A 57,671-nucleotide genomic window follows, 5' to 3' on the forward strand; every position below is an offset into this window, starting at 1 on the left:
CTGCCAAGGGCTACGGGGATTTGATAGCATTTCTTTACTAACTCTCAATTTACTCTGCCAGTTCTTCCCACTGTTCATATAATTTTTCCAATTGTTCCTGGCAGGCTGCCTGCTCTTTGGACAGCTCCTGAAGCTTTGCCACCTGGGTGCCGATGGCGGGATCGGACATTTCAGTGTCGATCTCGGAGATGCGGGCTTCCAGCTCGGCAATCTTTTCTTCGCATTTTTTCAGGTCGTTTTCTTTCTTGCGGAGTCTCGCCTGTTCTTCCTTCTGGGCTTTCCAGTCCAATTTGACTTCGGATTCTGCAACCTTAGCGGCAACTGTGTTATCTGCGTCAGCACTCTGTGGAACACTGGCTTCTATTGCAGCCATCACGGTGTCGTGCTTTTCGAGATAATAGTCATAATTTCCAACATAATTTACGAATTGTCCCTCTGTCAGATCCAGGATCCTGTGGGCGGTACGGTTGATAAAGTAACGGTCATGGGAGACATACAATATCGTTCCTTCGTAACCGTTCAGGGCATCCTCCAGAATCTCCTTGGACATGATATCTAAGTGGTTCGTCGGCTCATCCAGGATGAGGAAGTTTGCGTTGGAGAGTACCAGCTTGGCGAGAGAGACACGTCCGCGCTCACCGCCGCTCAGATCACTGATGCGCTTGAACACATCCTCCCCGGTGAAGAGGAAAGCCGCCAGTACATTGCGGATCTGGGTATTGTTCAGGTAGGGATAATCGTCCGAGATCTCTTCGAACAATGTCTTCTCGCTGTGGAGCACATGATGCTCCTGATCGTAATAGCCGATCTCCACATTGGAACCTAATCGGAAGGTACCCTGATCTGCAGGAACGAGACCGTTTAAGATCTTAAGCAGAGTGGTCTTGCCGCTGCCATTATCACCGATGATCGCCACGTGTTCGCCGCGCTTGATCTCGAAATTAACATCAGTAAAAAGCTTATGGGAGTCAAAGCTTTTGGACAGATGCTCCACAGTCAGCACATCATTGCCGCTTAAGATCCGGGGCGTCAGAGTCAGCTTCATATCCGTGCGGACCTCGGAGGGTTTTTCGATGACCTCGATCTTGTCCAGCATTTTCTCCCGGCTTTCCGCCCGTTTGATGGACTTTTCCCGGTTGAAGGACTTTAATTTTTCGATAACTTCTTCCTGATGCTTGATCTCACGCTGTTGGTTCATATAAGCATTCCAGGCAGCAACGCGCAGCTGTTCCTTTTTTACGGCATAATCGGAGTAATTGCCCATAAAGGTTGTAGCCTTGGACTGGTCGATCTCGATGACTTTCCCGGCAATCCGGTCCAGAAAATACCGGTCGTGGGAAACGATGAGAACGGCTCCCTTGTAATTCAACAGATAAGTCTCTAACCAGGCGATGGAATTCATATCTAAGTGGTTCGTCGGCTCGTCCAGGATAATGAGATCAGGGTTCTGTAACAGAAGCCGTCCTAACGCCACACGGGTCTTCTGACCGCCGGAGAGCGTGGCAACCGGCTTGGAGAATTCATCTTCGGTAAAACCCAGTCCCTTTAACACACCGACCAGCTCGCTACGGTAGAGATAGCCGCCGCCGGTCTCGAAAGCATGGGTGAGAGAGGTGTACTGCTTCATCAGGTCTTCCAGCGCATCTCCTTCGGCATGCTTCATATTGTTTTCGCATTCCCGGATCTTTTCCTCCAGGCGCAGCAGATCCGCCTTGACAGATAACAGTTCCTCGTAAATGGTGTGAGAGGTGTCCACAGTGCTGTTCTGTGCAAGGTATCCCAGGGTCTTGTCCCTCGCCAGAACCACCTGCCCGTCATCGGGAGTCATTTCCCCTACGATGATGCGGAGCAGTGTCGTTTTCCCGGCACCGTTGATGCCCACGATGGCAGCTTTTTCATGATCCTCTATATGAAAAGAGACATTTTTCAATACCTGATTTTCTACAAATGCTTTTGAAATATTCTGACAAGATAATATCATGGTAGTAAGTATCCTTTATTTCCAACCCACGGAGACCGGGCTTTTTAAATTTCATTGTAACGAAAAGAAGAAAACCTGTCAATTCATTGACAAGTTTTTAACATATGGTGTATACTAAAAAAACGGAGGTGAAAGTATTGGAAGTAAAAGAAATTTCACAGGCTGTGATTGGCAGACTGCCCAGATACTTTCGATATTTGGGGGAATTGAAGGATGAAGGTGTGGAACGCATCTCTTCGCAGGAACTTTCCGGACTGATGAAGGTGACCGCATCCCAGATACGTCAGGATTTTAATAATTTTGGCGGTTTCGGCCAGCAGGGCTATGGATATAATGTAGAATCTCTGTATCGTGAGATCGGTAAGATCTTAGGACTGGATAAGCAGCATAATTTCGTCATCATTGGAGCCGGCAATCTGGGAAGAGCGCTGGGCAATTATATGAACTTCGAACGTCGTGGATTTATCTTCAAGGGAATGTTCGATGCGAACCCGGAACTGGTGGGTAAGGATGTCCGCGGTGTGAAGGTCATGCCCATGGATCAGCTGGAATCCTTTATCCGGGAGAATGACATCGATATCGCTGTGCTGACGATTCCAAAGACCAGTGCTGTGGAAGTGGCAGATAAGCTGGTGGCTAACGGGATCCGTGCTATCTGGAATTTCGCTCATGTGGATCTGAATGTTCCCGAGGGAATTCAGGTGGAGAACGTGCATCTGTCCGACAGCTTAATGAAGCTATCCTATAATATTAACCGTTACAGTTCAGACATGAAATAAGCAAGCGTATGATTGCTTATTTCATAGGCGGAGTGTCTGAAAATGAATAAAAGGAAAAGTCGCAAGGCGATGACGGATGCGAAGCAGCCGCTTTTATGATTTCAGCGCACCGAGAAATAATACAACATGAAGTAAGGCATCAAAGGAGTGATATTATGGGCAACGGTAACGCAGAAGAAAATGCACAGGACCGACAGGCTGCTTTCAAAAGTGCATTGACGGGAAAGCATCTGCCCGTACTCACACTGGATAATAAATGGTATCGGTTGTTGAATAAGACCGGTTCCGTTCCGCTAAAAGAAACGGAAGATGCCCTGAATCAGCTGTTGAAACGACAAGGTAAGCTCAATACCGAGTCGAAGGATATCCGGAATCTGAAAAAGAAGCTGATGAAAGAGATCGTCCCTATGGTGGATGAGGCGGAACAGCAGGGCGAAAACAGTAAGCTGAACAAACAGATCGAGGATCATAAGCGCCTGATCGGGGAATGCAATGAGAAGCTGGAAGCATACGAAGATGAGTTAAAAGATATCCCCAGAGAGATCGAAAGAATAAATCTTCAGCTTATGATGTTTACTATGGACTGCTGCTATGATATTATGAAGGATAATGACAAACAGATCAAAGAGACTGCGGAGTGGGTGGGTGCGATCCGTATCGAACTGAAAAAACGTCTGATCGAAAAACAGCAGATGGAACAGCAGAATCAGGAGATCTACAACTACATGCATGATATTTTTGGTGCAGAAGTGGTCAATCTGTTTGACATGAAATATAATCCGGAGCAAAAATAGTATGAGATATCTGGTAACTGCACAGGAAATGAAGCAATACGATAAAAATACCATAGAGTACCTCGGCATCCCGGGGCCGGTTCTGATGGAAAGAGCGGCTCTGGCTGCGGAGGATTTTCTGAAAGAGCGCTTTGATGCCGTGAAGGAACGGACAAAAGTGCTCATTTTTGCTGGTATGGGAAATAACGGAGGAGACGGTCTGGCTTTGGCGAGACTTCTTGCGGCGGACGGTTATACGGTAGCGGTACGACTTGTGGGAGATCCGGAGAAAGCCACAGAGCAATGGAAGAGCCAGTGGCAGACCCTGCAACATTTTCCGGTGAAGACAGACAGTAATACGCAGGCAGATGAATATAATGTGATTGTAGATGCCTTGTTCGGTGTAGGATTGAGCCGCCCGGTGGAAGGCATCTATGCGGAAGCCGTAGAAGAGATGAATGTGGCGGAAGGATTTAAGCTGGCACTGGATGTTCCCAGTGGGATCTGCTCGGACACCGGACGGGTGCTTGGTTGTGCTTTCCTGGCAGATGCAACGATTACTTTTGGTTTCTGTAAGAGAGGCCTTGTAATGTATCCGGGAACCGATTATGCCGGGCAGGTACACATTGCAAATGTGGGGATCGGACCGGAGAGCTTTCTGGGACAGAGCCCGGAGATGTATACTTATGACAGCTGTGAACAGCATCTGCCGGACAGAACATCCTCCGGGAATAAGGGAACCTTCGGCAAAGCTTTGCTGGTGGCCGGGAGCAACGGCATGGCCGGAGCAGCAATCCTGGCGGCAAGAGCGGCGTATCGTACCGGAGCCGGTATGGTAAAAGTAATCACCGCAGAGGAGAACCGGCAGATCTTACAGCAGGGAATTCCGGAGGCTTTGTACGGATCCTGCAGACAGCTGTCCGAGAGCATGGAATGGGCGGATGTTATTGCTGTCGGTCCCGGCATCGGCAGAGAGGAACAGGCACTGGAATGCCTGAAAAAAGTAGTGGAAAAGAGCAGAAAACCATTAGTGATGGATGCGGATGCACTGAATCTTCTGGCGGAAGAAAACGGTAAGGAATTGGCAGAGAAGCTGCGTACCCAGGGGGCAGAAGGCAGAATTATCATTCTGACTCCACATGTGGGAGAATTGTCCAGACTGCTTGCGAAGACCATCCCGGAATGCAAGAAGGAGCTTCCGGAGTGTGGCAGAGAACTGGCAGAACGGTTTCACGGTGTGGCGGTTGCCAAGGATGCAAGAACGATTGTATGTAAAGAACAGGGAGAATTTTATCTGAATACTACAGGCAACAGCGGTATGGCCACTGCGGGCAGCGGAGATGTCCTGACGGGTGTGATCCTGGGACTTTTAGCTCAGGGTATGAATGCAATTGATGCAGCTGTTAACGGTGTGTATCTCCATGGCAGAGCCGGTGAGCTGGCGGCAAAGCTCCATACGGAGTATGGGGTAATGGCGGGAGATATTGCGGATTGCCTGATGAAAGACTATGATGAGAAAGAAAGTGTGAAGAAATGATAAGCAAACTACAGGAAAAGATGAATTCCTACCAACGAGTATGGGCGGAAATAGATCTGGATGCCATTTGGGAGAATATGATCCATATGAAGGAAAATATTGCCCCGGAGACGAAGATACTGGCGGTCATAAAGACGGACGGTTACGGACACGGCGGTGTTCCCATTGCCAGAATGCTGGAGGATGTGGATTTTATGTTCGGCTATGCGGCAGCTACCTACGAGGAGGCACATGTCCTCAGGGAAGCCGGTGTGAAGAAACCGATCCTGATCCTGGGATATACTTTTCCTTATTGTTATGAGGAAATGATCCGGGAAGAGATCCGCCCGGCAGTGTATCGCAGGGATACCGTGGAAGAACTGGCAGAGGCCGCAGCAAAGGCCGGTAAGAAAGCCAAAGTGCATATCAAAGTGGATACCGGCATGGGAAGGATCGGTATCACTCCGGATGACGAAGGGCTGGATTTTGTAAAATTTGTCATGGAACATCCCGGACTGGAAGTGGAAGGTATCTTTACCCACTTTGCAAAATCGGATGAAGCGGATAAGACTTCTGCCAACCATCAGCTGGAACTGTTTCAGAATTTTATTGATAGAATACAGTCGGAACTGGGACTGGAGATTCCGGTAAAGCATTGTTCCAACAGTGCGGCAATTCTGGAAATGCCCCAGGCCAACATGGATATGGTACGGGCGGGAATCACGACCTACGGTTTATATCCTTCCGAAGAAGTAAGTAAGGATATTGTACCTCTGCGGGCTGCAATGTCTCTCTACAGTCATATCATTTACTGCAAGACGATCCATGCGGGGCAGAGTGTCAGCTACGGTGGATTGTTTACCGCAACAAAAGATACCAGAGTAGCCACCATCCCTGTAGGATATGGAGACGGGTATCCCAGAAGCCTGTCGGGAAAAGGCTACGTGCTGATCCACGGGAAAAAGGCCCCCATCCTCGGAAGGGTCTGCATGGACCAGTTCATGGTGGATATTTCCGGAATTCCCGGAGCCATGGAGGGCGATAAGGTGACGCTCCTTGGCGCGGATGGTCAGGAGCGGATCACGGCGGAAGAACTGGGAGAACTTTCCGGCAGATTCAATTATGAGTTTGTCTGCACACTGGGAAAACGAATTCCCAGAGTCTACCGTCGAAATGGTGAGATCACAGAAGTAAAAGATTATTTTGAAAATTTCTGACGGATCTAAAGTGTTCGTATAACTCCGGAAGAATCGGCAATACTTATGTTAAATCGCTGATGAAGGAGTAGAAATGAGAAGAGGAGATATCTATTACGCAGATTTGAGACCGGTCATCGGCTCGGAGCAGGGCGGCATCCGGCCGGTGCTGATCATCCAGAACGATGTGGGGAACAAACACAGTCCCACCGTGATCTGCGCTGCAATCACCTCAAAGATGAACAAGGCGAAGCTGCCTACGCATATTGAACTGAATGCCCGCCGCTACGATATGGATAAAGATTCCGTAGTGCTGCTGGAACAGTTGCGCACCATCGATAAAAAGAGGCTGAAAGATAAGGTATGCCATCTGGACGGAGACATTATGCGGAGAGTGAACCGGGCACTGAAAGTCAGCCTGGAGCTGGATACATAGCCCGATGCATAGTGTATCCGAAAATAGGATAAAATACGAAAGGATGAAATAAAATATGGACATGAGTGGGCCTGTGGCCATTTTTCTCTTTTTCCTGCTGTTGCTGGTGGATATGTTTTTCTATGGATTTGATGCCGCCATCGACAATCTGAATGAAAAGGAGATCCTACATAAAGCAGAGGAAGAAAAGGATCGCCGGTCCATGCGGCTGAGTGAAATGATCAGCCGTCCGGGGATCTATATCAATACGGTACAGCTGGTTATTACGCTGATCAATATTTTAATGGGAGCTTTTTATCTGAATATCTGGCTGCAGACCATTGACAAGGGACTTCATGTGATCAATGTGGGAGGCATGTCTCTGGAGAATGTGCCTACGGGAGTGCTTTCAGGGATTGCCACGGTATTGTCTTTTATTGCCATGATCTATATCCTGTTGACTTTCGGTGTGCTGATTCCCCGGAAAATGGCATCCAGACAGCCGGAGAAGTGGGCGTATGCCTGTATTGACCCGATTTATATTATCACCAGACTGCTGGCACCCCTGACGGGGCTGGTGAATCTGACAGCCAAGGGAATCCTGTTCCTCTTCGGTGTCCGCAACAATACGGATGAAAATGATGTGACCGAGGAAGAGATCATCAATATGGTGCAGGAAGGTCATGAGCAGGGTGTCATTCAGGCCAGTGAGGCGGAGATGATCTCCAACATTTTCGAATACGGAGATAAGGAAGCCCAGGATATCATGACACATCGTGGAAGTATCGTGGCCATTGATGGTGAGACGAAACTGAAAGATGCCATTGCTTCCATGCTGGGAGGCAAGAACAGCCGTTATCCTGTGTATGAGGAGAATATTGATCATATCATCGGTATCCTGCATCTGAAGGATGCCATGCGGTTCCATATCAGTGATGACAAGCTGGACCTGCCTATCGCAAAACTGGACGGACTGCTCAGAGAGCCTTATTTTGTGCCGCAGACGAAAAATATCGATGAACTGTTCAAGGAAATGCAGTCCCAGAAGCTGCAGATGGCCATTGTGGTAGACGAATACGGACAGACCGACGGACTGATCGCCATGGAGGATATTCTGGAGGAGATCGTCGGCAATATCATGGATGAGTATGATGAGGATCAGGAATACATCAAGAACCGTGGCAAGGGCGAATATGTCATGGAAGGCAAGACTCCGTTAAAGGAAGTGGAAGAGCTTCTGGGTATTACCTTCGACGAGGAAGAATTCGAGACTTTGAACGGTTTCCTGATCTCCAGACTGGACCGGATCCCGGAACCGGACGAGCAGTTCGATGTGGACTATAAGGGATACAACTTTAAAATCCTTTCCGTGGTCAAAAAAATGATAGGAAGTGTGTTGGTCCGGAAGCTTCCGGAGGAAAAAACACCGCAGAATGCAGAAGACGGACAATCAGTGCTTGAAGAAAAAAGAAAATAATGCTATGATAGAAAGAGCGTTATTGCGTAAAGACTACGCATACAAAGAGAAAGAAACTTTAAGTTCAAAGGAGTAACAAAAATGTCAGGACATTCCAAATTTGCTAATATTAAGCATAAAAAAGAAAAGAACGATGCTGCAAAGGGTAAGATTTTTACCATTATCGGCCGTGAGATCGCAGTCGCTGTAAAAGAGGGCGGTCCCGATCCCGCCAACAATTTCAAACTGGCAACCGTTATTGCCAAGGCAAAAGCCAACAACATGCCCAACGACACCATCGAGCGCGGTATCAAGAAGGCAGCCGGAGATGTGGGCAATGTAAACTATAAGTATGTGACTTACGAAGGTTACGGCCCCAACGGTATCGCCATCATCGTAGATGCACTTACCGACAACACCAACCGTACCGCTGCCAACGTAAGAAGCGCATTCACCAAGGGACAGGGTAATGTAGGTACTCCCGGATGTGTATCCTTTATGTTCGATAAGAAGGGACAGATCATCGTGGACAAGGAAGAATGTGATATGGAAGCGGACGATCTGATGATGACCGCTTTGGATGCCGGAGCGGAAGATTTCTCCGAAGAGGATGACAGCTTCGAGATCCTGACTGATCCCGATAACTTCGAAGAGGTACGCAAGGCTCTGGAAGATGCCGGAATTCCCATGATCAGTGCAGAAGTTACCATGATTCCCCAGAATTATGTAACACTGACCGATGAGACTGCAGTGAAGAACTTACAGAGAACCCTGGAACTGCTGGAAGATGATGATGACGTTCAGGCAGTATATCATAACTGGGACGAATAAATTGAAAGGTTAGGGGTAACAGCATGGAGAAACTTGCAATTGTAGTTCCTTGTTATAATGAAGAAGAGGTGTTAAAGATTGCTTCCGAGGCACTGAGGGGTGTGCTGGATGATCTGATCCATAAGGGAAAGATCGCGGAAGACAGTTTTATTCTGTTTGTAAATGATGGCAGTAAGGATCGTACCTGGGAGCTGATCGAAGAAGAGCATCAGGCACATCCGGTGCAGGTATGCGGTGTAAAGCTGGCCGGCAATGTGGGACATCAGTTCGCACTGACTGCCGGACTAATCACTGCCATGGATCTGTCTGATGTGACGGTTTCCATTGATGCAGATCTGCAGGATGATGTAGCTGTGATCGAGGAAATGATCGATAAGTTCCACAACGGCTGTGATATCGTATACGGTGTCCGTAAGGAGCGTAAGACCGATACTTTCTTCAAACGTACCACGGCGCAGGGATTTTATAAAGTCATGGAAATGATGGGGGTCAAGACTGTTTACAATCATGCGGATTTCCGACTGATGTCCAAGCGCGCGGTAGAACAGTTCTCCAAGTATCAGGAGACCAATCTGTTCTTAAGAGGTATGATGCCTTTGATCGGTTATCAGACGGACTGTGTATACTATGACCGTAAGGAAAGAGTGGCCGGTGAGTCCAAGTATCCTCTGAAGAAGATGCTTGCATTGGCATTCAACGGTATTTCTTCCTTCAGTGTGAAGCCTATCAGTATGATCCTGGGTGCCGGTATGATCATTGTGGCCTTAAGCCTTCTGGCAGCTATTTATGCGCTGATCTCTTATTGTACCGGACATGTGGTACCGGGCTGGACTTCCCTGATCCTGTCCATCTGGTTCCTGGGTGGTATTCAGTTAATGGCCATCGGACTGGTGGGCCAGTATATCGGCAAGATTTACATTGAGGTAAAACATCGTCCCAGATATAACATCGAAAAGGTACTGAAATAATGAATTATAAAAAAGGCATTTTAAGTGTTATATTGTGGTTCATTTATGCATTGACAGCGGGAACCGTACTGGTGGGCACGACAATGGTCATGCTCCTGCCGGAAGGTGGTCCCCGCCCAATTGGCCTTGTTATCGCAGGTGTATGGCTTGCGATGACAGGGCTGGTTGTTTTTCTGTTACATAGATTTCTGCGGGTAAAATGGGCACAAAACGGTGAAGACTCAGGGCAGGTGAAACTGATTATCGAGGGACTGGCTGTAGTAGCTCTGATTGCTGTGGGAATCACACTTCGTGTAAGAGAGAGTATGCAGTACGATATCTCCGGGACGGCCGGTAACATCTGGTTCGATGCGGTGAAAGTCACCGAGACCACGCGGATTCCTCAGGTGGTACACGGTGCGGTATACTTTTATCTGCAGGTGCTGCACGGACTGTTGGTATTTTTTGGTAATAAAATGACAGCGGCGCTGGTATTGCAGATTGTGCTGCAGATCCTGACCGGAATCTTTTTATATTTTGCGGTACGGAAACTGACCGGTATGGTGGCTGCAGTGGTGTCTCTTGCGTACTGGATGTTATGCCCTGTTCTGTCTGGAGCAGTGATTCTGGGACCGGAACCGTTATATCAGTTATTGTGGATGATTGGTCTGTGTGTGTGCGTGGAAACACTGGATAGTTTCAGGGGGCGGGGAGACACCCCCGGTATCCGTTCCGTGGGTGGATTTTTCTTAAGCGGTATTGTTATAGGAATTTTGGGCTACCTGGATGTCGCAGGACTGCTCTTGCTACTCGTAGTGTTTTCTGTACTTTTTCTGGAGACAAAGCAACAGGTAAAATGGATGCGCAGAATCTGTGCCGGAGCATTGGGATTATTTGGTACAGTGGTGGCATTTTTTGTCTGCATCGCTCTGGATGCCGTGGGCAGCGGAAAGCAGATGGAAAATGTACTTCTGGCATGGTGGAAAGTCTTTTCCCCGGGAAGATTCACATGGATTGCCCTCTATGAACAGCCGGCAGTTCACACATATGTGCCTGATAAGGTGGCCACGGTCATTATAGCTGCCGTTATGGTTACGATCCTTGCATGCGGCGCATTCAGTTACTGGTGCAGGAAAGAACACGAGAGACAGTCCGTGTGGATTGCTCTGGCGCTGGCACTTGGAATCTTAAGCGTCTGCGGAATGCTGAGTGAAGATATGCCGGGACTTACGTTATTGTATCTGTTATTGGCAGTGGCTGCCGGCGCAGGTGTACAGGCGGTTCTACCGTACGAAATGGAACTGCTGCGGGAAGTCAAAGGGGTGCTGCCTGAGACCGTTGAGGCAGTTCCTGTGGGAACTGCTTCCACAAAACGCCGACTGAAAGTACAAGATCTGGAGACCGAGGAATTCCCGGAGGAAGAGCCAGCGGATTTCCAGGAAGAACCTGTAGAAACGGAAAAAATACAGCTGATCGAAAATCCACTGCCCCTGCCGAAAAAGCATGTGCCTAAGGTACTGGATTATAAGCTGAACGGTGATGATGACAGTGATTTTGATTATCCGGTAGCGGATGACGATGATTTTGATCATTAAACATAAACAATAAAAAAGCGGATATACTAAAAGACGATACGAAAGGCAAAAGCCCGGATATCGTCTTTTTGTTTTTATAATCATCGGAACAGGGAGGAAACAGGCCATGCAGAATCAGAAAGATAACAATCAGAACAAGAAGGAAGCGCCGAAGACCGAGGCGGAAGAACACAGAGACGAAAGAATTGAAAAAACGGGACAACTGACGCTGTCGGATGCGGCATCCGGGGAAAAGATCCATCTGCTGACCATTATCGGTGAAATCGAAGGGCATGATAATCTCTCCGGTAATTCGAAGACCACGAAATATGAGCATATCCTGCCACAACTGGCAGCCATCGAAGACAGTGAAGAAATTGGCGGTGTGCTGGTGCTTTTAAATACCATGGGCGGAGATGTGGAGGCGGGACTGGCTATTGCAGAGATGCTGGCATCTTTAAGCAAACCCACCGTATCCCTGGTGCTGGGTGGCAGTCATTCCATCGGGGTGCCTATTGCGGTGAGTTGTGACTATTCCTTCATCGTACCCACTGGAACCATGGTGATACATCCGGTAAGAATGAATGGCATGGTGATCGGTGTGCCCCAGACCTTTGAATATTTTAAACTGATCCAGGACCGGATCACGGGCTTTGTATGCAAACACTGTAAAATCAGCCGGACAAAACTGGAAGAACTCATGATGGAGACCGGATTCTTAACGAAGGATGTGGGAAGCATTCTGGTGGGAGAAGAAGCGGTGAACCACGGTATTATTGACGAAGTAGGAGGTATCGACCGGGCCATCTGCAGGCTTCGGAAGATGATCGAAGGGAATAGAAAAAGGGATGACAAGGCCATGGAAAAATGATATACTTCTAATTATGACTATAATGAAGTTAGGGGTATGATGACATGGCATCTTCATCAGGCAAAAGAACATCATCTTCCAATAGGACGAGAAAAAGTACCACAAACAGCCGCAGCAGGCAGGCGCAGAGAACAGCACAGGACAGTGAACTGTTCCATGAGATCGGTCTGATCGTTTTGTTTGTGGTAATGGTGATATTATTTTGTTGTAATTTCGGTATTATCGGTCCGGTCGGCAATGCGATCAGCGGGGTTTTATTCGGTATCTTTGGATTTACTGCATATATAGCACCTATTGTGATATTTCTGGCAGTGGCTTTCTGGTTCGCCAATGAGGGGAATCCTACCGCTGTACGCAAAATGATTGCAGGTGTTGTATTGTTTCTGATGCTCGGTGTGATCTGTGATCTGATCGCCAGGACTGCCGGCTCTATGGAACAGTATGATATCAAACTGTTATATACAAACTGCAGTACCGGTAAAAAGGGCGGAGGTATTCTGGCAGGAAGTATCTGTTATCTGTTGCTGCATTATCTGGAGACGATAGGAACGGTTCTGGTGGTCTTATTGTGTTCTGTGATCAGTCTGATCCTGGTAACGGAGCGTTCTTTCTTAAACAGCATGCGAAACGGCGGTGACCGGATCCGGGAACTGTCCAGAGAGGATGCAGTGCGCAGACGGGAAAATGCGCAGATCCGCAGACAGGAACAGGAAGAACGTAATTCCCAGAGAGAGGAAGCCCGTCGTATCCGGGAAGAGGAACGACGGATCCGTGAGGAAGAGCGCAGACTTCGTGCGGAAGAGAAAGAGAATGAGCAGATCTTAAACGCCATTCCCCGCAGAGAGAAAAAAGTCAGCGGTGTAATGATGGACACTTCCCTGAAAAAGCAGGAGGCACAGCCTGTGGGAAGACGGGAAGATATTCATGAGATCGTTTATGAGGAGGATGCACAGGAGATTCCTGTTGTGGAAGAGACCAGAGTGACCTCCAGCGATTTTGATAAGATCAAGGTAACGGGAATGCATCAGGTGACCATGCAGGAGGCTGCAGCGGAAGAACCTTACGAGGAGATCCCCGTGGAGGAATTGACCAGTGCTGCTACCTTCAAAAAACCTTTTGAACGCAGAGAATCCTGGCAGGAGGAGGCAGCACTCCTGACACCTCAGGCGGAATCTATCCGGATTCATAAGGAAGATATCCCGGAGCCTGTAGAGGAACCGGTTACGGAATGGCAGTCATCCTCCGATATGCGGCAGCTGCAACCGGAGCCTGAGCCTGTCGTGCGGGAACCTGCAGAGACAGCAACGGCGGAAAGCCGCATACGACCGAAAATCACGGCACCGGAGCCGCCAAAGGGTAATTCTCTGGCAGAGGATCAGATACATAAGGATATTGCGAAAGCGGCCAAACAGCCTCCAGCAGAATACCGGATTCCGCCTCTGAGCCTGTTACAGAAGGGAAAAGCAGCTACCGGAGATTCCTCCAGAGAATTGAAAGAGACCGCCATGCGCTTGCAGCAGACGTTAAATACTTTCGGTGTAAAGGTAACGATTACCGATATCAGCCAGGGTCCCAGTGTTACCCGCTATGAACTACAGCCGGAACAGGGCGTAAAGGTATCCAAGATCGTAGGCCTGGCAGATGATATCAAGCTGAATCTGGCGGCAACGGATATTCGTATCGAGGCACCGATCCCCGGAAAGGCAGCTATCGGTATCGAAGTCCCGAACAAAGAGAACATGACAGTAGCACTCCGGGATCTGTTAGAGAGCAAAGAGTTTCAGGAGTTTAATTCCAATATTGCATTTGCCGTAGGTAAGGATATCGCGGGCAAGACTGTGGTGGCGGATATTGCCAAGATGCCTCATATGCTGATCGCCGGAGCTACCGGTTCCGGTAAGTCCGTATGCATTAATACGCTGATCATGAGTATTTTGTACAAGGCGCATCCGGATGATGTGAAACTGATCATGGTGGATCCGAAGGTCGTGGAACTGAGTGTCTATAACGGCATTCCTCATCTGCTGATCCCGGTAGTGACAGATCCCAAGAAAGCATCTGCTGCATTGCACTGGGGCGTCAGTGAGATGGAAGACCGTTATCGGAAGTTTGCCGATTATAATGTCCGTGATCTGAAGGGGTATAACAAGAAAATAGAGACTATGCCTGTTCCGGAAGGAGAGGAAGCACCGAAGAAGATGCCGCAGATCGTCATTATCGTGGACGAGCTGGCGGATCTGATGATGGTATGCCCCGGCGAAGTGGAGGAATCTATCTGTCGTCTGGCACAGTTGGCCAGAGCCGCGGGTATCCATCTGATCATCGCTACCCAGCGACCCAGTGTGGATGTCATCACCGGACTGATCAAAGCCAATATGCCCAGCCGTGTGGCATTCTCCGTATCCAGCGGTGTGGATTCACGAACGATCCTGGATATGAACGGTGCGGAGAAATTGCTTGGTAAAGGCGATATGTTATTCTACCCGCAGGGTTATTCCAAACCGGCCAGAGTACAGGGCGCTTTTGTGTCCGACAAGGAAGTATCCGATGTGGTGGATTATCTCAAGAACCAGGCACTGGGCAATACCTATAGCAACTATGCAGAAGATATTGAAGAGAAGATCAAAAATATCGGCTCGTCAGGTGGTTCCTCCGGAAGCGGCTCTGGTGGCGGTAACGACAGAGACGAATATTTTGAGGAGGCCGCAAGGTTTATTATTGATAAAGATAAGGCCAGCATCGGCATGCTGCAGCGTGTGTTGAAAATCGGTTTCAACCGTGCTGCCAGAATCATGGATCAGCTTTGCGAATACGGCGTGGTAGGTGAAGAAGAAGGCACTAAACCCAGAAAAGTACTTATGAGCATGGAACAGTTCGAACAGCTGTTGGAGGAAATCTGACATTCGTTCGAGACTGTCTGAATAAACGGAGGGAAAAAGGACATGAAAACAGATATTGAAATCGCACAGGAAGCGGTAATGGAGCCCATCACCAAAGTGGCTGAAAGTATTGGCATTGAAGCAGATGACCTGGAACTTTACGGAAAATACAAGGCAAAGCTTTCCGAAGAATTTTTACGTAAGATCCAGGATCGTCCCAATGGAAAACTGATTCTGGTAACAGCTATCAACCCAACTCCTGCAGGAGAGGGTAAGACCACGACCACTGTTGGGCTGGGAGAAGCTTTCGGCAGAATGGGCAAAAAGGCTGTAATTGCGCTCAGAGAGCCGTCCTTAGGCCCCTGCTTTGGTATCAAAGGTGGAGCTGCCGGCGGCGGCTATGCACAGGTAGTGCCTATGGATGAACTGAATCTGCATTTTACCGGTGATTTTCATGCCATCACCTCTGCCAACAACCTGTTGGCTGCGCTGCTGGACAATCATATCCAGCAGGGCAATGATCTGGGCATCGATACCCGGCAGATTGTGTGGAAGCGCTGTGAGGACATGAATGACAGAGTCCTTCGTAATATTGTGGTAGGACTTGGCAACAAGACAGACGGCTTTGTCAGAGAGGATCATTTTGTCATTACCGTAGCCAGTGAGATCATGGCGATCCTGTGTCTGGCAGACGATATGAAGGATCTGAAGGAGCGCCTGTCCAGAATCGTTGTGGCTTACAACTATCAGGGTGAGCCGGTGACCGCCGGCCAGCTGAAAGCAGTCGGTGCCATGGCAGCACTGTTAAAGGATGCCATCAAGCCCAATCTGATCCAGACCTTAGAGCATACTCCCGCATTGGTACACGGAGGTCCGTTTGCCAACATCGCTCACGGATGTAACTCCGTCAGAGCTACTAAGGCAGCCATGAAGATGGCAGACTATTGCATCACGGAAGCCGGCTTCGGTGCGGATCTGGGAGCAGAGAAATTTTTCGATATCAAATGTCGTAAGGCAGGACTTACTCCTGATGCAGTGGTACTGGTAGCAACCATCCGTGCACTGAAATACAACGGTGGCGTTGCAAAGGCGGATCTGGGAGCAGAGAATCTGGAAGCGTTGAAAAAAGGTATTGTGAATCTGGAGAAACATATTGAGAATCTTCAGAAATATGGTGTGCCTGTAGTGGTTACCCTGAACTCTTTTATCACCGACAGTGCGGCGGAGACCGCTTATGTCAGAGAATTCTGTGAGACAAGAGGCTGTGAGTTTGCACTCTCCGAAGTGTGGGAGAAAGGCGGAGAGGGTGGAATCGCTCTGGCTGAGAAAGTATTAAAAGCAATCGACGAAAAAGAGAATCATTTCCATGTTTTATATGAAAATGAACTGTCTCTTCAGGATAAGATCAAAAAGATCGCGCAGGAGATCTACGGAGCGTCTGATGTAGTGTTTGCTCCGGCGGCAGCAAAACAGTTAAAGAGACTGACGGAACTTGGCTTTGGTGATCTGCCGGTATGTATGGCAAAGAACCAGTATTCTCTGTCAGATGATCCTACGTTACTGGGAAGACCTTCCGGTTTTGAATTGAATGTAAGAGAGGTCTATGTGTCTGCAGGTGCCGGTTTTGTTGTAGTGCTCACCGGTGCGGTCATGACCATGCCCGGCCTGCCCAAGGCTCCAGCTGCTTACAATATCGATGTGGATGACAGCGGTAGGATCGTAGGCTTGTTCTAGTAAGGAGGAAAGTGTCTCATGGCACAGTTAATAGATGGAAAAGTTATTTCCGCACAGATTAAAGATGAAGTCAAAGAAAAAGTCGCAGGGTTAAAAGAGCAGGGCTGCGAAGTAACGCTGGCGGTGATCCAGGTAGGTGCGGATCCCGCATCTTCCGTATATGTCCGCAACAAGAAAAAGGCCTGCGAATATGTAGGTATCCGGTCTCTGGCATATGAACTTCCAGAGGAGACAACAGAGGAAAAATTACTGGAGCTGATCCGGGAATTAAATGACAGAACCGATGTCAACGGCATTCTGGTGCAGCTGCCGTTACCGAAACATATTGACGAAGAAAAGGTACTGGATTCCATTTCTCCTTTAAAGGATGTAGACGGATTTCATCCCCAGAATGTCGGTGCACTCTGCATCGGCAAGCCGGGCTTTGTGTCCTGTACTCCTGCAGGAGTCATACAGCTGCTGAAGCGTTCCGGTATTGAGATCGCCGGAAAAGAGTGTGTGGTGGTAGGCAGAAGTAATATCGTCGGCAAACCCATGGCATTGTTGCTGCTTCGGGAGAACGGTACGGTGACGGTGGCTCACAGCCGTACCAAAGATCTGAAAGAAGTAACCAAAAGAGCGGATATTCTGGTGGTGGCTGTCGGCAAGCCGAAGATGATCACGGCAGAATATGTAAAAGAGGGTGCGGTTGTCATTGACGTGGGAATTCACCGCAACGAAGAAAACAAGTTGTGCGGTGATGTGGACTTTGACAGTGTGGAGCCTGTATGCAGCGCCATTACTCCGGTTCCCGGCGGCGTAGGTCCTATGACCATAGCTATGCTGATGAATAACTGCCTGGAATCGGTATCCTTGCAGGCAGTAAGAGGATAATTATATGAAGTGTCCGAATTGCGGGGCGGAAATGAAAGAAGGTACGCTTTACTGCGAGCACTGTGGGGAGGATATCCATATTGTTCCCGATTTTGAACCGGAAATTGAATACAATATGGAGCAGACTCTGCATGATATTGCCAGGGAAATGACACCGGAAGAAGATGCCACGGACGATCAGGATGTACAGCAGAGCATGACGGAATTGCAGGACTGGGATGAAGAACCGCTGGAAAATACGGCAAAACATCCCTTTCGCTGGAAATTCATTGTGCTGATCCTGGTGCTTGCGGTAGTAGCGGTGGTATGTACCGGTTTCGGAATCTCTTATTCCCACTATCATTCCGCTGAATATCAGATAAAGAGTGCGAGAGAGTATGTAGCTTCCGGGGAATACGATCAGGCGATCACCTGTTATGAACGTGCGCTGGAAATCGATCCGGGGAACATCACCTTAAAATTTGAACTGGCGGATATTTATTTTCAGAAGAACAACAAAATGGAATATGAATATCTGCTTCGGGAGATTGTTGCGGATGCCGCAGCTACTTCCGAACAACTGGAAAGTGCTTATGGAAAGCTGATCGCCATCTATGCGGCCAGGGAAGATTATAAGACCATTAATGATCTGTTGTTGAACTGTGGTAATGTAAATATTATGAGTAAATACCAGAGCTATATGGCAATGGAACCGGAATTCAGTCTGCAGGAGGGATATTATACCAGCATCCAGCCTTTGAAACTGACAACTTTCGGAAGTGGTAAGATCTACTATACTACCGACGAAACCGAACCGGGAGAACACAGTCTGCTGTATACGGCACCCATCCTTTTAGAGAGCGGTGATTACTGTATCAAAGCCGTCTACATCAATGAGAATGGGATCAGTAGTCCAGTGGTTACCAAAAATTACCATATTGAGATCGAGGAACTGAGTGCTCCGGAGGTAACGGCGGTCAGTGGGGATTATGAATTCCCAATCAATATCGAGGTGACCGACGGATATGATGTTTATTACACAACGGATGGTTCCGATCCTACGCAGAATTCCACGGTGTATAATGGACCGATCCCCATGCCTCTTGGCAAATCAGTCTTCCGGTTTATCCGCATTGCGGAAGGAAGAAAGAGCGAGATCGTGGAGAAAAGCTACAATCTGGTCATGAACACGGAGTTTATGCCGGAGGATGCCGTGACAAAAGTAGTGAATTATGCCATAGAAAGTGGTAAAATAACGGAAGCATCCGGAAGCTTTGATGAATCCGCTGCCGCATATCTCTATCAGTATCAGTATGTGACGAACATCAACAAGATAGATGATTTCTATGTTGTTGCCGAGATCTACCGGGGAGAAGATGGGACAGTCACAAAGACGGGGAATCTGTTCGCCGTAAATGCCTATACCAGGGAACTGTACAAATTGCAGACCGACGAAAGCGGCCGCCATTATACGCTTGGTGATCGTTTAGATATATAATCCTAACAGAAGGGACGGAAAAAGAGAAATGTATAAGATCGTAAAAAAACAGGAGCTGACAACCAACATCTATCTTATGGAGGTAGAAGCAAACAGAGTGGCAAAGACCTGTGAACCCGGTCAGTTTGTCATCGTAAGAATGGATAGCGAGAGTGAGCGTATCCCTCTGACTATCTGTGATTACAACAGAGAAAAAGGAACAGTAACCATTGTGTTCCAGACCGTTGGTGCCGGTACAAAACTGATGGCACAGCTTTCCGAGGGAGAATACTTCCATGATTTCGTAGGTCCTCTGGGATGTCCTTCCGAACTGGTAGAACAGCCTCTGGATGAGGTAAAGGCAAAGAAGATCCTCTTCGTGGCTGGTGGTGTCGGTGCGGCACCGGTATATCCCCAGGTAAAATGGCTGCATGAGCATGGCGTTGCTGCAGATGTTATCGTGGGAAGCAAGACCAAAGATCTTCTGATCCTGGAGAAGGAGATGGAAGCTGTCGCAGGAAATCTGTATGTAACCACCGATGACGGCTCCTATGGAAGAAGCGGTATGGTAACCCAGACCATCAAGGATCTGGTGGCAGAAGGTAAAAAGTACGATCTGTGTATTGCCATCGGTCCTATGATCATGATGAAATTCGTGTGTCTCTTAACCAAAGAACTGGAGATTCCCACAGTTGTCAGTCTGAATCCTATTATGGTAGACGGTACGGGAATGTGCGGTGCATGCCGTGTAACTGTCGGCGGCAAGGTAAAGTTCGCCTGTGTAGACGGACCGGAGTTCGATGGACATGAAGTAAACTTTGATGAGGCAATGAGACGTCAGCAGATCTACAAGACTGCAGAAGGACGTGCAATGCTGGCCCTGGAAGAGGGAGATACCCATCACGGTGGCTGCGGCAACTGCCAGTAGTCATACAAAAGTTTGAACACGATAAATCAGAAAGGCATGGTTAAAATAAAATGGATGTATTAAAGAGAATTCCTGTCAGAGAGCAGGATGCGAAGGAACGTGCTACCAATTTCAAAGAGGTTTGTCTCGGATATAACAAAGAAGAAGCAATGGAAGAGGCTTCCCGCTGCATTAACTGTAAAAATGCACAGTGTGTAAAGGGCTGCCCCGTAGCAATCCAGATTCCACAGTTCATTGAACAGGTGAAGAACGGCAACATTGAAGAGGCTTATCGTATTATCAGTGAATCCAGCGCCCTTCCCGCTGTCTGCGGCCGTGTATGCCCTCAGGAAAGCCAGTGTGAAGGAAAATGTATCCGTGGCTTCAAGGGAGATCCGATCTCCATCGGTAAGCTGGAGCGTTTTGTGGCTGACTGGGCAAGAGAGAATGGCATCAAGCCCACTCCCGCAGCACAGAAGAACGGTAAGAAGGTAGCTGTGATCGGTTCCGGCCCTGCTGGTCTTACCTGTGCCGGAGATCTGGCAAAGCTGGGATATGATGTGACCATTTTCGAAGCACTGCATGAGGCAGGCGGTGTACTGGTATACGGTATTCCCGAGTTCCGTCTTCCCAAGACCGGTGTTGTGGCAAAAGAAATCGAGAATGTAAAATCTCTCGGTGTTCATATTGAGACTAATGTGGTGGTAGGTAAATCCGTGACCATCGACCAGCTGATGGATGAGGAAGGTTTTCAGGCTGTATTCATCGGTTCCGGTGCCGGACTGCCGAAGTTCATGGGTATCCCCGGTGAGAATGCCAACGGTGTCTTCTCTGCCAACGAGTACCTGACCAGAAGCAACCTGATGAAGGCTTTTGATCCCGACTCCAGAACTCCTATCATGCATGGTAAGAAGGTAGCCGTTGTCGGCGGCGGTAACGTGGCGATGGATGCAGCAAGAACCGCACTTCGTCTGGGTGCGGAGGTACACATTGTATACCGTAGAAGCGAAGAGGAGCTGCCTGCCAGAGTGGAAGAAGTACATCATGCAAAAGAGGAAGGCATCATCTTTGATCTGCTGACCAATCCTACTGAGATTCTTTCCGATGATAAGGGATGGGTGACCGGTATGAAGTGCATCCGCATGGAACTGGGTGAGCCCGATGAGAGCGGCAGACGCCGTCCGGTAGAGGTTCCGGGATCTGAATTCGTGATGGAACTGGATACCGTGATCATGTCTCTGGGTACTTCCCCGAATCCTTTGATCTCTTCTACAACCAAGGGACTGGATACCAACAAGTGGAAGTGCATCATTGCGGACGAGAACAATGGTAAGACCACAAAGGAAGGTGTCTATGCCGGCGGAGATGCGGTAACCGGAGCAGCGACCGTTATTCTGGCCATGGGCGCAGGAAAAGCTGCTGCCAAAGGCATTGACGAATATCTGAGTACAAAATAAACACCCCGGATCCTGTCCACAGACAGGATGGAATGGAGGATTACATGGTAAGACATATTGTTCTGTGGAGTCTGGAAGGCAATCTGACAAAACAGGAAAAGAAAGAGACCGCCGGGAAGATCAAGGAGTTACTGGAGCCCATCAAAGAGAAGGTTCCCGGTGCCGTAAAGGTGGAAGTGATCATCAATGAACTGGACAGCAGCAACCGGGATGTGGCTCTGATCTCTGAGTTTACAGATACTGAGGCGCTGGCTGCCTATCAGGTGCATCCGGATCATCTGGCAGCAAAGGAATATATTGGATCCGTGGCAGGCAACAGAGCCTGCCTGGATTACGAGTATTAAGGATGGTGTTGGTATATGGCATGGTGTCCGAAATGTAAAAACGAATATCGGGAAGGAATCACCGTATGTCCCGATTGCGGAGAAACGCTGGTAAGCGAGGAAGAATTGACGGACTGGACTTCCGTGCTGTTCGGTGAACAGGACGAAATGGAGAAACTGAAAGACTTCCTTACATACAATGGGATCCGCAAGAGCAAACTTTCCTTCGATGAGGCGGAGCAGGTCTATGAACTGTTTGTAGATGCAAAAGAGGAAAAACAGGCGAAGACGATTGCCCGGGTATTTCTGGAACAGCAGGAAAAAGAGCGGACGGAAAATGCTGCTGAGGAAGAGGCTGCGGTAGATGAATTCCTGATGCCGGAGACAGAAGAAGCATCGGAGGAAGTCAATCCCGGAGAACTGCTGAAAACAGCTTCCGCCCAGGGTGGACTTACTTATATGAACAGTGGAGCCAAAGCAGAGGAGAATCGTTCCTCTGCCTGGGTACTGCTGGTGGTGGGAATCCTCGGAATGCTTGTCATGATCCTGGGAATTACCGGCGTACTTCCTTTGAACATCGGCAACCCCTATATGTTCTACGGAGTGATGAGTGCTGTTTTCATTCTGTTCATTGTCATGGGCGTGGTATCCATGCGGAATGCAAAGCTTTTTGAGAAAAAGGCAGAGTCCGAGAACTCTCTGGTGGATACTCTTCTGAAGTGGAGTGAAGAAAATCTGACGGCGGAAAAAATTGACGCTCAGATTGAAAATGCTGCAGATACACCGGAAGAGGCTCTTTATTACAAGAGATTCGAAGTAATCCGCAGCCAGATGAATCATCAGTTTATGAATCTGGATCAGCAGATGCTGGAGAACCTTATTGACACAAAGATCTATGAACAGATCTTCCCGGATACAAACGGAGCAGAAGAATGATCAAAATATCCATCGTATGTGTAGGGAAGATCAAGGAGAAATTTTTCCGGGACGCCATAGAAGAATATAGCAAACGTCTGGGGCGTTATACGAAGTTAAATATCATCGAAGTGACGGATGAAATGACACCGGATGGAGCCAGTGCGGCTCTGGAAGATCAGATCCGTGAAAAAGAAGGGGCGAGGATCCTGGCGAAACTGCCACAGGATGCCCTGATCGTTACGCTGGAGATTGCCGGTAAAAACTTTTCTTCCGAAGAATTTGCGGCATGGATTGAAGATTGCACTGTCAGAGGAAAAAGCCATATCTGCTTTGTCATTGGCGGATCGCTTGGTTTGCATCCAAGTGTCTGTAAAAGAGCGGATCTGGCCTTAAGCTTTTCCAAAATGACATTTCCTCATCAGTTGATGCGAGTGATCCTGTGCGAACAGATCTATCGTGCATTCCGGATCATTCAGCACGAACCTTACCATAAATAAAGAGTAAAAGTAGAAGTATATGACAAAAAAACAACGTGCATTAGAAATTATAGAACGTCTGAAAAAGGAATACCCGGATGCCGGATGCACTCTGGATTACGATCAGGCATGGAAACTGCTTGTCAGTGTCCGCCTGGCAGCTCAGTGTACCGATGCCCGGGTAAATATCGTAGTGGAAAAGCTGTATGAGAAGTTCCCGGATGTGGATGCCCTGGCAGAGGCTCCGGTGGAAGAGATCGAGGCCATTGTAAAGCCCTGTGGCCTGGGTCACAGCAAAGCCAGAGATATCAGTGCCTGCATGAAGATTCTGCGGGATAAATATGACGGAAAGGTTCCAGACGATTTTGACGAATTATTGTCTCTGCCTGGAGTGGGCAGAAAAAGTGCGAATCTGGTCATGGGGGATGTCTTTGGCAGACCTGCCATTGTGACAGACACCCACTGTATCCGCCTGGTGAACCGTATGGGACTTGTGGACGGGATCAGGGAACCGGCAAAGGTGGAGAAGGAGCTGTGGAAGATCATTCCGCCCGAAGAAGGCAGCGATTTCTGCCACAGACTGGTATATCACGGCAGAGAAGTGTGCACCGCCAGAACCCATCCTTACTGCGAAAAATGCTGTATCAGTGACATCTGTAAAAAAGTCGGCATATAAAAGGCGGACAGGGAAATCTACTGCCGCAGACAGGAGCAAAGCCTATGAGGATGTATGACATTATCATGAAAAAAAGAAACGGCGGAGAGCTTTCGAAAGAAGAGATCCACTTTTTTATCGAGGGCTATACCCGTGGAGAGATTCCTGATTATCAGGTATCCGCGCTGATGATGGCGATCTACTTTCAGAAGATGACCGAGAAGGAGACTTATGAACTGACCATGGCCATGGCACACAGTGGTGAGATGCTGGATCTGTCCGGAATCCATGGCTGCAAGGTGGACAAACACAGTACCGGAGGTGTGGGGGATAAGACTTCTCTGGCATTGACACCCATGGTGGCTGCCTGTGGGATCCCGGTGGCCAAGATGAGCGGCAGAGGCCTGGGCCATACCGGAGGGACCATTGACAAGCTGGAAAGCTTTCCCGGATTTTCCACATCACTGACCACGGAGCAGTTTATTGAAAATGTGAATCGGATCGGCATTGCCATTATGGGACAGACCGCAGATCTGGCACCGGCGGATAAAAAGCTGTACGCCCTGCGGGATGTGACAGCTACCGTAGATAATATGGCCCTGATTGCCAGTTCCATCATGAGCAAGAAACTGGCAGCCGGTGCAGATGCCATTGTACTGGATGTCAAGACCGGAAGCGGTGCCTTTATGAAGAGCAGGGAGGATGCTTTTGCTCTGGCGGAGGAAATGGTGAAGATCGGTAAGAATGCCGGACGTAAGACTATTGCCGTAATCTCGGATATGGATCAGCCGCTGGGCCGGGCCGTGGGAAATGCCCTGGAAGTGAAGGAAGCCATTGCAACCCTGCGGGGAGAAGGCCCGGAAGATTTCAAAGAACTTTGTATGGTACTGGGAAGTCGGATGTTACTTGCCGGTAGTAAGGCGGAGAGTGTCGAAGAGGCCAGAAATATGCTTACAAATGTCATCAGAGATGGCAGTGCTTTACGGAAGCTGGAGCAGTTTGTGGAGGCCCAGGGCGGTGACCCTGCGGCGGTAACGGATCCGGAGCTTCTGCCGAAGGCATCCATGGTGGTTCCTGTCTGTGCGGACAGAGACGGCTTTGTAGAAAAAATTGCCTGTGAGGATATCGGAATTTGTTCTCTGCTCTTAGGCGGCGGAAGAGAGACCAAGGAAAGTGAGATCGATCTGTCTGTTGGCATCCTCTTAGAGAAGAAAAAAGGGGATGCGGTGAAAAAGGGAGAGGTACTGGGATACCTTCATGCCAATGATGAGAAACGCCTGGAAGCGGCGAAGGAAAAGTTCCGGAGTGCCTATTTCATCACCGACTATCAGCCGGAGGCAGAACCTCTGATCAAAGGGATTTTACAGTAACATATTCCGGCATCCGCTTTCATATAGTTTTATATGAAAATGAAGAGAATGCCATCGAAAAAAGAAAAATGGATCGATTCCCTGCAGTTACCCAAGGATGTCTGTATGGGAGCACTGCGGGTGACGCTGACGGGAAACTCCGAAGCCTGGATTGAAAATTACAGAGGAATCCTGGAATATACCGGAGAGCGGATCCTTTTGCAGGCCAAGACCTGTCAGGTGTGCCTGGAGGGAACCAGACTTTCCATCGACTATTATACCAATGAAGATATGAAGATCAGCGGAAATATCAGTGCACTGCGATATTTGCGTGAATAATCATTTGGATGAGAGGTTAACAGGATGACGGAGTGGGTCAAACGTCTGCAGGGTTATGTGAAGATCCGGGTATGGGGCTTTGCACCGCAGCGATTTATCAATCTGTGCAGTAATAAGGGAATATTGCTGTGGAATATAGAAAAACAGGAAGATGTTTATACCATGTGCATCGGCCTGCGGTCTTTTTACGAACTGCGGCCCATCGCCAGAAAGACAAAAGTAAGGGTAGTCATATCGGAAAGATATGGACTACCCTTTTTTGTGCCGGGAATGCTGCGCAGAAAAGCGTTTCTGGCAGGTTTATTTCTGGCGGTGGCTTTCTGGCTGATTTCGTCTTTATTTGTGTGGGATATTCAGGTGACTGGCAATTATCAGGTGACGGATGACGTGTTCTATTCCTTCCTGGAGCAGGAGGGCATTCACACCGGAATGCGAAGGAGTGAACTGAATATAGGTGAGCTGGAAAAACAGATAAGACGGAAGTTTTCGCAGGTTACCTGGACCTCCGGCCGTCTGGACGGGACCAGACTGGTGATCGAAGTAAAGGAAAACGATATGTCGGTTCCAGAAGTCGTGCAGGATGCGGCAGGGGCAGGAAAAGATCTGGTGGCAGAATGCAACGGGGTGATCACGGATATGATCGTGCGTTGTGGTGTCCCGAAAGTATCCATAGGCAGTGAAGTGGCAAAAGGAGATATTCTGGTGGAAGGCAGGATCCCCATTTATGCCGAGGATGGAACCGTCAGGGAATATCGGCCGGTGACCCCGGATGCGGATATAGTGCTGGAGCATACCGGAACCTTTCAGGCATATCTTCCGGCAGATTATATCCGGAAAAAATACACCGGAAGACAAAAGACATTTTATTTTATCCATTTCGGTGACCGGGAGTGGAAACCGGAGAAAAAAATGGATTTTTTGCAATATGACAGCGTGCTGGAAACATGTCCCGTAAAAGCGTTGGAGTATCTGCAGATCCCCTGCATGGTAGGCAGAATCACGTACAGAGAGTATCAGAAAACAGAATATTATTATACAGTGTCGGAAGCAGAAACGGTTTTACAGAAAAAAATCATGGATTTTCTTGAAACTTTAGATGAAAAAGGGGTACAAATAATCTCGAAAGATGTTAAAATAGAAACAAAGCGCGCCGGCTGGACCGCACACGGGGAACTTTTGCTGCGGGAAGCGGCGGTCAGTCTGGTAGATTCCCGGGCAGAGGATACCGGAGCAGAAGATTTGGACAGAAATGAGGATTAAGACATAAATGAGTGTGACAGCAATCCGTCTGGAAATGGATACAGAACAGATGCAGAAGATCTTCGGTATGCAGGATGCGTACATCAAGAAGCTGGAACAGGATTTTCAGGTAACTATTGTGGACCGCAACGGAAGTGTAATGATCACCGGGGAAGAAGAAAACGTTTCGAAGGCCTCCCGGGTATTACGACAGCTGACCGCATTGTCGGATCACGGCAATGAGATCGAAGAACAGAGCGTGGATTATGCCATTGAAATGGGAAAAGAAGACCAGGAGGAAAAACTGATGGAGATGGATGCGGACTGCATCTGCCATACCATCAGCGGAAAGCCGATCAAGCCCAAGACCCTGGGGCAGAAGGCTTATGTGGATGCCATCCGGAAAAACATGATCGTATTCGGACTGGGACCGGCTGGTACCGGTAAGACGTATCTGGCCATGGCCATGGCGATCACCGCTTTTAAGAACAACGAGGTGAGCCGTATCATCCTGACCAGACCGGCCATTGAAGCCGGAGAAAAGCTGGGCTTTTTGCCCGGTGATCTGCAGAGTAAGGTAGACCCGTATCTGCGTCCCCTGTACGATGCCCTGTATCAGATCATGGGAGCGGAAAGTTTTGCCAAAAATATGGAAAAGGGTCTGATCGAAGTGGCACCGCTTGCCTATATGAGAGGCCGGACACTGGACAATGCCTATATTATTCTGGATGAAGCACAGAATACCACACCGGCACAGATGAAAATGTTCCTGACCCGTATCGGTTTCGGCTCCAAAGTGATCGTAACGGGTGACTCCTCCCAGAAGGATCTTCCCGTGGGAGCAAAATCCGGTCTGGATGTAGCAGCCAGAGTTCTGAAAAATATCGATGATATTGCCTTCTGTACCTTGACCAGCAAAGACGTGGTAAGACATCCTCTGGTACAGAAGATCGTAAAAGCTTACGATGACTATGAAGCCCGGACGATCAAAAGCAAAAGAAGTCCGAGATGAAACAAACGTCCGGATAAAGGAAACAGATAAATATGAAGAACAAAGAGAAAAACGGATTTTCGCGGCTTTTGCTGCCGGAGATCCTTACGGTACTGATCGGAGGTGCCGCAGTCTACGGACTGGGACTTTTGGGAAAACAGTTGTCTGTGGAAAATGCCCTGCGGGATGCCGTGATGGCAGCACTGGGACTTGCAGTGTCAGGATTTTTCCTGCGCAGGGAAGTAGTGGATTCCCGCCTGGATTATGATAACGGAGAGCATCTGATGAGATTCTGGACCGCTGTCTGGTGCAGCCTTTTGTTTTCGCTGGCCTGTGCATTCCTTCCGGCGGGAGGATGGCCGTTTCTGGCGGTCTTTGTGGTATTGTCCCTGTTCAGCAATCTATCAGTGGGAATTGTGTTTTCCGGGGTGTTTCTGATGATTGCCACGCTGTGGGGACAGTCGGTGGGCATTTTTTTCCTGTATTTTATCAGCGGTGTTTTTGCAGCCTGTCTTTTCCAGCATTTAGAGCAGGAATTTGCCATCGGGATCCCCCTGTTCTTATCTCTGTTCTGCCTTTTGCTGTGCGAGACCGCAAATGTGGTACTGCTTGCCAATGAACATTTAAGTCTGGAACAGTTTCTGGTTCCAGCAGCAAATCTGATCGTGTCGGGAATACTGCTTCTGGGTATTTTGAAAATTTTTTCGGGCACAGTGGTGTTCAGGGATCGTGTAAAATATCTGGAACTGAATGACACCGAGAATCAGGTACTGGTAAAGTACCGCGAGGAAGACCGATCCGAATATTTCCTGTGTGTACATACAGCCTATTTCTGTGAGCGGATCGCAAATATGCTGGAACTGGACAGGGATGCCCTGAAATGTGCCGGATTATATCACAGAAAAGGCTGGGATCTTATGCAGGAGACGCCGGATATGGAATTCCCGGCAGGCGCATCGGAGATCCTGGAAGAATATAAAGGAACCCGGAAATACAAAAAAGCGGAGACCGCAGTGCTGTATTGTTCGGATGCGGTAGTCAGTGCGATCCTTTTGCTGTTGCAGAAGGAACCGGAGAAGAAGCCGGATTATGAGCAGGTGATTGACAGGATTTTTGAGAGAATCCGGGAAAAAGGTATTTTCAGCGAATGTGACCTGTCCTTAAGGGACTGGAACCGGATGCAGAAGATATTCAAGGAGGAGAAATTATACTATGACTTTTTACGTTGAGATATAATGGGAGTTATCATACAACCTAGCATAACCCTTTATATCTCTACAAACCTCTATTTTACAGCATTCCTTAAAAAAGTCATAGTTATGTAATTCTCCATAATTCGTTATATTTTAACACTAATTGGTACATAATTGGTACATAATTTATGAATTAATTTTCATATCAGGAAGCCTTATGCTTATTATTTTATTTTTAATTTATGAACTGCCCCGATTTTTTATAAGTCGGAGCAGTTTATTGTTATATTTTTACAAAGCGCATTCTTGTAATTTTCTAATGTAGTTTTCTGTCATAATAATGATGCAACTGAAAACCGGAGAAAATAACAAGGAGGATTCAAAATGAAAGAAGTAAAAATTATCAGAGTAACCAAGGGACAGGAAGCAGAAGGAGCAAAGGAGCTTGCTGCTTTTTACAACGAGATGGAGGAAAAGGACGCTCGTACATCTCGTGCCATCATCACCAGTGTAGGTGATGACATCGTATACACTGTTTTCGCAGATGTATACGAAGAGGATGACGACTTCGATGACATCGACGATGAGGATGACGGCGGCAGCGAAGACGAAGACGATGATGAGGATTTCCTCAGTTAATCGTCACGGAAAGAGGGGCTAAAAAGCCCCTTTTTCTATGCAGAAAAATAGTTCCGGAACAGAATCTTTCATATTAATAGTATAACAAACAGCGAGGAGGTATCTGCATTGAAACAGTATGTCTTAGACACAAATATTCTGATTGAAAGTCCCGACGCAATCTTTGGATTCAACGACAATCTGGTGTGCATTACCATGAAAACACTGGAAGAATTAGATGGATTGAAAAAGGCTCCCGGAGATACAGGATTCAACGCAAGAAAAGCGATTCGAAACATCAATTCCTTAAAAGATTGCCATGGAAATTACGAAGCAGGTCTCGAAATGAAAAACGGCGGCATTTTCAGGATTCTTAAGAAGCCCGTTAATATTGATCCGGCTCGAGCAAGCGACACCATTCAGGGACTCGATGTAAATAAGCCTGATAACGAAATTCTGCTTACTTTTATGGCAAGATTATCGTCTGATTACGAGAATATTCTAATCACCAACGATGTTTCCATGCAGGTCAAAGCGGAACTTTTAGGTATCAGGACTCAGAGCTACCACAACCTCAGAGTAAGCGAAACGGGCTACCGTGGAATTAAATGCTACGATATCGCTAACTGGCAGACGATCGAAGAGCTGTATAAAAACGGCGATTACGTCGGCGTAGAAACAATTCCGGAATTGAAAGACGAAAACTTCGTGGAAAATGAATATATATATTTGAAATGCGAAAATATGAAGGCTTATACCGTATATAAAAATAAAAATCTTTTCATCATTGATTCTAAGACATTAAAACCCTGCAATGTCAATGCAAAAAACGATTCGCAAAAGTTTGCGTTACATGCACTGATGGCTCCGTCCGAAGAAATTCCATTAGTTATTCTGAAAGGCCCTGCCGGATCTGCAAAAACTTTCCTTTCTCTGGCGGCAGGTGTGGATCAGACTTATGACGGCAAATACGGAAAAATCGTTATCACCAGAGCAAACGTTCTGGCAGATAAAGATATTGGATACCTTAAAGGATCACTGGAAGATAAGATGAACCCACTGCTAGCTCCATTCTATGATAACCTCGAAGTTATTCTGAGATGTTTCAACGGTGGAGAAAAAGAGTCAAATGAACAAATCCAGATGCAGATTGAAGACATGAAAGAATCCGGCATTTTGGAAGTCGCATCACTGGCATATATGCGTGGTAGAAGTTTAAATGGAGCGTTTATCATCGTGGATGAGGTCCAGAACATGTCACCCCTGCAGGTTTTGACGCTTGTAACCAGAGCCGGCATGGGAACCAAAGTTGTGTTATGCGGTGATCTTGACCAGATCGATGCACCAAACCTTGACAGAGAAAACAACGCTCTGGCATACGTTTCCGAAAAAATGAAAAACAGCCCGCTGTGCGCCCAGATTACCTTCAATCAGGACGAATGCGTAAGAAGTCTTTTAGCCTTGGAAGCAGCGGCAAAATTAACAATTCGATAGACTACGGTTATCTTTAAGCGGGGAGCAATCCCCGCTTTTCTGTGTTTCGAAATGCTTTCTTTCATAATAATTATAGAAGGAAACAAATGAAAGGAGATCACTATGCCTTTATTCAAAAACAAAAAAGAAACACAGAAGCAGCAGCCGACCGAAATCAAGAAGGCTAAAGGCCGCCGTGCAAAAACAGCACAGCAGAGTATTCCTTATGAGGAAATGTATCCCAATGGCATGATTAAAATCGGACCGGGGCTTTTTTCCAAATCCTATTATTTCGGTGATATGAACTTTGCAACCGAAAAAGAGGATAAACAGGAGGAGATTCTTAAGAGTTACTCCAAACTCTTAAGCAAATACGCACCAAACGTAACGGCACAGTTTACTATTTTCAACCGCAAAACTTCTGCCGACAAAATTAAGGAAAAGTTTTTCTTAAAACCCAAAAACGGCAGCGGTCTTGGAAGAACTGAAGATGAGATCGAAAGAGAAAAACGGCAGCAGGAATATCGTGACGAATACAACGCGATTCTGGAAAACAGAATTAAAGAAGGTAGAAACGACATTCAGAAAGAGCGCTACATTACGCTTACACTGAAAACCACGGACGTAATCATGGCAAATCGGACTTTCATCACACTGGACGAAGAAACCAATAATGCCGTGAGAGAAATCAATAAAACGGGTGTGCGTCCGTTAACTATCGAAGAACGCATCTGTATCCTTCACGATATTTACAAAGTTGGAGAAGAAGATTTCTTCCCTAGTCTTTTGAATGATTACAAGGACGATGCCGGCGAATTTTCATTAGAAAAGCTTTCCAAAAAAGGATTAACGACCAAGGATCTCATTGCTCCAAGTAATTACATGAACGGAATGGCACAGGTTCAGCTCGGAGAACATAACTTCGCAAAAACGTTCCTGATCAGCAATTTTCCAACGGCCATGGATACTTCCTTTCTATCGGAGATCACGAATATTCCTTGTACTATGCTTACCTCTGTAATTTTTAAGTCCTGCCCTCATAAGAAGGCTATCAGAGATGTGAAAGCCCAGAACAGCGCCATTAAGTCAGAAGTGGTAAAAGCTAATCAAAAGGCTATTAAAAATAACTATGATCCATCATTAATTTCAGAAGATCTGTTAACAGCAAGAGAGGAAGCGGCGGAACTGGTTAGAGAAGTAACTGTTCATAATCAGAAATTGTTCTTTACCACAGTAACGGTTACTTTGTTAGCAACCTCACTGGACGAGCTTAAAGAATATTCTGACATTTTGAAAATGAGAATTTCCGATTTCTCCTGCCAGGCAAATACTTTGTACGGACAGCAGACTGCGGGCCTTAAGACAAGCTTACCGCTCGGCGTGAATTATACAGAAATTGACCGTATGCTTACTGCAGATTCCATCGACGCATTATTCCCGTTCTCAGTGCAGGAATTAATGGATCAGAATGGACACTTCTACGGTTTGAATCCTATTACACAGAATATGATCGTCTACAACAGGCGAGACAGCTACCTGCCGAATGGATTGATTGTAGGCCAGTCCGGTAGAGGTAAATCCTTCTTTGCAAAGGGAGAAATTATTCCTAACCTGCTTGATACAGAAGACGATATTATTATTATGGATCCAGACGGAGAATTTGTTCCGATTGCAGAAGAGTTTGGTGGGGCAGTAATCAACGTATCTCAAAGAAGTGATTCTCATATCAATCCACTTGATATGGACATCAACTATGCCGCAAGTAATAATGATGACCCTGTAGCGAAAAAATCAGATTATCTTGTTTCCTTATGCGAATCGGCAACAAAACAAATGGGCGGCTTAACACCATACGAAATAAATACGATTCAAAAAGTAACAAAAATAATCTATAAGGATTATCTTACCAACTTGGAAGAAATGAGAAAATTTAATCCTGAAATAACCATTGATGTAAATTCTTCCCCGACACTCGCGACCTTCTATAGTGCATTGCTGGATATGGATGGGCCGGAAGCGCATCAATTAGCAATGGCAATGGAGCGTTTCTGTGTGGGTAACGACGACGTTTTCTCGCATAGAACAAATATCGATCCAAAATCTCGTTTTATCGTGTATAATCTGAAGCCTATGCCGAAGAATATGAAGGAATTTGGTATGATGGTTTGCTTGAGCGATATCTGGAACAGAATCGTCCGCAACAAAGACGAGCACAAAAATAAAGCTACGTGGGTATACCTCGATGAATTTTATTTGATGGTTCAGACAGCGTCTTCAGCAACCATGCTTCAAGAGTATTTCAGAAGATGTCGTAAATATCATGGCATAATGACAGGCATTACGCAGGATATAGAGGATCTTTTAATTACACCTGAAGGAAGAGGTATCTTTAATAATAGCGGATTTGTGGCTATGCTTAGTCAGTCTAATATTGGACGAAGTGAAATCCAGGAACAGTTTGATGTAAGCGACACTTTAATTGATTACATCAAAGATAAACCGGAAGGAACTGGCTTGCTTTATACAGGCAAAACGGTGGTTCCATTTAACTACGATCTTCCAAAAGACACCAAACTTTATAAATTGATGTCCACAAAGCCGAGTGAAGATTGAACAAAAAGAGGCCGAGAAATCGGTCTCTTTTTTCGAGAAAATTTCTGTGCAGAAAAATGCGGCAGAACAACAAAAATCTTTCATATTAATGATAGAATATTAAGGAGGTATTTTTATGAAAACAATCCCCGAAATTATGAACGTTATAAACGGACTGGACGAAAACGGAGAAGCGAAGGCTATCATTGGAATCCAGTATGTTTTATTAAATAAAGCCGGAGAACCGGTAAAGATCATGGATAAGGAAGATGTCTATAAACCGGAGATCAATATTATTCCGCGCGACGGCATTATGCAGGTAGATATTCGTTTTGATTCAGAGCAGGATATCAGTCTGGCAAAAATCTGGAAAATTCTGGAACAGTACACGAAATCCTCCGGAGATTTTTATGCAAAAGATGATGCAGATGAACCTATCCCCTCGCTGATCCTGAGCATTATCCCTTTAACGGAAGAAACAGATAGTTATGTAGTGGCAGGAGATCCGCTTATGCATGCATTGACGGCGACAGTTCCAAAGGGCGGAGTAAACTGCATTCGGCTGATTTTCAATGCAGATTTTGTGCATTTCTTCTTCTCGGAAGATGCGATCGATATGAATGATATTGCAACCGAAGTTTCCGATGAATTGTATCGAAGAGAATATGCAAGTCGGCAGATGGATGCTAGAAGAGAACAGCGTATCGCGGAAATTCAGAAAAAGAGATATTAAGAATGACAAATATAACAGCCAGCACGGATATTATATAATATCCGCTTTTGGCGTTGAAGGAGTTTTTTACAATGGGATTTTTTAGCGGGAACAAAAAAAATCAGTCGTCAATGTCAACAGAAAAGACGATGCAGAGAATCGGGATAGCAGGTACGGCTCATCATACAGGAACAACACATTTGGCAATCAACATCGCAATCACTTTACGTAGTCTCAATTATAAAGTGGCTGTTCTTGAGGACAATGCATCGAAGCATTTTGAATTAATTGCTTCTGAATTGGATTATGATGATAATGAGAATGTCGGTTATTTCAATTACAAAGGGGTGGACTATTACCATTATTGCCGACCTATACCATTTTTTGTATTAATGCAGCGAAATTATGACTTCATTATCATCGATCACGGTACGTATGCCAACTGCGACAGGAATACCTTTTATGCCAACAACATTAATGTCATCACGACCGGATCCCGTTTATGGGAATTAACGGATTATGAGAATTTTATGGAAGGCATTCAGATAGAAGAAAGAGGTATAGAAATTGAAAATAGAATGAGTAGACAGTATAATTATGCCTTTATGTTTGCTCATGACGACTATTTCTTCCAAAAACAGATCCTGGAACACATGGGCGACGACATCAAGAGTATATTTCCCGCTTACAAAGAAAACCTGTTTGATGATCCGGATTACGATACAGTTAAACAACTTATTCCCTGGGTACAGATTCCCGAAGAATCTGGTAGCAAAAACAAATCTCATGGTTTATTTGGATTAAAATTCAATAAAGAGCCCGAATATAAAGAAGAACCCGTTAAACAGGTTGTCGATTTTTCACCGGAAATTCCGGAGATAGAGGATGAGTGTGTTGTTGAGCAGCCGGAAAACGAGCCTGTTTATCTTGCAAAAGATCCGCTGCCTGATGATGTGGAAAATTCTTCTGAAGCAGAAGAACTCGTTGCCGAAACAACAGAGTTAGAACATTCCCCGGTTGTCGAAGCTATACCGGTACCGATTATACAAGAAGCAGTACAGAAAAATGATGCAGAAGCTGCTGTTGATAAAGAGGAGATTGCCACAGAAATCAAATCCGTTCCGGAAATAATTCCGTATTATGCCGAAGAGACAAAAGAAATTGCTGAACAATTATTTAATGCTGCAAAAGAAATTCAGAAATATACGATGAGACATGTAGATGAATTGACAGATGATCCGCAAATAGCGCTGTTCCTGAACGCGTTTGCGACAAAAGAGGTTACGGGGGCCTTCAGTTGCCTGCTCCGCAGTAAGGCGGAGCATAGTCGTAAAAACGGCAAAGATGGAGAAGCCGTTATCAGGATCGAAGACGGCGAAATTGGATATGAGATAAAAGAATCTTCCTTGAGAGAATATTTGGGGGAAGATTCGGGCTATTTGATAGCGCCAAGCATTGATAGTTTTGTGAAATTATAACTTATTCAGAGAAAGGAAAAAATTTCATGAAAATAACCGACAAAGATAGTTTAATTGAAGCTCAATATTCTGTATTATTAAAAATAGAAGAGCTTAATTATTTATCTGAAAATGAACACATTTGCGTTGAAAGAAAAAAAATAAAAGAATCGGCATTCGCCGCCCTTGTTGCAATGAACGCAGATGGTGTATCTATAAAAGAAGAAGATATTTATTTCAGAGATGTTTTGATGTCAAAAAATCTTTTTCTTGAAAAATATCCTTTTCTCAGAAGCAAAGTTTTAGATTTGCCTATATATAAAGAAAAAACCGAGATTTTCAACGATAGAGAAGAAGATATTGGTCAGGCTTTAAGGAAAGAACAGCTCACAAACAATGAAACGCCTGCGGCTATTGCTGCAGAAAATGAAGTGGAAATAATGTCTGAATACAAGTCACAGACCACAGACGAAGCTTTTGACGAAATCAAAGAATTGATAAATGACGCTGCTGAAAGCACATCTGCAGAAACGCTGGAAAAAAACGAAGAATTTGAACAGGCAAAAAAGACTGGGCAAATAGAAAAAACTGAACAAATAGATGCACCTGGACAAATGGAGGATACGACGCAGATAAAATTAATATATGATAAATATCGGCTCGAAGATTCCACTATGGAACATTGCGAGACAAAATACACTAAATTTTTGGATACTATGTGGTTCAACTCATTTCATATTACCTGCAATGTTAGAGATGGATTTATGCCAGATAACTTTACAATCATTGTTTTCCCTACCGAAATTGCAAAAGACAGACGCCCTTTGCCGCAGGCAGTAGCTTTGCTCCACGATAACTCCAAAAAGATAATTTTTTCAAACAAAGAAACCGGTACTTCTGTGGAAATAAATTACGAAGATTATATGTTTGCTATTACTTCGAGATTTGTGGACGGAAAATTGAATACAAAAATTTCGCTGGAAAATAGAGACTACGAGATTACAGACATGGAAGAAGATAATTTTTCTGGTAATATTATTCCGGAGCACTTCGGTAAAACTTTGTATTTTGGAGACGACAAAGTCGAAATATATCCCCTGGATACATCCAATAATAAACAGTCCGGTTGCGTTTCTTTTATGTATAAATTTGTCGAAAGCGATAAAATCATATATGGCACTTCAGAAGAAGACGATTCAGCTGTAATAGCGACCAAGGAAGGAGGGGCTAAAAGAATCAGCTGCTATTGGGCGGGTCAGGATTCTGAAAGAAAATTAAACTTTGTGGTAGACTAATTTATTTCTGTGTAGAAATTTCTATAACATCATTCTATGTGGTATATTATATTTAGTGTTTCGGAGGTCGCAAAAATGACAGAGAATGAAGAATTAAAAATAATATCCGATAGTTTACTGAAATTTCTAATTCATGAAAATAATCTATTATCAAAAAGCGTTTTCGAAATTTACAATAATTGGACAGCATCCACTCAGACTCAAATCATATTTGCTAACAACGTAAGGTGGGCTCTGCGATTCATCAGAAACAAGAAAAATTCACCAGTTCTAAAAAATAAGGTATTCGCCGAACTTTTAGAACAAAAATGATCTAGCAAAGGAGAAGAAAATGGGTATTAATTCAAATGTTAAGAAAAGTGATGAACTGAAGACACAGGAGATCAATGAGTTAGCGGTATATCTTAATTCTTTGGATCCAGCTGACAAAGAAGAGAGAGATTTTGCTTTTGAAAAACTCTGGCTTGCCGTCAAGAGATTTGTTATTTCTATTTTAAAAAGCAGATATCCTACCTATTACACAAAACATTTTGAAGAAATGCTCGATTGTGCGGCATTGGATATTTTCCTAGAACTTCCTAAGTATGATATTAATAAAGGCGCATTCACAACTTACATCAGCAGAATCGTTGCTCATGCTGGACAAAAGTTTGTAAACGAATATTCCAATACTTCAGCGTATTATGGCGCTGCGATTGCTAAAATTAAAAAAGCCATGAATGCCATGGAAAAAGAGAGTGTCAAATTCGACGTTCACACACTGTCTGAAAGAACTGGTCTGCCTATCACGACAATTAACACCTGCCTTGAACAGATTCATTTCAGTGAAACAGTTCACCTGGATACGATTCCGGCAGACTTTTTATCCGACATCAACGGGATCGACAACTCACCAGAAGCAAAAGCTTTGGCAAAAGAAGAAGCCATTTCCATCAGAAAAGCGATTGAAAACGCACTTCCGGAAGATGCAAAGAGAATCGTATTATTGAGTTATGGTTTTGAAACCGGTGAACCTGTTCCAGATGCAAGAATTGCTGAAATACTAAACATCAATAAGGCAACAGTTCGACGCAAGCTTAATACTGCAATCAGAACGCTCGGTGCGAGTCTTAAAAGAGAACAGCTTTTTCAGAACAGAATTATCCGTCAGGAAATTGACAGCCAGGAAATCAATTTTATTCCGAAGACAGCGCCGGATGAAATTGAGGATGCAAAATTGTTTATGCAGATAAATACATCTATTTTCTAATACCGAAAAAATATATTGAGCGCCTGCAACAAAAAGCGGGCGTTCTTTTTATATTCATTTTCTTTCATATTAATTTCAGATTAAGAGAAAGGGAGTGACATTGTGAGACGGTTTAACGACCGGAAAATATATGAAGACGCCGACTGTGTGGAAATTGCAGAAGCAATCGGTATGAAAATGCAAAAAAGAGGTAGTTCTATATTTATAGAATGTCCCGAACACGAGAAAAACGCAGGAAAAAGAGATACGGACTTAGACCGTTGTATCGTCAGCCCGAAAGGATATCATTGCTTTTCTTGTGGCGCAAATGGCGGAGTGATTTCCATGGCCCGAAACTTCTTGGGGACGTCGCCTTACGAGACAAGGAAGACGATAGCTACATTGCTTGGAGGTGTTAATAATTACCTCGAGGACGGAGAATATGATCCGAGTAAGGAGCAGCCTTATAAAAAGGAGCAGTTGGAAGCCTTGGGGCTTCGCCAAACGGTCGTAGCGTATCTGCCGGCGGCATTGTGTGAATCGGAAGACGAAGTGAAGAGCAAGAATCTATCTTTGGGAAAAGATAATGTTTTTCTTTCTTTTGATGATGAAGGCAATCCGCATTTCGATACCGAGAAAACAGACTGCGTTACACAGGATGAAGTGTTTATCGGTTATCAAAAAGAGATCGTTACTTTAAATTCCTTATTCCAGGAAGAGCCGGATGTATTTTATGATCTGATCATGAGAAAGTCAGTGGAAATGTACTGGAAATGGAAGAAACTAGCTGATAGCAATGATGTGATCGAAAAAATTATTCCGTCACAGGAACTAGCTTATCATGCTGTTACAAAATTTAAACGAAACATGGGTATTTGTGAACGAATCTATCAAGCACTTACGGTTAAAAAGCCCGTATAATAGGAGGAAAGATCATGGCACATATGACAAATAAAAAGAGAAAAGAAAGAGACAAGAATGCATTGAACAGAGGATTTAGTGGTTTCAACACTGGAACACGCAATATGGGTTATGAATCAAATAATGCACGGAAAGCAGCGGCGCATTTAAAATGCGCTTACTGCGATTAACGCATTGACTGGTTCGTTTTTGATGACGTAGATTCCGATTTCTAATGATGATAAATCAAAAGCCGTTGATATTAAAAAATGTTTCATTAGATTTGGAAGGAGAGATTACTATGTGTATGTACTGTGAAAGAAGAACAGATGTAAAATTTGGATGGGAACAACCCAAATTACCGTATCATAACAATATGCCATTCAGCAGCGATTTGAACGGAAATGTTTTGGAAAATGATAAATGGGATGGTGTGATTCATGATTACCAAACAACTACCCCGGAGTTGATTTTAACTTGTAATGAATATTTTGGTGGAGATGGAGTTGGAACAATTCACATTCCTATCAAGTATTGCCCTGAATGTGGAAGAAAATTGGGTAGAGAAAAATAAAATGAAACTAAGATTTACAAAGAATGAACGAAGTAAGATTTGTATAGAAAAACACCGGAATAACCCGGTGTTTTTCCTATTCTGCGGAAGATGTAAAAATGTCGTTTTTGATAGCCTGCAACTTTTCCGCCTGCAATTTATCATACTCTTCAGGAGTCATGAAGTCTGCCAAATATTCTGTGCCAAAAGTAAGTACTTCAAGCACTTTTTCCGGCCAGTCAAACTGTTTGCCGCAATGAGGACATGTGACTGTTCTCCGAAATTCCCTGGTAACAACCATACCGTCTACCAAAACCATGGATCCTTTATGAATGCACTTTAAGTCCTGCTCTGCTTTAGCTCCGACACTGATAATGTGGGGGTAATCTGTCCGGTTTGTGGGGACATCCTGCTTCAGGTAATATTTTCTGTCAACCGCAATCTGATAAGCAGCGATGCCCTTATAAGAAGATTGGCTAATGATGTCCTTGTAAATTGTAGATTCTTTCCGGCCATTTACATCATCACATAGCGATCCGAGTAAATAAACCTGATTGGAAATTTCTCTCTTTTCATTAAGGATACGGGTTGCTTCTTTTTCTTCAAGCCCTGTATATCTCGTCTCAATATAAATAGGAGTGATGAGAGATACCTCGCCGGGGCGGGAAGATTTCTCGTGACAGTGGGCGCAGATCGTACCCTTATTTGCATTTAGGGTAGTAATAACGCCTTTTGCCGATACAAGATCGTTCTTTTTCCAATTACTCATTTCAGCAACAATATCCGGATCTTCCGAATAAAGAAATGGCTTGGAATAGAAAACATTGGTACTGATTCCATTCTCTCTGTTAGCACTTGCGACAATTAAAAAAGCCTGTCCTTTTTTGTAACTGCCGGTTGCATCGTCCATAATTATAATAGGATCCTCCGCAACAATTCCAAAGAGAGAAACATTGTTTAGTCGTGCCATATATTCCTCTTTCTGTACAGCTATTTATCCCTGCTCTGTCGCTGCACGGAGTAAAAGCAGGGATTCATTATCTATTCATTATTATTATGCTAGAAATCTGACGAAAACACGGAAAATTTTACTACAAAGAATTCTGTCATAATAATAAAGAAGACTATTGAAAAGAGGAGGAAAAGTTATGTTATCTGAAGAACAACGCAAGATCGTTGAGAAAATCGACGGAAAAGTACTTGTTGTGGCATGTCCCGGCAGCGGAAAAACTACAACGATGCTAGAACGCATACATTATATGGTATCTGAGAAAAAAGTGGATCCTATGCGGATACTTATGGTTACATTCACTAAGAACGCAGCTAATGAAATGTCCGAAAGATTCCACCAAAAATATCCTGAGAATGGCGAGGTTTGTTTCGCAACCATTCATTCTATCTGCTTCGGTATTTTAAGGACGGAATTTCCTTCCTTGAACGGAAACAGCATCATGAAAGAATGGGAACAGAAAAAGTATTTTAAAACTGCCTTAAAAGACAGTATTGATAAGGCGTATCTGGACGAAGCAGCTAATTCGATCATATCGATGATTTCGTATGCCAGAAATGCCGGACTCGATCCGTATAAGGAATATAACGGAATGATCCCTGTATGTGATACGCAGGTGAATTTCGCACCGTTATACAAAGGTTATGAGAACTTGAAACATTCCGAAAATAAAATCGATTTCGACGATATGCTTATTTTGACACTTCAGTTATTTAAGCAGAATCCGGTAGCATTACATCGGTATCAGTCGTTATACGATTACATTATCATCGATGAATTTCAGGACACAAACCGGATCCAGGCAAATATCTTTTATAAGCTGGCGGAGTTGCACGGAAATCTTTGTGTGGTAGGAGATGATGACCAGTCTATTTACGGATTCCGTTCGGCGGATTCCAGTATCATGCTGAATTTCAAAAAGAAATTCAAAGATGCGACGAAATTCACCCTATCCACCAATTACCGGAGCGGAAAAAAGATCGTCGAATATGCCGGAAAGATAATCGATCACAACCAGACCAGATTCAAAAAGAAATTTGAAGCGGGCCGGGAAAACGCAGGAGATTTAAAGTTCGGGATCTATGGTGATGAACTGGATGAAAACCTCGCTATTATCAAATGGATCAAAGAGCTACATGACAACAAGGAGGTCCCGTATTGTAAGATTGCGTTGCTTTACCGAAAAAACGTCGAAGCGACAACAATTCTCCCTTTATTGAAGAAAGCCGACATTCCGGTAAGCATTAAAGAGAACCCAGGAAATATTCATAACCATTATGTTTTTGAGGCAATCAATGCGTATTACCAGCTGTCGCAGCTGTATGATCCCAAGGAAGATAAAATTCCTAATAATGGAAAAGCGTATCTGACAAAAATTTTGAATTGTCCGTCCAGATATCTGAAAACGGAATTTTTCAAAGACTGTGATCTCAGCGAAGCTTCTATCAAAAAATGCGTCAATGCTTATTTTGATACGACGGAGTATAACTCTGGAAGATACCGGAGAATTCTTAACAGCTTCGATGAATTAAAAGAAACATTGGGAAGAATTCGAAAAATGAATCCCAAAATGTTTTTGAAAGCCATCGTCGATACGGATTTTGAACTCTGGGTAAAACAGGCTGCAGAATTTCGGGGACTAAGCTATGAGACGGCAAAAGCAGTGCTGCATGATGTTATTTCTGAAGCTAATTCTTTCGATTCCATGGAAGAATGGATGGATTATATCGGAGACTTTCAGGAATTTCTGGATGATTGCGCCAATAATCCTGACGGAGTGCGTTTATCTACATTTCATGGTTCAAAAGGTCTGGAATGGGATCACGTATGGATCAGGAACGTTAGTAAGGGGAATGTTCCCCTTATTCGTTCTATTGAAGAAAATGGAGATGCCGGACTGGAAGAAGAGCGGCGAATGTTCTATGTTGCTTTTACCAGAGCAAAAGAAGAAGTAGAAGTTTCTTGTATTAAAAGCCCTGGCATGTTTGTCGGAGAACTTTTTGATATGGGAAAAGCAAAATCTATTGATCGTGATAAACAGTTTGCATTTGCAGAGATTGAAAAATATGCAGGATAAGGAGTCGAAAGACTCCTTTTCTTTTAAATGCGTTTTTCTATCATATTAATGGCATCAAAGACAACGGGAGGAATAGCAATGATCAATTTCATTAAAAATTTATTAGAAAAAAATGACGAGGGATTTAATTTTAATCCTAGAAAGCACAGTACATTAACCGTTTATAAAAATGGCCAATATTGTACATATGTGTTTGATAAAAGAACACATAAGGTGCTTGCTTAATATTAAGAAAGTCTGGTGTCTGCCAGGCTTTTCTTTTTGCCTTTGTTATCTTTCATAATAATAATGTCATATAGATAAAAGGAGGAAAGATAAATGAAATATACAATGAACCAATTGAAGGGAATGGATCGCTGTCAGTTTCGTAGACAGCATAAACTCTCTTCAATTAAAGAGGCTAATACAAATATTGCTCGTCGTGAAGCAATCCGTAAATGTATCTACGGGTACATGAGAAAAGAACTGACATGGCAGCAGGTAGAACAGATCATTAACGATGAGGCGTATCCCGAGGAAGATATGCTGGCAGGAAAAACAAGAGAAATTGTCTGCGATGACTTAGCTAACAAGTACATCAAAAGATACGTTTCCAGCGACAACCGAGTGCCGCAGCTTGCGCCGGAGTCCACAATGGATATTTTTGGTATTGAGGTAACGGTTGATCCGGATATGTTTTTTTATAACGGGAAAACGCTTGAAATCGTTAAGTTTTTCCTGAAAAAACCGGATATTACCATTTCCGGCAGAAAACTGGACGAATCGGTAGCCGGATGTCTTCCGTTATACGCAATGCTGTATTACGGAAAGCAGCTTCTCACGTACATCGATCCTAACAGAAAATTTCCCGTCGAAGTTAAGGCATCGTTTTACTTCTTAAAGAAGAAAAACGACAATTTCGATAAAGGAATTTTTGACCTGGATTTCTTCGATGGAGCAGGAAAAAATGTCGTATCCTTGAGTGATGCGGAGCAGTTTCCGACAACCCTGGATCAGCATTATTATACACTGTACAAGGATTTTGAAGCCGGAAGCCAGATCATCTGTAATCCGGATGTCTGCAGTAACTGCAAATTCAGAGCAGTATGCCGATTCGAAAATGCCCCGAAAGCAATCGAAGAAGTGAAGGCAAAAACACCTGCAAATGTTATGAATCTGACCGAGGATCAGAAAAAAGCCATTAGATTCGAATACGGCGTGGCAAGGATCAATGCCGTAGCCGGAGCTGGAAAAACCATGGTTCTCGGAATGAGAGTCACTGAACTTCTGAAAAAGGAATATAAACCTGAAGAAATCTGTGTTTTGTCCTTTACGAATGCGGCAGCAGAAGAGATGACGACTAGAATCAAGGATTATGTGGAGACACTGATTCCAAATTCCGGTATCGATCTGGATAAACTGATTTCCACAACCTTTAACGGTCTTGGAAACGATATTATCTCCAAGTGTTACAGCTACCTGGGATTTACGTCGGTTCCGATGCTGATCGAAGAAGGCGAACGGATGCGGATTATCGAAGAACTGGTTTCGAGTGTGGAAGTGCCGGGGTTAAATTACCGGAATCTGAAAGCAAACGAAGCTTATCTGAAGGGCGGACTTGTAATCGCAAAGAAAATTTTCGATATTTTCAAATCCAACCGGATCGTCTCCATCACTGATGAGACATTGGAATTTGTTCTGAAAAAGCTGGACGTGGATAAGAAGAATATCACCAGAGAAACTCTCGAAAAGCTGATGCTGTTGTATCAGGAATACAATAAGAAGCTGATCGAAGAGAATTACCTGGAATACGCCGACCAGGAGTGGATGGTAATTGATCTTTACCATATGATCCCGGAATATTTCCGCAGCACAGGCATTAAGCATGTGATCGTGGATGAGTTCCAAGATTCCAACCTGCGGCAGCTGAATATCATCAAGTGTTTGTGCCAGAGCAGTGTTATAACCAGTCTTATGGTGGTAGGTGACGATGCACAGGCGATTTATGGATTCAGAGATACTTCCCCGAAGAACATCATTCATTTCTTTGATCTGATGTGCTGCCAGGGGCAGGATTTTAATCTGCTCGCCAATTTCCGTTCGGTTCCCGGCGTGATCAACTTCGCAAATAAGATCCTTAGAAACAACAAGGAGAAAATGGAGAAGAGCCTGGTTGCTACGAGACCGGATAATGGAATGGTTCCGGTAGTACAGGGATATTTTGATTCCAAAAAGGAATATGCGGAGATTGCGAAAGCAATCGAGCAGGATATCGCTTCCGGTAAGGATCCGAAGGATATTGCGTTCATTGCAATGTCCAAGTACGAGCTGTTAAAGATGCAAGATATTCTGAAGGAGAAGAAAATTCCTTGTATTCTTCTTGTCCCGGAGACTACTTCTGAAAACAGCAGAGTACAAGCCTGTGTGTCTCTGATGAATTACCTGACACATCCGGAAGAAAAAGCTGATGTTGATATTGTTACTTATCTGAATGCTTTATGCCATGGAAAGTTCTTTGAACTTCCGGAAGCACAGCAGAATGAATATTTAAAGCAGTATCACGAATACGTCGAAAAATTCGCTGAATTTACCGACGAAAATAAGAAGGAAGCATTCCGGCAGATGGCAGAATTATTGAGAAACGAGCCGGATGAAGTCTACGACCATTTCCTTGAAGTCGTGGACCACAATAAGACCTGGGGAAAGATCTGCCACTACTTTTATAATTTCAAAGTATATGGCAGCGAAGACAATTTCTCTAAGAAACTTCCTTATCCCGGAGTGGCACTTACAACAGCTCATTCCTCGAAAGGTTTGGAATGGGATATTGTTTATAATTCCATTACCAAATATGACAATAAGCTGATCCGGTACGACAGCAGAATCGATGAACTGGAGGAAAGACGCAGGCTTTTGTTTGTGTCCGCAACCAGAGCAAGAGAGAAGCTTGTCATTACCGGTCTGTATTATTCATTCGGCACGATTAAGGACAAGAATTTCAATATCTTCCTGAAAGAGTGCTACGAGAATGTCGGAAAGGATATCGAGGAAGAGTTTGACAAACTCACAAAATAAAGAGGAAGACGGGCTTGCCCGTCTTTTTCTTATGACTTTCTTTCATATTAATGGCATAAGACAAAAAGAAAGAGAGGAGAAATATATTATGTCTAATATATGGAACTATTTTGGTATGGGCGGAAAGCATTACTGGTGCAATAAAGCCAATACCATGCGGTTTTATAACGCGGTCATGCAGGGAAGAAAATTTTTGATCTTCGACCTGGAGACGACAGGACTTAAAAAGAATGCGGATGTTATCGTTGAATTTTCTGCCGTTGTTATAGAAAAAGTGGGGCAGTTCTATCAGAAAACAGATGAGATAGAGCAGTATATCAAACCGCCGTTTACAATGACAGATGAAGTGATCGCAATCCATGGTATCACGAATGAATTTCTGGAGGATAAACCGGAAGAAAGAGATGCCTGGCCTGTTGTAAAAGGATTTTTTGAAAAGCACAAGGACGCGGTGATCAGTGGGTACAATGTCGGGTTCGATATCAAATTCATGACCGCTTATGCAGGCAGAATGAAAGAGTCCTTTGAACCGGAAGAGGTAGTGGATATTTTTGGTATCGTTAAGGAAAATATCTTCGCAGATGAACATGACGGCTGCAGAAAGCTGAGTCATATCCTTGGTATTCTGTATCCCGGAAAAACATACCAGTTCCACAATGCTTCGGATGATATTCTGGCTACCTGGGACGTTGGTGTCGGCGTACTGAAAAAATTTCTTGAATCAAAGCCGGTTCTGGAAGAATCCAAACATAAGGCACAGATTTCATCATATCAATACTGGAAAGCCGGAAGGACGCAGCGTATTTACGTGACCTTGCGATTCTCTGAAAATTTCTACGAAGTTTACTACGATATCTATTCTTCTTGCTGGGTATGCGAAGATGACAAGAACAACGAATTCAATATCTTCGAATGGGTAGATATGAATGATGTCGAAAATAAACTTACTAAGATCGCCGAATCCAAGGGAAAGGATAAATTCCGTCTGCTCCGGGACAAAGACAACTGGAGAAGCTGGAAAAATATTGCCTAACAGAAGGAGCCGTATGTTAAAAGCGTCTGAATTCGCAAAAGGAGATAAGGCTTATGTTCTGACCTATTGGGCGAATCACAAAGTATCTATCGAGAAAAAGTCGTAGATGTTTTTTAAAGAATACGTTGTTGTGGACTGCCACTGGGTGTTCAAATTTTCGGATTGGAATGCAGAGTTCCACGATGCACGGTTTCTTTATGAGGTAGGGGAACTCGATGAGCCAAGCTTGTTATTAAAAGAAAAAGAGGAAGCCGAAAGATATCTGGAGAAAGTAAAAACAGCTTTATGGCTCGGATCAATGACTTTCGATAAAGCTATGGATTTTTCGCCGGAACAGCTTCAGAAAGTAAAGGAGATTTTATCATGAAAATCGAGGCAGTAGTAGACAAAATGATGTATGGAACGATCAAAGTTGATATTCCGGATGAACAGCTCCGGGATATATCAAAAAGAGAAGAGAGGGCGATTGTTTGGGATGCGGTACAGGCAGCCATTAGGAATGGGGCTCCCGTCGAATGGGATAACATTACCGGCTCTGTTGCGTACCACGGCGATTATCGGACAATAGGAGAGGAAGAAAATGGAAAGAATACAGGAAAATGAGCAGTGGAAGCTGGATGGCGACTGCCGCAAATGTCGAAGAGCTAAGTATTGCAGTAAGCCTTGCACTCGCTGCAAACACGTCGATCAAGCCGAAATAGCTGGTTATGTAGCTGAAGCGCTCAACAACATAACCGGTGATGCTTACGGAAAAATTATGAAGAGCCGCATGTATTAGACATGCGGTTTTTCTGTGCAGAAAAATGAGCTTTTCGCCAAATCCTTCATATTAATGGTACGGGTATTCCGGATCGCAGAATCAAATTCCATATAGAATCTGATTCTGTGTTCCACAATACTATCTTTCATATTAATAGTACCAGAAGAAAAATAGGAGAGTGTTTATGGCAAAGTTAAGTCTGACGAAAAGCGATATGGAATACATCAATGAATTTTACGGAAAAGACGCCGCAGGTTTTTTAAAGCTCTGGGGCGGAAACAATAAGTCAGGCATCTTTCCATATGGAAAGACTTTTTGTGATGAACATGTCTCGGAAATCTTCAGAATGGACAAGCTTCCTACGAGTAACCTGTACATGTCTGTCTCTACTTTCTATGGCAAAAAGAAGGCGACGGTCGATAACATTCGTTCCGTTCAGTGCATTCCTATCGATATCGATTTCCAGTTTACGGACAAATACGGCGAATTGCTGGATCCCTTAAAAGTATGGCAGATGTTTCAGAAAGATCTTATCGAAAAGCAGGTCTTTTTCCCCATGCCTACATACATTGAATATGGACGCAGAATGCGCTTCATTTATCTGTTGAATGACGGCGGCATTGTTCTGCCAAGATTCAATAAAAAGAAGCGAAAAAACGTCCTGACACTGTTGCGCCGCATTCAGGAAGAACTTATCGTCACGATCAACACGCTGAATCCGCTGTACCACGCCGAATACAATCCCTATACATCTTTTGTCCGCGTTCCTACAAGCCTCAATACAATCTGGGGAAAAAGCTTTAATCCCGGCGAACCTTTCGGTACGCCGTCTTTTCATATAGACGAGCAGTACTTCGTGCAGGTAAAGAAGGTTTCCAACGGCAAGCGTTATGATTTTCACGAACTCGCAGATGAAATTTTACCGAAGCTTCCCGACTGGTACAAAGCAGAAAAGAAAAAGAAGAAAAGGGGCCCCGAAATACATATCTGCGGAATCAATTCCAGAAGCGTAAGCGAAATGTTGTGCGAAAGATGCCATTTTCTTGAGATCTTGCAGGATCATGGTTACGACATCGGATTCCGCGAGGTCATGTGCTTTCTTTACTGGAATTTTTCCATGCAGGCAGGCATGACGGAAGACGAGGCAAAGTTAGCCACTTTAAATTTTAACCGTGGGTTCGAGCATCCGATGCGCGAAAAAGAAGTGATTAGTTTGAGCCGTCCCCGGAAGCTTTATTATTACCGCATGGAAACGGTTTTGAAAAAACTGTGCGTGCCGACGGAACTTGCTTCCTGCTGCGGTTACGACTGCACGAACAAAAAGGAATATCAGAAAAATTATATGCGCGAATACCGCAAATATAAAAAGAGCAAAAACGCCCGCAAGGAATCACAGAAACAAAAGATGATCCGCAGGCTTATTTCGTCTGCAAAAAAGTTTCGTGAAAAAGGTATGGCTCTTTTAGATATCGCTTCCAGACTGAACGTTTCTTTAAGTACCGCAAAAAGATACGTGTATAGTCCGACCTAAAATTAATGTTCCGTAGAATAGTTCTGCAAAAATGCCTGGGAAACCGGGCTTTTTGTCGTGCCTGAAATTATTTTTGATGGGGAAGTGTGGAGTATTTTCTTCGAAAACGTGGATTGCGTCTCCAGTGGAACCAATTTTTGAGCCGCCAGCGGCTCAAAAATCCCGTTAGGTTATATGTAAAAGATATCTAAGGACTGGACGGCGTATGCCGGGACAGGACTTTGATATCACTTTTCTCTGAAGGGGGTGATTACATATTCTCATTTTCTACATTTAACTTTAGAGGTATGTTTTCCTTCATATTAAAGACGTAAACAAAGTGATAGAAGGAGGATAAAAGAATGTATTTATTGTTAGATAAATATGCAGCTTACGGTACGGATCTTGATTCTTTCCGTAAAGAAGCGATGTTCGTTGATGAGAATACATATATCACAGAAGTTGACCCTTTAGAGACACGTATTCTCGATTATTACAAAATCAGTCCTACGAGAGCTGTTTTTCATGTAATCAATGATGGAGATATCCGTTATACGGAAGACGGAAGATATGTTGTTACCAATATGGAAGCACTTCGTATCGATACCTTAAATTCGGATCAGTTGTCGTTGATTCAGGAAATGAGAGCGAAGTCAAAGACGCTTATCGAATTCCCCACAGCATACACGAAACGTTTCTTTGTAGGCGAGACCCTGTATAAGACGCTCTCAGCACGTTTGAATGGTATAGGAGGCAGATTCCTTAAGCAGGCCGGCTCCATTCGAAATTACGCGCTTGTAGGCGCATTGCAGGACAGTGATTCGGCGATGCATATCCTGTATCGCACCGATGGGCGTTTGAATAAGGCGGTTTCTGTATTTTCAAAAAAAGTACGTTTCTGCAAAAGAACGGCTATTGCAGATGTAATCGAGAAGCTGTTCCCGAAAGGAGAAATCAGCTGGAGCATTACGCATGAATGTACAGAAGTGTACATAGAGATGCCTGAGCTTGTCTGCGGAGAATTCTATAAAGGATATCTGTTTAAGATTTCCGATACCGGCTATTATGCAGATACGCTTTATACTACGCTTCGTAAGTACGACTGCAAGCCGGATGATTATTATACGTTAGGAGAAATTCCTCTTACGTATGGCGAAGACGGCGTGATCGGAGCTGATGGCACGATTGACGAAAATGCGCTTAAGAAACATATTCTCGTTTCAGAAGCACATAATCAGGACCTTGTCGCAGGACAAAGACGCTACTTCGAGGAATGCAGACTTTCCCCGATGGAATTGTCTTTAAAACTCGGTTTAAGTTCCATTATCGGAATCAAGAATCGGAAAGTTATTTTAGAAGATATTTCCAACAAAGGAATCTCTGAACCTACTGATTTCTATGATTATCTCGTAAGTCTTCCGAGAATGATTGTATTATCAGATTACCAGAAAGAGGCTTATCGCAATTTCTTAAATAACCTCTCGAAGGTGGCGGGATGAGGATCGTAGTAACACCGTCATGTCCCGTGTGCGGCAGTAAAAAGACCGGATATTTTGTCGCAGGCAATGATCCGGAACTGAAGGAAAAATGCTTTCTGAGGGGGGAGCGGATCCGCTTAAGATCCGTCCCCAACGGAAAGAATTGTTTCTGCGCCGACTGCGGCATGGAGTGGAGAGATCAGCTTTTCAAAAAACGCATTTCCGAAGAAGACTTTGAAACTTACCTCCTGGAACACGGCTTCAAAGCACAAAGAAAGCAATATAAGGAAAAGCGCAAATACAAGGAAGAGTTGACTGAGGAACAGAAAGAACGGAAAAAAGAGAAAAGAAAAAATTTTTTCCGATTCGTTTTACTGATGTGCACAGGCATTGACATAAAACGGCGGAAAAAGAAAAAAGAGTGCAAAGACTCCGAGTAGAAATACCCGGAGTTTTTTATATACAATTTCTTTCATATTAATGTTAACAAACAAATTTCGTAACATTTCGCAGGAGGATTAAAATATGTACGAAAAAGAATTTGAAGAAAAACAGGAACAGCAGGAAAAAGCAGATTCTGTTCAGGAAGAACAGGCAGTCGAATCTGCGCAGGAAGAACCAATCTCTGTAGAAGACACTACTGAAGATGATCGTAAGCCCGAAGAAAAGAAGACGGGACCTTCCGTAGAAAAGACTCCTGAAGGAAAAAAGCATTCTGCTAAAAAAGATAAAGAAGAAAAGGCAGATGATATGACAGAAGAGGAGGCTTTTGAAAAAGCTAAGGCGTCGATTCTTGCAAGAGAGAAACGAGAAAAGGAAAAAGAAGCTCGGCAAATGATTGATAATGCCAATAAAAAATCTCTTCTAAAAAGAATTGGTCTCGGTATCGTAAATGTAATGAAGAAGGTCGCTTACGTTGCTTTAACCCCAGTAAGATGGGTCGGTGACAGAGTTATTGAACTCACGATGCCAAAGGAAAGCCGTGCGAAGATGTACAACGAAGCAATCCAGAATGCTTACAAGGAACAAGAACAGAACCGGGAGGCTGCTACAAGAGAAAACGGACAGACGATCGCCAAAAAAATGGAAATCTTGAACAATGAGAAGCTGACTGATCATGAAAAGATACTGGAGCTTTCCAAACTGTGCTACGATACCAAGAGAACCATTTATGTTAAAACACAGGAAGGTGCCTTCAAATTTGAAAGAAGCGGTGACAGTGTTCTAATCTCTCATGCAAACCCTATGAAGAGAACCCTTGAGAGCCAGGCAACTTATACGTTCCGTGCTATCGGTGGCGTTACTTTTAATAAGCTCGGAGCTATCAAAAGCAAAGAAGTAGATATCCGTGATGCCGTAGAACAGATCAGAATGGATAAAGGTTTCGATAAGCACACCAGGGAACTCGAGAAAAATGCTATTCTTGAATCCGATATTATTACCGATGTTGAAAAATCTGCTGATCAAAAAGATCTTGCAGATAAAGAAAAAGTTGATAAGAATATTTTGGAAGGTAATCAGAAAGAAGTAAGAGAGGCCGTTCTTAGCACCATAGCTGTGGATGATAAAGAGAATAACTGCGAGGAGGGGGATAAAGAAGACCTTAAAACAATCGTTGTTGGAGCCGGAACTGAATATGAGAAAGAATATGAAGTCCAGCTCATCAATCAGGAAGGTCAGAAGCCCTATCTGGCTGTGGATATTGGTGGAACAATCATTGATGTGAGAGATATAGATCATTTAGATTATATTCTGAAAAATGATAAACCTGAAGAAATTAAACAAATTCTCCAAACAGTCAAAAACGGAACAGTTCAGGAAAAAGAGAATGTGATGCAGTTTGCTGATTTCGGACATTACACTTTTAGCCATGACGAAGATCTCAAAGTAAGAGAAGCTGTTGTCAGATGCGCTATTGACGGAAAAGTTTCCCAGGTCCTCGTTGATTTGGCGCAGGATCCAGAATCTAGCGTGAGAAACGCTGTGGAGGAAGTCGCCCCTTATTTAATTCATAATCAACAGGAAGTTTTGAGAGCTCCGGAAAACGATCAGGAACTGATAGATTCTTTGAACGAGCTGTCGCCAGAGGTTCCTCCTGTTGTTCCCGATATATCGGGTTCCGAAATGATTGTCTCTGCGCAGGAAGATTATACTCCCGATGGACCGATTCTTGTACCTGAGGAAGAAATTTCCCCGGAAGTACCGGACATAACTGTAATTCCTGCAATGGAGAATGATGAGGTGGATAAAATAGAAGAGTCAATCAATGAAACAGCACTGGAAAGCATTGAAGTAGAACACGTAGAAGTTCCTCAAAGTGCTTCTTCCAAGGTATACACCAAAGACGGTATGGTTGAACAGATGGAGGAAACAGAAACGGTTTACCGCGATGTTGAGCCTCCCATTAAATCCCCGTTCATAGAAAAGATAGAGAAAATGACCGGAGCGGCCCGGGGAGAAGAAACTACAAGAAAAGAAACAATTGTCAAAGAAGAAGTAAGATAACAAAAAGCGGAGCTAAATGCTCCGCTTTCCCTATTCTAATGCTTTTTTATTTTTAACTTTGATTCGAATCACGTCATCTACATGATAAATTACTTCAACGTCGATAGTTTTAATTTTGAACTTCATATTTTTAAGACAAATTTTCTGACCAGATAGCATCTGCGTTTCTGCTTCGGCGGATAATTTCTCTAATATTTTTTCAAAATCTTCTGTACTGACGTGATTTCTGCAGGCAAGTTCACCTGGTTGTCTGGCGTCTGGATAGTACTTGGGGCAGGAATAAAACAAAGACCTATGCCCTTGTTTCAACCCCATGATGGGATAATCTTTTTCATGATTCCCGCAGACGACTTCAATCTGCTTCCATAGATTCTTAACCATATAAATCCTCCTTGGTGTTTCCGTTTCTATTAATATGAAAGATTTATGAATAACATGGAATTTCTGCACAAAAATGTCGTGCCAGTTTTCTGTCATATTAATGATGATTTAAGAAAGATAGAAGGAGGCAAAAATGAACTGGAAAAAAGTAACACGGGGAAACAGTGTTGAAGAATTTGTGGTTGAAAAGACAGGAAAGTCTATCGCACAAATTATTCACATGGTTCCCGAATATAGAATTTACCGCTTGAATGAAGTAAAAAATGCTTTATTCGAAGCAAAATTGAGAAATATGCCCGTGACACTTGTCTCTGATTTCGATGACGATGGAATTCAGTCAACGCTCATCATGACCTATATTTTTGCAGCAATAGGATTGAAATATCAGCTGATCATTCCCAAAAGATTTTCGGAAGGATATGGCTTATCCATGAAGATCATTGAGCGTGTGCCGAATGGAGGTTTGCTGGTTACGATCGATAACGGAATCAAAGCGATAGAACCGATCGCAGAAGCAAAGCGAAAAGGCATGAAGATCATTATCCTGGATCATCACGAAGCGGGAGCAGAATTACCGGCAGCAGATATCATTGTGGATCCGAAAGCCGTTGGTGAAGCAGATTATACGGAATACTGTGGAGCAGGCATTGCTTATAAGCTGGCAGAAGAAATTTTCGGGAAAGATCATCCGGTCATGAAGAAACTCAGCTGCTTTGCTGCAATAGGGACCATTGGCGATAGTGTGGAAATATCGGAAGATAACCGGAAGATCGTCATTGACGGTCTGGAAAACATGAAGCGTGGAAAAGGAAGCGAAGGTCTCAAAATACTTCTGGAAGCGCAGAAGTTTTCCGAAGGCAGCACTGCGACGGACGTAGCTTTCAATATTGTGCCTGTACTTAACGCTTGCGGACGGCTTAAAGACGATGGTGCGAAGATGGGAGTCGTCGCTCTCATCGACGGAGGACGGGAAAAGAGAGAAAAAGTTAATGAACTTCTCGAATTAAACGATCTTCGCAAAAAACTTGTGGAAGAAGTGGTGTCAAGAATTGACCTGTATGCGATGGCAACTTCAAAAGACAGATCTATTTTTGTGATAGATAATAAGATTCCTCTTGGAATCGTTGGTATTGTCGCAGGAAAGATATCGGAATATACCGGAAAGCCGGCCTTTGTGCTCGCGAAAGATGAGACGACGGGATTTTATAAGGGCAGCGCAAGAAGCAAGAGCGATGATTATAGCCTCGCTGGACTGATGGAAGCACATGCAGAGTTGTTTGTTGGATTCGGTGGACATCTAAAGGCTGCTGGGCTCACTATGAAGGAAGAAAATATCATGGTTTTCAAAAACGCGATTGAAAAGGAACTGCCGGACGTTATATTCGACGACTCAATTCCCTATGATATCGAAGTTTTGGAAGTGGATTTCCCCATGGTGGCAGCACAGATCCTTTCCCTGGAACCTTTTGGAGAGGGAAACCCTGCTCCGGTGATTCGTTTGCAGATGACTGTGGATAATTATTCTGTCATCGGTAAAAACAAAGATACATTGAAGTTCACCGGAGTCGGTTATGAAGCAATCATGTTTCATGCTAAGGAACAGATTTCTATGCTTTCGAAGCACGTATCCGTCATTGATCTGATCGGAAAAGTGGGGGCAAATGTTTTCAGAGATAAAAGAACTACGCAGATCAATATTACGGATTTTGTGGTTCTCAGATAGCTGAAACTTTTAACATACTTTTCTGTCATAATAATGACGTAGCAAAAATGATAATTGGAGAACTTAAGTTCTCAGAAAGAAAGAGGAAAAATAAATGAACAGTATTTACATTTCAAGCGCACGCATCACAAATGACCTGGAGACCAAATACAGCAATAATAGAACCCCTATTGTCAATTTCTCGGTAGCCGACAATCATCGCAATGGCGACAAGGAAGAGGCAATCTTCTGGAGATGCGCAGTATATGGCAAACAGGCAGAGTTCCTGGCCAAGTATGGCATGAAGGGTGGCCGCGTGAATGTGATCGGCGAAGTTCAGCCCAATAACTATACCAATAAGGACGGCCAGCAGGTGAATGCGATTCAGGTTCGTGTAACGAACATTGAAATCGTTGATTGGAAACCCGCAGAGCAGCAGACTCCTCAGCAGGGTGCTATGCCTCAGATGGGACAGCCCCAGATGCAGCAGCCTCAGGGCGGAATGCCTCAGATGGGAATGCAGAATCAGACCCCTCAGGGAATGCCTCAGATGAATCAGCAGCCTATGGGAATGCAGTCTATGGGACAGCCCCAGATGCAGCAGCCCACTGGACAGCAGGCACCTCAGGGAATGCCTAATTTGGGAGCCAATAACGGCTTCATAAACATTCCCGACAATCTGCCGTTCAACTAAGAGGTAGGCTGTTATTTAAAAAGCTTAAGAAAGAGGGATGATTTTTATCCCTCTTTTTTTACAAAAAATTAGGAGAGCATTATGAGTACTGCAGAGAACATAAATTTAAAACAGCAGATGGCTATTCAGTCTGCTAATGTATACAAAGGTAAAATTTGCTGTTACGCAAGCGTTACCAAAAAAGGATTCAGAGAAGGAGACCCTGCGCTTGCAATGTCGGAGACATCAAATGTGTGTATTAATATTTTTGATGCAGCATCAGCAAAGGGCGTGAAGTTTTATTTTGGCGGAACCCTTCCAAGTTTCATCTTTGAAAAGACAAAACTGTGTATGGCTCTGGGTTTGACTACTCAAAAGCAGGAAGGGACCGAAGAAAAAAAGTCCGCAGCCTATACGGTGAAAATTAAATTTGGTCCGTTCAAGGATCGGACACCGGCAGAAGTGTTGTTGGAGAGCCCCAATAACTACAATCCGCTTTGTGATACCTATAATAAGCTGATGGCTGCAAACGATCCCAAGTTCGCAAGGCAGAACAGCGTTGTCGCAAATGCTATTGCGGAAGCAGGAAATCTGTTTATGAACGGGCAGCTTGATAAAACTTCCGTAAATACCTATCAGAAAATTATCATTTGGGATGGTATGAGAACCCCGAATGTCAACAAGGTAAATCAGAAGGGACTTACGGAAGCAAGAACAGCCAAAATTACGTTCGATATGGATCCCGGCAATAAGGAACCCTATTGTATCGAGATCATGAACTGTATGGCTCCGCCTGTGCAGGGAGCGCAGATCGGCGCGAGATTGTCTCAGTGCGAGGATAAGATTACACTGATGATGAATTTCTCCGAGGAAGCCTGGTACGGTTTTTGGAAGGATACCATTGAAGCGAAAACTTCATTTGGCAGACTAATGGAGAACGAGCGGATCGACTATTCTGATAAGAATATGTGGAAGCCGCAGCAGAATCAGCAGTATGCACAGCCGAACAACGTTGTGCAGATGCAGCAGGGATACAGCCAATACGCTGCCCCTTATATGGGACAGGGATACAGATAAAAAGACTATGAAAAGATCGCTATTGTTAGCGGTCTTTTTTGTTGCAAAAAATTCTGTGCAGAAATTTGTCAGAATAATCATTATGCGTTATAATGGCATTAATAAATAAACGCACAATGGAGGGCGTAATGAGAACATTATTTAGAGCAAAAAGAAAAATTAAATGGATCATGGCAATGCTTGTGATCGGAATGTTGTCCGGCAAGGCAGAAGCAGCTGAATTGAATACTACAGAAGTTGTAGAAGCAGGAGATGAATCCGGATACGAATTCCCTGGTCTTTCTATCAGAATCGGAGAAATGAAAGATGGGCTGTTTGTGAGAAGCTTATTTGAAGAAAATAACATTATAATTGATGAACTTGATGGAGATGAAAGAACGGCCGCCTTCGGTTTAAGAGATCAAGTTCGTAAACTTAATAAATTAACTCCTGAAATGGAAGCTGCAGGATATATCA

The 57,671-nt window shown here is 44.5% G+C and carries 54 protein-coding genes (1 of these 54 running past the window's edge); 51 read left to right on the forward strand and 3 right to left on the reverse strand.

The genetic code is table 11. The annotated features are described in order from the left end of the window. Window positions 1-49 precede the first annotated feature (49 nt). Window positions 50-1,981 carry an ABC-F family ATP-binding cassette domain-containing protein gene (locus DWZ61_RS07940; protein WP_118537988.1) on the reverse strand — a complete coding sequence of 644 codons (1,932 nt, stop codon included), beginning with the start codon at window positions 1,979-1,981 and terminating at the stop codon, window positions 50-52. A 137-nt stretch (window positions 1,982-2,118) separates the two neighbouring features. On the opposite strand from DWZ61_RS07940, the gene DWZ61_RS07945 reads away from it, so the two are divergent. The 36 genes from DWZ61_RS07945 (at window position 2,119) to DWZ61_RS08115 (ending at window position 39,977) form a co-directional block, all read left to right on the forward strand. Then, on the forward strand, window positions 2,119-2,760 hold the full coding sequence (locus DWZ61_RS07945) for a redox-sensing transcriptional repressor Rex (RefSeq protein WP_117466350.1): 642 nt from the start codon (window positions 2,119-2,121) through the stop codon (window positions 2,758-2,760). Window positions 2,761-2,915: 155 nt separating this feature from the next. Then, entirely contained in the window at window positions 2,916-3,554 is a 639-nt protein-coding gene (locus DWZ61_RS07950) for a hypothetical protein (protein ID WP_022312229.1), read from the forward strand. A gap of 1 nt (window position 3,555) precedes the next feature. Further along, the gene (locus DWZ61_RS07955; RefSeq protein WP_022312230.1) at window positions 3,556-5,070 is read left to right on the forward strand and encodes a bifunctional ADP-dependent NAD(P)H-hydrate dehydratase/NAD(P)H-hydrate epimerase; all 1,515 of its coding nucleotides are present in this window, start codon (window positions 3,556-3,558) and stop codon (window positions 5,068-5,070) included. Continuing rightward, window positions 5,067-6,266 carry an alanine racemase gene (gene alr, locus DWZ61_RS07960; protein WP_022312231.1) on the forward strand — a complete coding sequence of 400 codons (1,200 nt, stop codon included), beginning with the start codon at window positions 5,067-5,069 and terminating at the stop codon, window positions 6,264-6,266. Before DWZ61_RS07955 ends, alr begins: the two co-directional genes overlap by 4 nt. 73 nt (window positions 6,267-6,339) lie before the next feature. Next, window positions 6,340-6,681, forward strand: coding sequence for a type II toxin-antitoxin system PemK/MazF family toxin (locus DWZ61_RS07965; RefSeq protein ID WP_022312232.1), 342 nt, complete (start codon window positions 6,340-6,342; stop codon window positions 6,679-6,681). A 55-nt stretch (window positions 6,682-6,736) separates the two neighbouring features. Then, entirely contained in the window at window positions 6,737-8,137 is a 1,401-nt protein-coding gene (locus tag DWZ61_RS07970) for a hemolysin family protein (RefSeq protein WP_022312233.1), read from the forward strand. Window positions 8,138-8,218: 81 nt separating this feature from the next. Then, window positions 8,219-8,947, forward strand: a complete 729-nt coding sequence (locus DWZ61_RS07975; RefSeq protein ID WP_118537989.1) for a YebC/PmpR family DNA-binding transcriptional regulator — start codon at window positions 8,219-8,221, stop codon at window positions 8,945-8,947. Window positions 8,948-8,970: 23 nt separating this feature from the next. Further along, the gene (locus DWZ61_RS07980; protein ID WP_118503739.1) at window positions 8,971-9,915 is read left to right on the forward strand and encodes a glycosyltransferase family 2 protein; all 945 of its coding nucleotides are present in this window, start codon (window positions 8,971-8,973) and stop codon (window positions 9,913-9,915) included. Beyond that, complete coding sequence (locus tag DWZ61_RS07985; protein WP_118537990.1) at window positions 9,915-11,489, forward strand: hypothetical protein; 1,575 nt, start codon at window positions 9,915-9,917, stop codon at window positions 11,487-11,489. The genes DWZ61_RS07980 and DWZ61_RS07985 overlap by 1 nt, the downstream gene beginning before the upstream one ends. 106 nt (window positions 11,490-11,595) lie before the next feature. Then, window positions 11,596-12,339: an ATP-dependent Clp protease proteolytic subunit gene (locus DWZ61_RS07990; protein WP_118537991.1), complete on the forward strand. Its 744-nt coding sequence runs from the start codon at window positions 11,596-11,598 to the stop codon at window positions 12,337-12,339. A 44-nt stretch (window positions 12,340-12,383) separates the two neighbouring features. Next, complete coding sequence (locus tag DWZ61_RS07995) at window positions 12,384-15,239, forward strand: DNA translocase FtsK (protein WP_118537992.1); 2,856 nt, start codon at window positions 12,384-12,386, stop codon at window positions 15,237-15,239. 42 nt (window positions 15,240-15,281) lie between these two features. After that, complete coding sequence (locus DWZ61_RS08000) at window positions 15,282-16,952, forward strand: formate--tetrahydrofolate ligase (RefSeq protein WP_118537993.1); 1,671 nt, start codon at window positions 15,282-15,284, stop codon at window positions 16,950-16,952. A gap of 18 nt (window positions 16,953-16,970) precedes the next feature. Further along, window positions 16,971-17,825, forward strand: coding sequence for a bifunctional methylenetetrahydrofolate dehydrogenase/methenyltetrahydrofolate cyclohydrolase FolD (gene folD, locus DWZ61_RS08005; RefSeq protein ID WP_118537994.1), 855 nt, complete (start codon window positions 16,971-16,973; stop codon window positions 17,823-17,825). A 4-nt stretch (window positions 17,826-17,829) separates the two neighbouring features. Then, the gene (locus DWZ61_RS08010) at window positions 17,830-19,302 is read left to right on the forward strand and encodes an FN3 associated domain-containing protein (protein ID WP_118537995.1); all 1,473 of its coding nucleotides are present in this window, start codon (window positions 17,830-17,832) and stop codon (window positions 19,300-19,302) included. 28 nt (window positions 19,303-19,330) lie between these two features. Continuing rightward, on the forward strand, window positions 19,331-20,209 hold the full coding sequence (locus tag DWZ61_RS08015) for a sulfide/dihydroorotate dehydrogenase-like FAD/NAD-binding protein (RefSeq protein ID WP_117466341.1): 879 nt from the start codon (window positions 19,331-19,333) through the stop codon (window positions 20,207-20,209). A 50-nt stretch (window positions 20,210-20,259) separates the two neighbouring features. Beyond that, window positions 20,260-21,645, forward strand: a complete 1,386-nt coding sequence (gene gltA, locus DWZ61_RS08020) for an NADPH-dependent glutamate synthase (protein WP_117466340.1) — start codon at window positions 20,260-20,262, stop codon at window positions 21,643-21,645. 44 nt (window positions 21,646-21,689) lie between these two features. Further along, on the forward strand, window positions 21,690-21,989 hold the full coding sequence (locus DWZ61_RS08025) for a Dabb family protein (RefSeq protein ID WP_118537996.1): 300 nt from the start codon (window positions 21,690-21,692) through the stop codon (window positions 21,987-21,989). A 15-nt stretch (window positions 21,990-22,004) separates the two neighbouring features. Further along, on the forward strand, window positions 22,005-22,904 hold the full coding sequence (locus DWZ61_RS08030) for a TFIIB-type zinc ribbon-containing protein (protein WP_117466338.1): 900 nt from the start codon (window positions 22,005-22,007) through the stop codon (window positions 22,902-22,904). Further along, on the forward strand, window positions 22,904-23,383 hold the full coding sequence (rlmH, locus tag DWZ61_RS08035) for a 23S rRNA (pseudouridine(1915)-N(3))-methyltransferase RlmH (protein ID WP_117466354.1): 480 nt from the start codon (window positions 22,904-22,906) through the stop codon (window positions 23,381-23,383). The genes DWZ61_RS08030 and rlmH overlap by 1 nt, the downstream gene beginning before the upstream one ends. Before the next feature lie 19 nt (window positions 23,384-23,402). After that, the gene (nth, locus tag DWZ61_RS08040) at window positions 23,403-24,038 is read left to right on the forward strand and encodes an endonuclease III (protein ID WP_022312807.1); all 636 of its coding nucleotides are present in this window, start codon (window positions 23,403-23,405) and stop codon (window positions 24,036-24,038) included. 44 nt (window positions 24,039-24,082) lie between these two features. Continuing rightward, a complete protein-coding gene (locus DWZ61_RS08045; protein WP_118537997.1) occupies window positions 24,083-25,387 on the forward strand; it encodes a pyrimidine-nucleoside phosphorylase in 1,305 nt (434 codons plus the stop codon). Between the two features lie 48 nt (window positions 25,388-25,435). Next, on the forward strand, window positions 25,436-25,705 hold the full coding sequence (locus tag DWZ61_RS08050) for a YabP/YqfC family sporulation protein (protein ID WP_227062202.1): 270 nt from the start codon (window positions 25,436-25,438) through the stop codon (window positions 25,703-25,705). 24 nt (window positions 25,706-25,729) lie between these two features. Next, window positions 25,730-26,965, forward strand: coding sequence for a sporulation protein YqfD (locus DWZ61_RS08055; RefSeq protein WP_118537998.1), 1,236 nt, complete (start codon window positions 25,730-25,732; stop codon window positions 26,963-26,965). 7 nt (window positions 26,966-26,972) lie between these two features. After that, window positions 26,973-27,956 (forward strand): PhoH family protein, encoded by a 984-nt coding sequence (locus DWZ61_RS08060; RefSeq protein ID WP_022312803.1) that lies wholly within the window; start codon window positions 26,973-26,975, stop codon window positions 27,954-27,956. A 32-nt stretch (window positions 27,957-27,988) separates the two neighbouring features. Continuing rightward, on the forward strand, window positions 27,989-29,164 hold the full coding sequence (locus tag DWZ61_RS08065; RefSeq protein ID WP_118537999.1) for a hypothetical protein: 1,176 nt from the start codon (window positions 27,989-27,991) through the stop codon (window positions 29,162-29,164). Between the two features lie 348 nt (window positions 29,165-29,512). Then, window positions 29,513-29,767, forward strand: a complete 255-nt coding sequence (locus DWZ61_RS08070) for a hypothetical protein (protein ID WP_118538000.1) — start codon at window positions 29,513-29,515, stop codon at window positions 29,765-29,767. Window positions 29,768-29,875: 108 nt separating this feature from the next. Continuing rightward, a complete protein-coding gene (locus DWZ61_RS08075) occupies window positions 29,876-31,240 on the forward strand; it encodes a PhoH family protein (RefSeq protein WP_118538001.1) in 1,365 nt (454 codons plus the stop codon). Window positions 31,241-31,342: 102 nt separating this feature from the next. After that, on the forward strand, window positions 31,343-33,832 hold the full coding sequence (locus tag DWZ61_RS08080) for a VirB4-like conjugal transfer ATPase, CD1110 family (RefSeq protein WP_118538002.1): 2,490 nt from the start codon (window positions 31,343-31,345) through the stop codon (window positions 33,830-33,832). Between the two features lie 115 nt (window positions 33,833-33,947). Continuing rightward, window positions 33,948-34,544 carry a hypothetical protein gene (locus tag DWZ61_RS08085; RefSeq protein ID WP_118538003.1) on the forward strand — a complete coding sequence of 199 codons (597 nt, stop codon included), beginning with the start codon at window positions 33,948-33,950 and terminating at the stop codon, window positions 34,542-34,544. Between the two features lie 71 nt (window positions 34,545-34,615). Continuing rightward, window positions 34,616-36,001, forward strand: coding sequence for a hypothetical protein (locus tag DWZ61_RS08090; RefSeq protein ID WP_118538004.1), 1,386 nt, complete (start codon window positions 34,616-34,618; stop codon window positions 35,999-36,001). Window positions 36,002-36,027: 26 nt separating this feature from the next. Beyond that, a complete protein-coding gene (locus DWZ61_RS08095; RefSeq protein ID WP_118538005.1) occupies window positions 36,028-37,275 on the forward strand; it encodes a hypothetical protein in 1,248 nt (415 codons plus the stop codon). A gap of 75 nt (window positions 37,276-37,350) precedes the next feature. Then, window positions 37,351-37,587 carry a hypothetical protein gene (locus DWZ61_RS08100; protein ID WP_118538006.1) on the forward strand — a complete coding sequence of 79 codons (237 nt, stop codon included), beginning with the start codon at window positions 37,351-37,353 and terminating at the stop codon, window positions 37,585-37,587. A gap of 19 nt (window positions 37,588-37,606) precedes the next feature. Continuing rightward, window positions 37,607-38,524 (forward strand): sigma-70 family RNA polymerase sigma factor, encoded by a 918-nt coding sequence (locus DWZ61_RS08105; protein WP_118538007.1) that lies wholly within the window; start codon window positions 37,607-37,609, stop codon window positions 38,522-38,524. Window positions 38,525-38,626: 102 nt separating this feature from the next. Then, entirely contained in the window at window positions 38,627-39,424 is a 798-nt protein-coding gene (locus tag DWZ61_RS08110) for a CHC2 zinc finger domain-containing protein (RefSeq protein WP_118538008.1), read from the forward strand. Window positions 39,425-39,438: 14 nt separating this feature from the next. Next, window positions 39,439-39,594, forward strand: coding sequence for a hypothetical protein (locus tag DWZ61_RS19710; protein WP_182427031.1), 156 nt, complete (start codon window positions 39,439-39,441; stop codon window positions 39,592-39,594). 116 nt (window positions 39,595-39,710) lie between these two features. Beyond that, entirely contained in the window at window positions 39,711-39,977 is a 267-nt protein-coding gene (locus DWZ61_RS08115) for a hypothetical protein (protein WP_147354698.1), read from the forward strand. A gap of 76 nt (window positions 39,978-40,053) precedes the next feature. On the opposite strand, the gene DWZ61_RS08120 is transcribed toward DWZ61_RS08115, so the two are convergent. After that, a complete protein-coding gene (locus DWZ61_RS08120; RefSeq protein ID WP_147354699.1) occupies window positions 40,054-40,926 on the reverse strand; it encodes a hypothetical protein in 873 nt (290 codons plus the stop codon). A gap of 178 nt (window positions 40,927-41,104) precedes the next feature. Between DWZ61_RS08120 and DWZ61_RS08125 the strand changes: the two genes are divergently transcribed. From DWZ61_RS08125 to DWZ61_RS08170, 11 genes are all read left to right on the forward strand, one after another. Next, complete coding sequence (locus DWZ61_RS08125) at window positions 41,105-43,042, forward strand: ATP-dependent helicase (RefSeq protein WP_118538011.1); 1,938 nt, start codon at window positions 41,105-41,107, stop codon at window positions 43,040-43,042. A gap of 78 nt (window positions 43,043-43,120) precedes the next feature. Next, window positions 43,121-43,267 (forward strand): hypothetical protein, encoded by a 147-nt coding sequence (locus tag DWZ61_RS19715; RefSeq protein ID WP_182427032.1) that lies wholly within the window; start codon window positions 43,121-43,123, stop codon window positions 43,265-43,267. Between the two features lie 93 nt (window positions 43,268-43,360). Beyond that, on the forward strand, window positions 43,361-46,096 hold the full coding sequence (locus DWZ61_RS08130) for an ATP-dependent helicase (RefSeq protein ID WP_118538012.1): 2,736 nt from the start codon (window positions 43,361-43,363) through the stop codon (window positions 46,094-46,096). An 88-nt stretch (window positions 46,097-46,184) separates the two neighbouring features. After that, a complete protein-coding gene (locus DWZ61_RS08135; RefSeq protein WP_182427033.1) occupies window positions 46,185-47,129 on the forward strand; it encodes a 3'-5' exonuclease in 945 nt (314 codons plus the stop codon). A 106-nt stretch (window positions 47,130-47,235) separates the two neighbouring features. Beyond that, on the forward strand, window positions 47,236-47,496 hold the full coding sequence (locus DWZ61_RS08140; RefSeq protein ID WP_118538014.1) for a hypothetical protein: 261 nt from the start codon (window positions 47,236-47,238) through the stop codon (window positions 47,494-47,496). Continuing rightward, window positions 47,493-47,732, forward strand: coding sequence for a hypothetical protein (locus DWZ61_RS08145; RefSeq protein WP_118538015.1), 240 nt, complete (start codon window positions 47,493-47,495; stop codon window positions 47,730-47,732). Before DWZ61_RS08140 ends, DWZ61_RS08145 begins: the two co-directional genes overlap by 4 nt. Further along, on the forward strand, window positions 47,710-47,907 hold the full coding sequence (locus tag DWZ61_RS08150) for a hypothetical protein (protein ID WP_118538016.1): 198 nt from the start codon (window positions 47,710-47,712) through the stop codon (window positions 47,905-47,907). Before DWZ61_RS08145 ends, DWZ61_RS08150 begins: the two co-directional genes overlap by 23 nt. A 166-nt stretch (window positions 47,908-48,073) precedes the next feature. Beyond that, window positions 48,074-49,420, forward strand: a complete 1,347-nt coding sequence (locus DWZ61_RS08155) for a hypothetical protein (protein ID WP_118538017.1) — start codon at window positions 48,074-48,076, stop codon at window positions 49,418-49,420. 341 nt (window positions 49,421-49,761) lie between these two features. Beyond that, window positions 49,762-50,898: a hypothetical protein gene (locus tag DWZ61_RS08160; RefSeq protein WP_118538018.1), complete on the forward strand. Its 1,137-nt coding sequence runs from the start codon at window positions 49,762-49,764 to the stop codon at window positions 50,896-50,898. Beyond that, window positions 50,895-51,317 carry a hypothetical protein gene (locus DWZ61_RS08165; protein ID WP_118538019.1) on the forward strand — a complete coding sequence of 141 codons (423 nt, stop codon included), beginning with the start codon at window positions 50,895-50,897 and terminating at the stop codon, window positions 51,315-51,317. Before DWZ61_RS08160 ends, DWZ61_RS08165 begins: the two co-directional genes overlap by 4 nt. 85 nt (window positions 51,318-51,402) lie before the next feature. Beyond that, the gene (locus DWZ61_RS08170) at window positions 51,403-53,382 is read left to right on the forward strand and encodes a hypothetical protein (RefSeq protein ID WP_118538020.1); all 1,980 of its coding nucleotides are present in this window, start codon (window positions 51,403-51,405) and stop codon (window positions 53,380-53,382) included. Window positions 53,383-53,412: 30 nt separating this feature from the next. Here DWZ61_RS08170 and DWZ61_RS08175 read toward each other — a convergent pair whose 3' ends face one another. Next, entirely contained in the window at window positions 53,413-53,763 is a 351-nt protein-coding gene (locus DWZ61_RS08175; protein WP_118538021.1) for a hypothetical protein, read from the reverse strand. Window positions 53,764-53,896: 133 nt separating this feature from the next. On the opposite strand from DWZ61_RS08175, the gene DWZ61_RS08180 reads away from it, so the two are divergent. The 4 genes from DWZ61_RS08180 to DWZ61_RS08195 all read left to right on the forward strand — a co-directional run. Then, window positions 53,897-55,486 carry a DHH family phosphoesterase gene (locus tag DWZ61_RS08180; protein WP_118538022.1) on the forward strand — a complete coding sequence of 530 codons (1,590 nt, stop codon included), beginning with the start codon at window positions 53,897-53,899 and terminating at the stop codon, window positions 55,484-55,486. 94 nt (window positions 55,487-55,580) lie between these two features. After that, the gene (ssb, locus tag DWZ61_RS08185) at window positions 55,581-56,159 is read left to right on the forward strand and encodes a single-stranded DNA-binding protein (protein WP_118538023.1); all 579 of its coding nucleotides are present in this window, start codon (window positions 55,581-55,583) and stop codon (window positions 56,157-56,159) included. Window positions 56,160-56,240: 81 nt separating this feature from the next. Next, entirely contained in the window at window positions 56,241-57,215 is a 975-nt protein-coding gene (locus DWZ61_RS08190) for a hypothetical protein (protein WP_118538024.1), read from the forward strand. Between the two features lie 128 nt (window positions 57,216-57,343). Then, on the forward strand, window positions 57,344-57,671 hold the start of the coding sequence (locus DWZ61_RS08195; protein ID WP_118538025.1) for a hypothetical protein. It continues 569 nt past the right edge of the window; only the first 328 of its 897 coding nucleotides appear in the window; its start codon is at window positions 57,344-57,346; its stop codon lies off the right edge, out of view.

The sequence above is a fragment of the Clostridium sp. AF34-10BH genome, assembly GCF_003478095.1.
GTDB classification, from domain to species: domain Bacteria; phylum Bacillota; class Clostridia; order Lachnospirales; family Lachnospiraceae; genus Acetatifactor; species Acetatifactor acetigignens.

Excerpts from the sequence above, each read along its gene's own strand:
- DWZ61_RS07940 (WP_118537988.1), bottom strand. The coding sequence starts at position 1,981 with ATGATATTATCTTGTCAGAATATTTCAAAAGCATTTGTAGAAAATCAG.
- DWZ61_RS07950 (WP_022312229.1), top strand. The coding sequence starts at position 2,916 with ATGGGCAACGGTAACGCAGAAGAAAATGCACAGGACCGACAGGCTGCT.
- DWZ61_RS07955 (WP_022312230.1), top strand. The coding sequence starts at position 3,556 with ATGAGATATCTGGTAACTGCACAGGAAATGAAGCAATACGATAAAAAT.
- alr (WP_022312231.1), top strand. The coding sequence starts at position 5,067 with ATGATAAGCAAACTACAGGAAAAGATGAATTCCTACCAACGAGTATGG.
- DWZ61_RS07965 (WP_022312232.1), top strand. The coding sequence starts at position 6,340 with ATGAGAAGAGGAGATATCTATTACGCAGATTTGAGACCGGTCATCGGC.
- DWZ61_RS07970 (WP_022312233.1), top strand. The coding sequence starts at position 6,737 with ATGGACATGAGTGGGCCTGTGGCCATTTTTCTCTTTTTCCTGCTGTTG.
- DWZ61_RS07975 (WP_118537989.1), top strand. The coding sequence starts at position 8,219 with ATGTCAGGACATTCCAAATTTGCTAATATTAAGCATAAAAAAGAAAAG.
- DWZ61_RS07980 (WP_118503739.1), top strand. The coding sequence starts at position 8,971 with ATGGAGAAACTTGCAATTGTAGTTCCTTGTTATAATGAAGAAGAGGTG.
- DWZ61_RS07985 (WP_118537990.1), top strand. The coding sequence starts at position 9,915 with ATGAATTATAAAAAAGGCATTTTAAGTGTTATATTGTGGTTCATTTAT.
- DWZ61_RS07990 (WP_118537991.1), top strand. The coding sequence starts at position 11,596 with ATGCAGAATCAGAAAGATAACAATCAGAACAAGAAGGAAGCGCCGAAG.
- DWZ61_RS07995 (WP_118537992.1), top strand. The coding sequence starts at position 12,384 with ATGGCATCTTCATCAGGCAAAAGAACATCATCTTCCAATAGGACGAGA.
- DWZ61_RS08000 (WP_118537993.1), top strand. The coding sequence starts at position 15,282 with ATGAAAACAGATATTGAAATCGCACAGGAAGCGGTAATGGAGCCCATC.
- folD (WP_118537994.1), top strand. The coding sequence starts at position 16,971 with ATGGCACAGTTAATAGATGGAAAAGTTATTTCCGCACAGATTAAAGAT.
- DWZ61_RS08010 (WP_118537995.1), top strand. The coding sequence starts at position 17,830 with ATGAAGTGTCCGAATTGCGGGGCGGAAATGAAAGAAGGTACGCTTTAC.
- DWZ61_RS08015 (WP_117466341.1), top strand. The coding sequence starts at position 19,331 with ATGTATAAGATCGTAAAAAAACAGGAGCTGACAACCAACATCTATCTT.
- gltA (WP_117466340.1), top strand. The coding sequence starts at position 20,260 with ATGGATGTATTAAAGAGAATTCCTGTCAGAGAGCAGGATGCGAAGGAA.
- DWZ61_RS08025 (WP_118537996.1), top strand. The coding sequence starts at position 21,690 with ATGGTAAGACATATTGTTCTGTGGAGTCTGGAAGGCAATCTGACAAAA.
- DWZ61_RS08030 (WP_117466338.1), top strand. The coding sequence starts at position 22,005 with ATGGCATGGTGTCCGAAATGTAAAAACGAATATCGGGAAGGAATCACC.
- nth (WP_022312807.1), top strand. The coding sequence starts at position 23,403 with ATGACAAAAAAACAACGTGCATTAGAAATTATAGAACGTCTGAAAAAG.
- DWZ61_RS08045 (WP_118537997.1), top strand. The coding sequence starts at position 24,083 with ATGAGGATGTATGACATTATCATGAAAAAAAGAAACGGCGGAGAGCTT.
- DWZ61_RS08050 (WP_227062202.1), top strand. The coding sequence starts at position 25,436 with ATGCCATCGAAAAAAGAAAAATGGATCGATTCCCTGCAGTTACCCAAG.
- DWZ61_RS08055 (WP_118537998.1), top strand. The coding sequence starts at position 25,730 with ATGACGGAGTGGGTCAAACGTCTGCAGGGTTATGTGAAGATCCGGGTA.
- DWZ61_RS08060 (WP_022312803.1), top strand. The coding sequence starts at position 26,973 with ATGAGTGTGACAGCAATCCGTCTGGAAATGGATACAGAACAGATGCAG.
- DWZ61_RS08065 (WP_118537999.1), top strand. The coding sequence starts at position 27,989 with ATGAAGAACAAAGAGAAAAACGGATTTTCGCGGCTTTTGCTGCCGGAG.
- DWZ61_RS08070 (WP_118538000.1), top strand. The coding sequence starts at position 29,513 with ATGAAAGAAGTAAAAATTATCAGAGTAACCAAGGGACAGGAAGCAGAA.
- DWZ61_RS08080 (WP_118538002.1), top strand. The coding sequence starts at position 31,343 with ATGCCTTTATTCAAAAACAAAAAAGAAACACAGAAGCAGCAGCCGACC.
- DWZ61_RS08085 (WP_118538003.1), top strand. The coding sequence starts at position 33,948 with ATGAAAACAATCCCCGAAATTATGAACGTTATAAACGGACTGGACGAA.
- DWZ61_RS08090 (WP_118538004.1), top strand. The coding sequence starts at position 34,616 with ATGGGATTTTTTAGCGGGAACAAAAAAAATCAGTCGTCAATGTCAACA.
- DWZ61_RS08095 (WP_118538005.1), top strand. The coding sequence starts at position 36,028 with ATGAAAATAACCGACAAAGATAGTTTAATTGAAGCTCAATATTCTGTA.
- DWZ61_RS08100 (WP_118538006.1), top strand. The coding sequence starts at position 37,351 with ATGACAGAGAATGAAGAATTAAAAATAATATCCGATAGTTTACTGAAA.
- DWZ61_RS08105 (WP_118538007.1), top strand. The coding sequence starts at position 37,607 with ATGGGTATTAATTCAAATGTTAAGAAAAGTGATGAACTGAAGACACAG.
- DWZ61_RS19710 (WP_182427031.1), top strand. The coding sequence starts at position 39,439 with ATGGCACATATGACAAATAAAAAGAGAAAAGAAAGAGACAAGAATGCA.
- DWZ61_RS08115 (WP_147354698.1), top strand. The coding sequence starts at position 39,711 with ATGTACTGTGAAAGAAGAACAGATGTAAAATTTGGATGGGAACAACCC.
- DWZ61_RS08120 (WP_147354699.1), bottom strand. The coding sequence starts at position 40,926 with ATGGCACGACTAAACAATGTTTCTCTCTTTGGAATTGTTGCGGAGGAT.
- DWZ61_RS08125 (WP_118538011.1), top strand. The coding sequence starts at position 41,105 with ATGTTATCTGAAGAACAACGCAAGATCGTTGAGAAAATCGACGGAAAA.
- DWZ61_RS19715 (WP_182427032.1), top strand. The coding sequence starts at position 43,121 with ATGATCAATTTCATTAAAAATTTATTAGAAAAAAATGACGAGGGATTT.
- DWZ61_RS08130 (WP_118538012.1), top strand. The coding sequence starts at position 43,361 with ATGAAATATACAATGAACCAATTGAAGGGAATGGATCGCTGTCAGTTT.
- DWZ61_RS08135 (WP_182427033.1), top strand. The coding sequence starts at position 46,185 with ATGTCTAATATATGGAACTATTTTGGTATGGGCGGAAAGCATTACTGG.
- DWZ61_RS08140 (WP_118538014.1), top strand. The coding sequence starts at position 47,236 with ATGTTTTTTAAAGAATACGTTGTTGTGGACTGCCACTGGGTGTTCAAA.
- DWZ61_RS08145 (WP_118538015.1), top strand. The coding sequence starts at position 47,493 with ATGAAAATCGAGGCAGTAGTAGACAAAATGATGTATGGAACGATCAAA.
- DWZ61_RS08150 (WP_118538016.1), top strand. The coding sequence starts at position 47,710 with ATGGAAAGAATACAGGAAAATGAGCAGTGGAAGCTGGATGGCGACTGC.
- DWZ61_RS08155 (WP_118538017.1), top strand. The coding sequence starts at position 48,074 with ATGGCAAAGTTAAGTCTGACGAAAAGCGATATGGAATACATCAATGAA.
- DWZ61_RS08160 (WP_118538018.1), top strand. The coding sequence starts at position 49,762 with ATGTATTTATTGTTAGATAAATATGCAGCTTACGGTACGGATCTTGAT.
- DWZ61_RS08165 (WP_118538019.1), top strand. The coding sequence starts at position 50,895 with ATGAGGATCGTAGTAACACCGTCATGTCCCGTGTGCGGCAGTAAAAAG.
- DWZ61_RS08170 (WP_118538020.1), top strand. The coding sequence starts at position 51,403 with ATGTACGAAAAAGAATTTGAAGAAAAACAGGAACAGCAGGAAAAAGCA.
- DWZ61_RS08175 (WP_118538021.1), bottom strand. The coding sequence starts at position 53,763 with ATGGTTAAGAATCTATGGAAGCAGATTGAAGTCGTCTGCGGGAATCAT.
- DWZ61_RS08180 (WP_118538022.1), top strand. The coding sequence starts at position 53,897 with ATGAACTGGAAAAAAGTAACACGGGGAAACAGTGTTGAAGAATTTGTG.
- ssb (WP_118538023.1), top strand. The coding sequence starts at position 55,581 with ATGAACAGTATTTACATTTCAAGCGCACGCATCACAAATGACCTGGAG.
- DWZ61_RS08190 (WP_118538024.1), top strand. The coding sequence starts at position 56,241 with ATGAGTACTGCAGAGAACATAAATTTAAAACAGCAGATGGCTATTCAG.